The following is a 55,601-nucleotide window of genomic DNA, read 5'->3' as shown; positions in this document are numbered from 1 at the left end:
GGTCCCGCAGCAACTCGGCGAACGTGGTGTCCGACGCGCCCAGCGAGCCCTGCGGCCCGCCGTTGAAGGGGTTCTCCCGCACCGCGGCATGGCCCGTGTGCAGTCCGGTGAGCAGCGAGCAGCGCGACGGCGCGCACACGGCGGCGGCCGAGTACGCCTGCGTGAACCGGGTGCCCTCGGCGGCCAGCCGGTCCAGCCGCGGCGTACTGATGAGCCGCTGTCCGTACGCGCCGACCTCCCCGTAGCCGAGGTCGTCGGCGGCGATCAGCACGATGTTCGGCGGCCGTTCGGCGCTCGCCGCGCCCACGGCGTGGCGCCCACCGCTCCGTTCGGCGGGCCCGGTGAGCTCGGCGGGACTGGCCGGCAACGCGTCCAACGCGACGGCCGCGACCGAGGAGGCGGCGGCGGCAAGAAACTGGCGACGTGAGGGCACATATCGATCGTCCGGTCGTCAGACATATGGCCCATTGAGCCGATATCAAGTCTTCGTGGCCCCACGCGACGTCCTGTAGCGCCCCGTGGCGCGGGGTTGCTCCGCGTGGCGTGCGGTTACGTGCGCGTACCGCGCGCGCTGACCGGAGCGTGGGCGCACGTTACCCCTCACCGGTGATCCTTCGCGACAACCCTGTCACAGCCGGCACCACTCCCGTTCGCCACGGGGACGGACCCGGCATGCCTCGTACACCCCCTGAACTCGACCGCGTCGCCCGAGCGCAGAGCGGCGTCGTCACCCACCGCCAACTCGTCGAACTGGGCGTGCCCGCTTCGACGGTCCGGGACCGCTGCGCGAAGACGGGCCCCTGGCAGAGCCCGTTCCCTCGCGTCGTCGTCCTCCACGACGGTCCGCTGAGCGTGCCGCAACGCTACTGGTCCGCGCTGTTGTACGCGGCCGGCCGCAGCGTCCCGTTGGCCGGGCCGCCTCCCGAGACCCTGATCACCGGAACCGCCGCCCTGGCCCTGTATCGGTTGCCCGCCGCCCCGGCCCCCGAGGACGTCCGCGTCTTCGACGCGCTGGTGCCCGTCCCGCGCCAGGTGACCCCGCTGCCGTCGGTGCGCGTGCTCCGCAGCCGCCGCATCCCGTCGGCGACACGGATGGCACACCGCCTGCCGGTGGCCCCGCTGCTCCGGGCGGCGGCGGACGCCGCCCGGCAGGAACCCGGGATGACGGGCGCGTTGTACGAGATCGTGCAGGCGCGACGCGTTCCGCTCGACGCCTTGGCACGGGAGCTGGGCGCCGTGCGCCTGGCACACCGCGCCGACGTGCGCGCCGTACTGGACGACCTGCGCGTCGGAGTCCGTTCCCCGGCGGAGGGACGGGCCCGGCGGGTCCTGGAAGCCGAGCCCAACCTGCCGCGCCCGCTGTGGAACCCCCGGCTGCTGCTCGACGGCCAGTGGCTGGCCGACCCGGACGCGTACTGGCCCGGGCACGGCGTGCTGTTCGAGGTGGACTCGGCACGACACCACGCCGGTGTGCGGCAGTGGGAGGCCACGATGGCGCGCCACAACCGTATCCAGGCGACGGGGTTGCGGGTGCTGCACGCCTCGCCACGGCAACTGCGGGAACAGCCCGACACCGTCGTGGCCGCCGTGTGGTAGACCCTGGCCGGCGGACCGTACGGACCGTGGCGTCGGGTGGAGGTGCTTCCCGTCAGGTGACGGCGAGCGTGAGCATCCGGCCGGACGTGTCCAGGGTCAGCAAGCGGTCGCCCGCGGTGACGGTGGGGGCGATGTCCACCACCCCCGCTATGCCGTCGCCCTCAAGCAACTCGGGCTCGGCCACCACGCCGCCCTCGCCGTCCAGCGGGATCCGCCACACGCCCTGGTCGGTGGCGGTGGTCAGCCACAGCGACCGCGAGTCCTCGCCGTACGCCAGACCCGTGGGTGCCTGCGCCTCACCGGGCGGCGCCTGCCACGCCTCCATGGGCGGCGCGACGGTCCCGTCCTGCGCGTCCCGGCTCACCACGTGTACCACGGTCCCGTTCCCCGCCGCGTCCACGACCCACAACCGCCCGACGGGGTCCAGGGCCAGCCCTTCGACGTCGGTGAAGCCGGAGGCGTAGACGGCGGAGGCAGGGTCGGGGTTGTCGGGCGGCGGGCTGCCGCTGGAGTCCATGCGCAGGACCTCGTCGCCGGTGCCCGCGTACAGCATCCCGTCTGGTCCGAAGGCGAGTGGGCCGCCGCCGGCGGACTTGGGGATGTCCGTGACGAAGGTGTCAGGGTAGGCGCCCAACTGCTGTCCCGGTGGGTCGTCGGGCGTGTAGGGATAGCGGCCGATGCGGTTGTCCGAGGAGTCGGCGAAGTAGACGTACAGCCAGTCGTCCTCCCCGTCGAAGTCCGGCTCGATCGCCAGACCCAGGAGCGCCCCGTTGTCCGCTTGGGCAATGCGCGGGATGGTCCCGACCGGGGAGACGTTGCCGGAGTCGTCGATCCGTGACACGACGCCGGTGTCCTGCTCGCCGACCAGCAGGTCTCCGTCCGGAAGCTCAACGAAACAACAGAGGTTGTCCATGTCTGGCGTGTTCTGCGTACTGTCCACGGATCCGGAGGCGTCGGCCGGGGCGGGGTTCTCCTGGACGGGGGGCGAGCTGGGGTCCCCGGTCGGGAGTCCGGAGGGGTCGCCGTTCTCCCCCGATGGCCCGCCGCCGTCGTCCGTGGGCTCGACCGGTCCCATCCGTGCGGCCCGGTTCGCGGCAGGGCCGACCGTGCAGCCGACGGCCAGCACCGCCAGGAGACCGACGATCGCGACGCCGCGTCCCGAATGCCGCCAGCGGCCGCTTCTCCGCATGCCCGCTAGATCGCCATGCCGTAGATGATGGTGAACAGGGTGCCCAGGGAGCCGATGATGAAGATCCCGGTGAGGCCGGCCACGATCAGCCCCTTGCCCTGCTCGGCGCTGAACGAGTCGCGCAGCGCGGTCGAGCCGATCCGCTGCTTCGCGGCTCCCCAGATGGCGATGCCCATGCAGATCAGGATGGCCAGAGCCATGATGACTTGAATCATCGTGCGGGCCTCGGTGCCCACGGCTGCGAACGGCCCCCAGTCAGGGGCGATGCCGCCGATGATCGCGTCGATATCGTCTTCCTCTGCTGCCAGGAACATCCGAACTCACCACCTCACTGGCTCTGCTACGCCTCTTCTCGGATTGTGCCACGCCAGGCTGACAGAGAGAGAACCTGAGCGGGTGTCGATCACACGCTGACGGCAAGTGATCTGGCCATCTTTCCGGGGCGGTTGGGACGTGTGGGTGCCGTGGTGAGGGTGAGGCGCGAGCGCTTCCGCCGCGTGCCGGCGCTCGGAGGGCGCCGGCACGCCGTCTCATTTCGTCATCGGATGGCTGGCGCCGAACCACCGTGTGGCCATCGCCCATTTGGCTGTCATGTTCATGCTTCGGGTGGCCTGGTGCCGTGCGCATCGTCCCGAACGGAGAACCGTCATGCCCCTGCTCGCGAACCCCACCCCGGCGACGACCACCCCCACCGCGGCGTACCTGGTCTCCCTCGCGGACCGTGCGGAAGAGGTACACGCCGCTCAACGGCTCCGCTATCGGGTTTTCGGGGAGGAGCATGGCGCCGCCCTGCAGGTCACACCCGACGGCCGCGACGTGGACGAGTTCGACGCCCTCATGGACCACCTGATCGTGACCGACACGTCGACCGGCGACGTCGTCGGCACCTACCGGCTGCTGCCGCCCGGTCGCAGCGTCCACCGCTACTCGGACACCGAGTTCGACCTGCAGGGCCTGCCGGCGGACGTCCGCTCCGCCATGGTCGAGGCGGGACGGGCCTGCGTGCATCCCGACCACAGGTCAGGCGCGGTGATCAACCTCATGTGGGCGGGCCTCGCCCGGTACGTCCTGCGATCCGGCCATCGCTACCTCGCCGGCTGCGCCTCGGTGTCGCTGACGGCCGGCGATCGGGCGGCCGCGAACGCGTGGCAGCTGGCCAGCACGCGGCACGCCCCACCACCGGAGATGCGGGTGAGGCCGCACGACCCCTGGACGCCGACGGCGCCGGTCGAGGGCGAGCCGAGCTACGCCGAGTTGCCTCCGCTGCTGAGGAGCTATCTGCGCGTGGGGGCGTGGGTGTGCGGCGCGCCGTGCCACGACCGGGACTTCGGCGACGCGGACTTCTTCGTCCTGCTCGACACGGAACGCATGAACGACCGGTACCGAAGGTACTTCCTGAACGGATGCGGATGAGGTCCGAGGTGAACGCGCCCACCAACGTCTGGGCTGCGACCTCACCGTGCACTCCCCGCTGCGTCGCGCGCACCGACACCCGGGTGCCGGTGACGCGCCAGGTGCGGCGATCCGTCGCGGTGACCGGGACCGTGCTCCGCGCCTTCGCGCGGGGCGACCGCCTCGCCGAACCCGGGATGCTGCGCTCGTGTGCGGCGGACCTGCTGGACGCCGCGGGCGTACGGCTGGACGCGCGCGGCGGACCGTTGAGCGTGCCGGCATCCGATCGCGGATCGCTCGTCGTCGCCAACCACATCTCCTGGCTGGACGTCATCGCGCTGCTGGCCATCGAGCCGGTGACCATGCTCGCCAAACGCGAGGTCGCGGGATGGCCGCTGATCGGCCCGCTGGTACGGCGGGCGGGAACGCTGTTCATCGACCGCGACAGCCTGCGCACCCTCCCCGCCGCCATCAAGGAGGTGTCCGCCGCCCTCGGCGCCGGCCGGTCGGTGGTGGTCTTCCCGCAGGGCGTCACCTGGTGCTCGGGCGCGCGGGGTGTGTTCCGCCGTGCCGCGTTCCAGGCGGCGATCGACGCGGGCGCCCCGGTCCGCCCGGTGACCATCCGCTACGACCAGGGCGGCCGCCCCACCACCTTGCCCGCCTTCGTCGGCGACGACGACTTCGTCACCTCCCTGCGCCGGATCGTCGGCGCGGCCGACGTCACCGTCCGCGTGACCGTGCACCCGCCCCTGTTCCCCACACCCGGGCTGGACGACCGCCGAACCCTCGCCGCCCGCGCCCAGGCGCGGATGTCCGGCGCCGAGCGACTCACGGGCCCTGGCGGCCGAATGGAGGCAGTACGGGATGCCGGACGGGGGCAAGGCGCTGTGGGCGGAGCTCGTTCACGTGGTGAATGCGCCGTAGCGCGGCAGATGGTGTGTCAAGAGAAGTGAGCCGGTGCGTGCCAGTGGGCAACTCATTGGCCGGATTGTTCGTCTAACACTCTGGAGACGTCGACGCACGGGGCTTGGCGTGGGACGTGGCGCGGCGGCCGTGTGTGGTTGTCGACGTGGCGTGGGTCCAGGCCTTGACGGAACGGCCAGGGGCCGGCCGCAGTCTGGGAGGACCCGGGCGTCGACGTGTCCGCCAACCTCACCCGCGCGCCGCGGCATCCTGGCCGGTACCAGGTTGGCCGGAACGCGCGGGTGGTGAGGTGTGGCGTTGTCCGTTCTCGGTCGCTACCCCGCCGTCTGCTCCTCCGGATCGGTCATCGTGGACAACACCGTGTCCGCGTGCCGATAGGCCCAGCGGCCCAGCGCGTAGATGGGGGTCAGGAGTTCCCGGCCCGGCTCCGTCAGCTCGTACTCGACGCGCGGCGGCGCCTCCGCGTACCGGTGCCGGGTGACCAGGCCCAGCCGCTCCATCCGGCGCAGCGTCTGGGTCAGCACCTTCTGGCTGATGCCGCCGATCTGCTCGCGCAGGCGCCCCGGCCGCATCGGACCCTCGCGGAGCGCGAACACCACGACCGGCAGCCAGCCGCTGGCGAACAGGTCGACGGCGAGCCGAGCCGGGCAGTCGGCGGTGAAGTCACCGTAGGGCGCGAACTGTGCGGGTGTGCGCGCCTCCTCGTCGCTCATGGGACAGCCTTCCCTTCTCGTTACGCACCCTGGGGTGCGCAACGCCTCGCCTACCGTGCGGCACGAAGGCTAACGAGAGGTGGACGAACGCATGCGTATCGGAGTGATTGGCGCCGGCCACATGGCCAGGGCGCTGGGTGCCGGCTGGGTGCGGGCGGGGCATCAGGTGATGCTCGGAGGGCGCACGCCGGAGCGGGCGGTGAAGGCGGCGGACCACATCGGACCAGGCGCGACGGGCGGCGGGCTGCGGGAGGCGGCGACGTACGGCGAGGTGACGCTGCTCGCGGTGCCGGGGGAGGCGGTGACGGAGGCGTTGTTGGGCGCGGGGGCGGGCGACGGCGCACTCAACGGGCGGCCGTTGATCGACTGCACCAACGCGTTCGCGCCCGGCGCGTTCGCGGAGCCACCGGACTCGTTCACGCTGACGGAGCCGGCGCTCGCGGAACGCGTCGCCGAGGTGGCGGTGGGCGCGCGGGTGGTGAAGGCGTTCAACCTGTGCGCCGCCGAGGTGTACGAGTCCGGCGGCTGGCAGGTCGTCGAGGGGCGCGAACTGGGCGTCCCGATGTGCGGCAACGACACGTGGGCGATGGAACTGGTCAGCGGCCTGGCCGAGGACCTCGGCTTCCAGGCGCTCCCGGCCGGCGGCCTGGTCCGGGCCCGCTACCTGGAGGCGGCGACGGCGCTGGTGGTCGGCATGTGGTTCGCCGGGCTCGACGCCCGCACGATGCTGCCACCACTGACGTTCGCGGCGGCGGTGCCGGACGACGACGAGTGAGGGCATGCGCGGGGGGAGTTTGCCGGTAGTGAATGTCCAGTAACAATCCCTGTGGCGCGTTGGTGGCCCAGTTGGTACACGTTAGGGTCATCGGTGACCAACTCACCGTCATCTGACGGTTCTTGTGTTACCGCACACGCGCACCGCGCTGGGAGGGGAGCCCGGCGAGGAGGGGAGTTGCTCATGCCTGCCGTCACGTCGTTACCGGGTCCGACAGCCCTGCCGATCCCGTCGATCCGTGACGCTCCGCCGCTGCGTGTGGACCTCTTCAACCAAGCCACAGCGGGGAGTTACGCGTGAAGACCCGTCTTATCCATCCGGCGCTTGCCGCTCTGACGGCCGGCCTGCTGCTCACCTCCTGTTCCGGCGGCTCCGACTCGGACGACAACGCCGACGACATCGACGGCGTCCAGACGGGGGAGGAGCAGACGGACACCCCCTCGGAGTCCGCGAGCCCGTCTCCGACGGACGACGGCATCGACCGCCCGGAGATCGAGCTCCCGGACGACATGAACAACGTCTTCGAGGACACGGAGACGGGCGACCCGACCAGGGACGCGATCATCGCCGATGCGATTGGCCGCATCGAGGTGATGGACATGGCCTTCGCCGCTGGTGATCCAGGGCTTGAGGCGATGGAGTTCTACTCGACGAGTGAGGCGCTGGTAAGCGCGCGGCAGTTCGTCCGTGGCTCCTCGGAGGACGGCGTTTCCTGGGCCGGGACAGTCGTGTACTACGACTTTACTGTGGAAAACGAGGGCTACCAGGCCGACAGGCCCGTCGTCGGCTACTGCCAGGACATCACGGAACTCCGGGACAAGAACCTGGAAACGGGGGAGCTCCTCCCCGAGTCTGGCGGGGCCAATTTCCTCTACACACAGGTCGTGATGCGCGAGAACGAGCTGGGCGTGTGGCAGGCGGAGAGGGTCCTGCCCGTGGATGAGGATCTGGACAGGGAGTGTGAGCGATGAGGCGCGTTGGCAGCCGGATCGCAGGCGCGGTCTCGTTATCTGTCTTGTTAGGCCTACAGGTCTCTTTCCCTGGCCAGGCAGCAGCGCAATGGGTTTCGGGACGTGACGAAGGCGATCGGGATGAGCCGCCTCCGCCGTCCGCCGACGGCGGTACGGACGGCGAGGGGATCTTCTCGGAGGTCGAGTACAGCAACAGCGTCGGCAGCACCGAGCCACCGGGTGTCGTCGAGTCCGTGGTGGACTGGGAGCCACCGGCGTGCTGGTACGAGCCTCGTTCCGCGACCGACACGCGGGACTACGTAGAGAACATGCTGAACACCTACGCGCACATGCCTCCCGAGGACGTGGGCGATCTGCGCAGCGAAATGGCGTCGCACTACATCACCGGTGAGCCGTACGACAACTACAACCTCGACATCGAGGATGAGGGGAACTTCTACTTCGGAGTCGTCAATCCCGCCAAGCGCGACGATCCGGGAGCCTACTCCTGTTCCGGTCTCGCCGAGTGGGTGGAGAACGGGGAGGCACCGGAGGAGGGACCCGCCATTTCCCCCGAGGTGTTGGCTCAGGCCGCCTACGAGTGGCTGCCCTTGCCCGAGACCGAGATCAGCCTCAACCCGGACGCGGACGAGCCGCAGACCGTGAATCTTCCGACGTGGATCTGGCAGGACACCGCGGACATCGGGGAGGTGTCCGCCACGGCGCGGATCGACAGTCTCGGGTTGGAGGCCACCACCGTCGCCACGCCCAGCGCGCTGACCATCGAGCCCGGGACCGGGGACGCGATCCTGCACCCGGACGGCGGCGAGTGCACCATCAACGCGGACGGGACCATCGGGGAGCCGTACACCGACGGGCGGGCCGAGGACGAGCCGCCGTGCGGGGTGACGTACCTGCGCTCCACCGGCGCCGGGGAGTCGTACGAGCTGACCGCGACCATCACCTGGTCGGTCAGTTGGACCGGCACCGGCAACCCCGACCCGCAGGAACTCCCGGACGCGGTCCTGGAGACCACCCACGACATCACCGTCGACGAAGTCCAGACCATCGTCCGCTGAGGCGACGCGTCACACGTTCGCGCCGGTTGGGGAGACCGGCGGGGAGGGAAGAGAGCTGCCGTGAGTGGGGACATTCGTAATGCCAACCCGGACCAGTTGGAGGAACTGGCGAACAAGCTGTGGCCCATCGACGACGGCGGCGCCTACGGTCGCCTCGTCAACTTCTTCGAACGGGCGCGTGCGCTGGACGCCGGCGCCGCGATGGCGTCCTTAGAGCCGCTGCTCACGTGGCTGATGGACGCCGCCGGTCAGATGCGGGACGGCGCGGCCATCCTCCGCGGGGACAACCCGAACGCGGACCTGACGGCCGCCGACCTCGCCGCTGGGTACGCGACCGACACCGACGAGTGGGAGTGGGAGGTCTTTGGCCAGCAGAATGCGGACAGCATCGTCGAACTCGCTCGGCAGGACGACCTCTCAGAGGAAGAGATGGACGAGATGCGAGGTCTGCTGGCGGACTTCGCGGAGCATCCCGACTTCGCGGCCTACCTGGTCGACGAGTTGGGTGTGACTGAGTTCCTCGGACTGTGGGAGACCGTCGACGCCGCCGCGTCGGAGGAAGGCGCGTCGTCCGATGCGCTGGCCCTCCGGGACCTGCTGAACACGACGCTGGACAGTGCCTTCTCGCCTCCGGGAGACGTTGCCCCGTACTCCGACGAGTACCAGAACTGGATCGAGAACACGGTTCAGGGACAGCGATACCAGGATCGTCTGGACGCCCTGGCGGAGCCCGGCCTCGACCTGGCCACGGACCTCTTCGGCAAGGGTCAGGAGATGACCGATTCGGAGGTCGATGTCCTGGCCACAATCCTTGAGGCCGGCGCGGGGAATCCAGAATTTTCCGTTGAGTTCACGACCGAGATCGGTGCGGAGAACCTGATGAACCTCTGGAGCGGGTTGATCGACCCGCAGTACGGAGACGAGGCGAGTGGAGACCGAGCGGAGCTTCTGACTGATCTCCAGGGAAGTCTGGGGCTGATGCTGGGTACCGCCACATCAACGGACGACGCGCGCATGGAACAGTGGCAGGAGGACGTGATCGGGCTGGGCGACCAGCAGTTCGGTGAGTACGCCACCTTCAGTCCTTACGGCTTCCAGCTGATGAGCAGCCTGATGGGCTCCGGCCAGTACGGCACCGACTTCCTCACCGGGGAAGGGAGCTACGGCGAGGCGCTGCTCGCGTTCGAGCGGAGCAGCGATACGCCGGGCGGGCAGTGGGCCGAGACGTACAGCGACAACCGAGCGACGGTGATCGGAGACGCGTTTCGGGTGGATCCGATCACCGGGTACATGGACGCCCTGGCGAACAACCCCGAGGCGGCGACCGCCGTCTTCGCGGAGAAGGACACCATGGACTACCTGCTCCGGGAGCGCTACGAGCTCGCTCCCGGTCTCGGGTCACCGGACACGGCGGGTCTCGCGGAGGACGGCGGCGTGATGGCCCTCCAGTCGACGGCCGATGCGCTGCTCGCCGCTACGACGGGGAACCGTGCCGACGAGTGGGCGCCGGCCCAGGGCGAGCACTCGGACCAGCAGATGCGGATCTTCGAGAACGCCCTTGAGATCGGTTTCGAGATGGAGGACGACTTCCCGCCGGACCTGCGCGATGGCTACGCGAGGATGCTCGGCAGCTACTCGGACGAGGTTTACGCAACGGCGAGCCACAGTTTCGGGGACGACGTGCCCTTGGATCCACGCCACCTTGCCGAGATGTCAGTTCAGGTGTCTCGGTCGCCCGAGTCTTATGAAATTCTGCACCAGTCGATGAACGTCGAATTTGTGCAGAGGATCGCTGCAGATTCCTCGGCTGATCCAGAGCTCGTGCTGGAGGAGGTTGGTCGAGCAGAGGGTTTCCTCTCCTATGGGAGGTACGAAGCTCTGGAGATCGACAAGGAAGAGGCGTCCGCACCGTTAGGGCCCGGATACGAGTTTGGAGGGTATCTTCTTGGTGAAATTCCCTTCGTGGGGACGAGTATCCAGAATGCAATTGACAAGGGCAGTGAGGCTTGGGTTGCCCAGGAGAGCGAGCGGATCGAGGGCGACGCGCAGAACGTCAGGGCCGGATACTACGAAGAGAACAATGGGTATCTGATGGAGTTGGCGAATCAGTGGACGGAGTTGAATCCGGAGCCAGCCCCGCCTTACGCGCAGTATTCGGAAGAGCAGTGGGGCGACCAATCTGAGGAAATGATTCATCAAGGAGCCCAGAGTGGATTCGAGGATGCTGCTGGCGTTCTGGGGGTTCAGTTGCCGTGAGGAGGTGGTTGACGAATGAGGCTTTGGCGAATACTGGCAGTCGGATCCTTTGCCACCGTCACGATTGCGCTGGTGATTGGCTTTTTTGGGCAGCGCGACGCAGAAACCAGCTACGCCGCACCGCGGAAATTGTGCTCGGTACCGATCTCACCGGGGAAGCTTGATCCCTTGTTGCCTTCGGGAGGGGAACTGCTCGTTGAGGAGGAAGAGTCCCACTCGCAGACGCCGACCCCTGTCTACTGTCACGTGGTCGTGGACGAGGCATTGGTGCTCGCGATCGAGGTGAAGGAGTTCAGCGAACCTTTCGACATCATGCAGCGGTACGAGGACCATCCCAGCGTGTACGGCATCGAGCGGGCCGAGGAGGCGACCATCGCTGGCGAGCCGGCGCTGGTCGGGCCCGACGGGGCCCTGGTGCAGGTCGGGTGTCCGGCGCGCGGGGAGGAGGCCGTGTTGGACGTCAACGTTCGGTACCAGGGCACCTGGGAGGACCCGGTCGTGGGACAGCGCGACGTGGTGGCGTTCACCGAGGATCTCGTGGGGTCGTTGTTGGACCACTTCTCGTGTGCGGACGCGGCGTAGTGGTCGCCAGGAGTCTCACAGATGGGAGTTGACGGGCGGGCGGATTCGGGCGGGTGCTGGTGGGGTGTCAGTCGGATCGGGCACAGTAGGGGGAGGGTGACGGAGCGTTCGGTGATGGGGTGAGGGTCCGTGCGGCGGGTCGCGTTGTGGGTGGGTGTGGGGTTCGGGGGCCTCATGGCCTTCATGACGCTGCTCGTCGTCGGCGTGTACAGCGCGGCCGGCGGGCTGCTCGGTGGGCTGGGGGCGAACTCGGGGGAGGGGAACACCCTGGCGGAGAACAGCGTGCCGGCGGAGTACGCCCGGCTGGTGCAGCAGTGGGGCAATCTCTGCGAGACGCTCAGCCCCGCCCTGCTGGCCGCCCAGCTGAACCAGGAGAGCGGGTTCAACCCCGACGCGCAGAGCTACGCGGACGCGCAGGGCATAGCCCAGTTCATCCCGGGCACCTGGGCCGCGCACGGCTTCGACGCGAACGGCGACGGCACGGCGAACGTGTGGGATCCGGAGGACGCGATCCCCTCGGCCGCCCAGTACGACTGCACCATCGCCGGTTACGTCGACGACGTGCCGGGCGATCCGGTGAACAACATGCTGGCCGCGTACAACGCGGGCTCGTACGCCGTGATCCAGTACGGCGGGGTGCCGCCGTACGAGGAGACGCAGAACTACGTGGAGACGATCCGCGCGGCCGAGGCGAGCTTCGCGGCGCCGGTGCAGGTCGAGGACGAGCTGGAGGAGCGGCTGCCGCCGTCGGCGGTCGCCGCCGGGGCGGTGAACTGGGCGCAGGAGCAGCTGGGCACGCCGTACAAGTGGGGTGGCGAGGGCGGTCCGGAGGACAACGGGCAGTTCGACTGCTCCGGTCTGATGCAGGCGGCCTACAGACAGGTCGGGGTGGAGCTGCCGCGGGTGGCCAACGACCAGTGGAACTCGGGGCCGCATCCGGACCGCGACGAGCTGCTGCCGGGCGATCTGATCTTCTTTTCCAACGATCTGACCGACTCGCGCGCCATCCATCACGTCGGGATCTACGTCGGCGGCGGATACATGATAGACGCGCCGTACACGGGCGCGGTGGTCCGCTTCGACCCGATTGACTCAGCCGACTACTTTGGTGCCACTCGTCCCACGGCGCAGTAATCCAGCCGATGCCGGATGATCACGACGGTTCCGGCCGGGTCCGGCCTGCTATGCGTTGCTGTTCGATAACGCTGCGGTGATCTTTCGATGGACCTGGGCACCTCGGGGGAGGTTCCTGGAGTTAGCTGTTCCGGTGCATCCGGTACAGGGGCTCCTCTTCCCTGCCTGCCCCCCGCGGCAGGGTCCCCCCACGAATGAAGGGGCCGCGACGGCACATGTCTGCGATCGACAATCCTGATCTCGAGGTGGACATCCTCCGGGATGTCGGTGCCCTGGCCGCGCGGCTGCCCGAATGGGCCGAACGGGCCGTGGTCGGCACCGCGTACTTCGCAGTCCCGGCCGCCCTGACGGCGGTCGTGCTCCTCGCCTGGCTGGCCGTGCGCCGGCACCCCGACGCGCCGCAGGCGGTCGCCGCCGTGGCCTGGTCGGCGCTGGCCGCCGTGGTCGCGTTCCTGGTGAACATCCCGATCCGGGGCTTCGTGGCGAGACCCAGACCCTTCGAGGACCATCCCGACGCGGTCACCGTGCTGACGGGCGGCCACGGCACGCCGACGGGCTACTCGTTCGTCAGCGACCACGCGAGCGTCGCCATGGCGGTCGCGGTGGGGCTGTTCCTCGTGCACCGAGGGCTGGGCGCCGCGGCCTGCGGGCTGGCGCTGGTGCAGGGGTTCACCCAGGTGCTGATGGGCGTGCACTATCCGACGGACGTGATCGGCGGCTTCGCGCTGGGCACGGCGGTGGCGCTGTTGCTGGCCCCGCTGGCCATGGCGGTGCTGACGCCGCTGGCGCGGCGCTGCGGGCGGAGCCGCCGGCTGCGCCGCCTGGTGGTCGCCCGGCCGGGTGCGGACGAGGGCGCCGACGGCGGTTCGCCCGAGCCGGCCGGGCGGTCCGGGGAGCGTGACGGGGCCGAGCACCCGGTGGCGAAGCAGCGCGGGCTCGCGGCGTGACGTGAGTCGGCGGGACGCGGGTCTCAGCCGCCGGCGTCGGGGGTGGCGAGGTGGGCCTCGGCCTCCTTGCGGGCCAGCGGGCGGGACCGCCGCGCCGGGCCATACCACCCGCAACTGCACCGCGGGGCCAGGAAGGGACCGCGCTCGGTCAGCGTGACGCGGTGCCCCCCGTCGAGCGCCCGGGACATCAAGGGTTGGTCTTCCGCCTGCTCACACACCGGACCACCGTATCGGGCCATGCCGGGCGGCGAGCCGTGACGGGCACCCCAAGGTCTCGTTAGGCGGTACGAGTCCGGGACCGATGCGACGGAAGCTGGGGGTGTCGGCGGGCATGATGGTGTGGCGGCGACACGAGCGCGCGAAGCGCGGGACGACGTGCCCGCACGGCTGCGCTGCCCACCACGCGTCCGACCACGAGGCGCACTGCGAGGCCCACCACGAGGCCGGGCAGGAGCCCCGGCAGGAGACCCGGCAGGAGACCCGGCACGAGGTCCGGTACGAGGTTCGGGTCGTCGGATGCGTCGGCCTGCTGACCGCGCTGCTCGCGGTCTGCGGCTGCTCGGGCACCGGGTCGGCCGCCGAGGACGACGCGCGGGCGGCGAGCAGCGGCCTGGCCGACGCGCTGGAGGTCATCAGGCAGGCCGCTGACGTGCTGCTGGAGTCCGGCAGTTCCCAGGCGCGCACGGCGATGGAGATGGTCTCGGGCGGCACCCGGCTCACGATCAGCGGCGAGGGCAGCTTCGACTACGACACCGGGGTCGGGGAGCTGCTGCTCACCCTGCCGGCGGCGCAGCCCGCCGGCGCCGAGCCGGTGCCCTCCGAGCCGGTCACGGAGGTCTTCGCGCCCGGCGAGCTGTACATGAAGAACCGGGGCGCGGGCGTGCCGGCCGACAAGTGGGTCCGGGTCGACGTGACCACGATCGCCGACGGGAACCTGGTCACCGGCGGCGCCACCGACCCGATCACCGCGTTCGAGCTGCTGCGCGGCGCGAGCAGCGTCTCGGACCTCGGTGAGACGGAGCTGAACGGCGAGACGGTCCGGCACTACCGCGGGGTCACCGACATCGCCGCCGCCCAGGAGGTGGCCAGCGGCGTCGCGAAGGAGCAGTTCGAGGCGGCGGTGGCGGGGGAGGGCTTCGCCCGCACGCTGGTGCCGTTCGACGTGTACATCGGCGAGGACGGGCTGCCGCGCAAGATCCGGCACGAGTTCAGTTTCGCCGGCGTCGGGGGGACGGCGCCGCAGCCGGTGGAGGTGGCCTCGACCGTGCTGCTCTTCGACTTCGGCACGCCGGTGGACGTCACGATGCCGGGCGACGGCGCGGTCTACTCCGGCACGGTGTCCTAGCGGACGGCCAGCACCGGCGCGACGGCCCCGGCCGTGTCCTGGCGGACGGCGGTGTCCTGGCGGACGTCCAGCAGCGGTCGGGCGGCCGCCGGCCTGGCTTACACGCGCGCGGCTGATCGGCGTGTCGGGCGTGCGGGCCCGGGACGGAGCGTGTGCGGGCCATCGGTCGGTGTGTGGGCGCCCGGTTCGGAGCACGTGCGGGCGACCGGATCCGGCGGGCGGGCCTGGGAAGGGCTACGTGCGGAGCATGCGGGCGATGGCGGCGGTGGCCTCCTCGACCTTCGCGTCGATCTCGGCGCCGCCGTCCTGCGCGGCGTGCGCGACGCAGTGCCGCAGGTGCTCCTCCAGCAGGCGCAGCGCGAACGACTGGAGCGCCTTCGTGGAGGCGGAGACCTGGGTGAGTATGTCGATGCAGTACTCGTCCTCCTCGACCATCCGCTGAAGGCCTCTGATCTGCCCCTCGATGCGGCGCAGCCGCTTGATGTGGGCGTCCTTGTCCTTGCTGTAGCCGTGCGGGCCCGCGTGCGGGTCGCCGTGTTCGACGACCGCCGCCGCGCCGCCCGCCGCCGACTCAATTGTGGTCATAGTTGTCCCTCCCGGACTTAATACCCCTGCTGGGTATAGCGTAACGAACCATCGCCTCTACGCGCAGTATCGTGCCTGTGCCAGAAGGTCACCGAGTGCTCCTGTTCATCTTCTGTTCATTTATGAAAGTCACCCTGACGTCACCTGAGCCGCCGCGTGACCGCGGGTGCGGTGCCCCACGGGAAGGAACCGAACGACAGTGAAGCCACGGCGCCTGACGGCCGTCACCCTCGCCGCGCTCACCGCCACCCTCCCGCTCGCCGCCTGCGGAACCGACGACAACTCCGGACTTCCCGGCGCCGTGGACTTCTCCGCCGAGACGCTGCGCTGCGCCAAGGAGTCCGGCACCCTGCTGGCCTCCGGGTCCAGCGCCCAGGCGAACGCGATGGAGGTCTGGGTGAACACCTATCAGGCCAACTGTGAAGGCAGCCAGATCAACTACAAGCCGACCGGTTCCGGCGCGGGCATCCAGGAGTTCCTCCAGGGCACCACGGCGTTCGGCGGCACCGACTCGCTGCTGACCGAGGGCGAGGTGAACGAGTCCCGTTCGGTGTGCTCGCACGACGGCCAGTCGGGCCGAGCCGTTCACCTGCCGATGGTCGCGGGACCGATCGCGGTGGCCTACCACCTGCCAGGCGTGGACGAGCTGGTGCTGGACGCCGAGACGCTGGGTCGGATCTTCGACTCGCAGATCACCCGCTGGAACGATCCGGCAATCGCCGAGCTGAACCCGGGCGTCGACCTGCCGCGGCTGCCGATCACGCCGTTCCACCGCTCCGACGGCTCGGGCACCACCGACAACTTCACCTCCTACCTGCACGCCGCCGCCCCCGACGCCTGGCCGTACGAGCCGGACAAGAACTGGCGCGGCCAGGGCGGCCAGGCGGCCGACGGCTCGTCCGGGCTGGTCGGCATGGTGCAGCAGAACGAGGGCGCGATCGCCTACTTCGAGCTGTCCTACGCGCACCAGAACGACATCCCCACGGTCCTCCTCGACACCGGCGCGGAGCGCCCGGTCGCCGCCTCCGTGGAGAACTCCTCGACCGCGGTCGCCGAGGCCCGGGTGGTCGGCCGCGACGGCGACCTCGCGCTGGAGCTCGACTACACGACGAGCGAGGAGGGCGCCTACCCGCTCGTGCTGATCACCTACGAGGTGGTCTGCGACCGCGGCAACAATCCGGACACGCTGCCCCTGACCAGAGCCTTCCTCCGCTGGACGGCGAGCCAGGAGGGACAGCGCGCCCTGGCCGACATCGACTACGCCCCGATCGCCGACGACATCATCCGGCGGGTGCGCGAGCGCGTCGCCGACCTGTCGTGACAACGCCCGAGGAAGCTCGAGAGAGACGGCCTGAGAGAGACGGAATGACGACGCTCACCACGAAAGAACGCGCCGGCACCGGGCATCTCGGCGACCGGATCTTCAGCGGGCTGTCCAAGGGCTCGGGCATCGCGCTGCTGGTGATCATGGCCGCCATCGCGGTCTTCCTCGCCATCCGCGCGGTCGTCGCCATCAGCGACAACCAGGGGAACTTCCTCACGACGTTCGAGTGGAACGCCAACGCCGACCCCCCGTACTTCGGCATCGCGGTGCTGCTCTTCGGCACCGTGGTCAGCTCCGTCATCGCCATGGTGCTGGCCGTTCCGGTGGCGGTCGGGATCGCGCTGTTCATCTCGCACTACGCGCCGCGCCGCCTGGCCACCCCGATCGGCTATCTGGTCGACCTGCTGGCCGCCGTGCCCAGCATCGTCTACGGCCTGTGGGGCGCGCTCTACCTGGTGCCCCGGATGACCGGGCTCTACGAGTGGCTGGACGACTACTTCGGCTGGACCGGCGTGTTCGCCTACAACGGCACCCCGGCCCGGTCCCTGATGACCGTCGGCATCCTGCTGGCGATCATGATCCTGCCGATCATCACCAGCGTCGCCCGCGAGGTCTTCCGGCAGGCCCCGGCCACCCACCAGGAGGCCGCGATGGCGCTGGGCGCCACCCGCTGGGAGGTCATCCGGATGACGGTGCTGCCCTTCGGCAGGTCCGGCGTCATCAGCGCCTCGATGCTCGGCCTCGGCCGGGCGTTGGGCGAGACGATGGCGGTGGCCACGGTGCTCTCGCCGAGCTTCCTGATCAACGCCAGCCTGCTGGAGTCGGGCGGCGGCACGTTCGCCCAGAACATCGCCAGCCAGTTCAAGGAGGCCGGCTCGATGGGGCGGGACGCGCTGATCGCCTCGGGCCTGGTGCTCTTCGTCCTCACCCTGCTGGTCAACGGCGCCGCCCGGCTGATCATCGCCCGGCGCCGCGAGTACTCGGGAGCCAACGCATGAGCAGCCGCACCGACCTCGGCACCCCCGGCGGCACCCCGGGGGGCACCTCCGGCGGCTCGGCCGGTGCCGCCCCGTCGCCCCGCGGCGCGGCCCCGCGGGTGAACCTCCGGCCGCCACGGCTGCCGCGCTGGGCGCTGCTCGCGCTGCTGGTCGGCTCGGTGGCCGTGGGCGTGGGCATCGGCCTGCTCGGCGGCCTGGACAGCCGGGCCCAGTGGGGGCTGATCGCGGCCCTGGTGTTCGTGATCGCCGCCTTCGGGCTGTCCGCCCGCATCGAGGGCCGCCGCCTGGCCGTGGACCGGCTGGCGTCCACCCTGGTGTGGGCCAGCTTCGCGGTGGCGGTGGTGCCGCTGGTCTCGCTGATCTGGGAGACGGTGGCGCGCGGCCTCCCCGGCGTCAGCTGGTACTTCCTGACCCACTCGATGAACGGCGTGCTCAGCTGGCAGTCCGGCGGCGGCATCTACCACGCCCTCCTGGGCACCGTCGAACAGGTGCTGCTGGCCAGCGTGATCGCCATCCCGATCGGGCTGCTGACCGCGGTCTACCTGGTGGAGTACGGGCGCGGCCGGCTGGCGAAGGCCGTCACCTTCTTCGTGGACGTGATGACCGGCATCCCGTCGATCGTGGCGGGGCTGTTCATCCTCAGCCTGTGGATCATGATGCTCGACCTGGGGTACTCGGGCTTCGCCGGCGCGATGGCGCTGGCCATCCTGATGATGCCGATCGTGGTGCGGTCCACCGAGGAGATGCTGAAGCTGGTCCCCAACGAGCTGCGGGAGGCGTCGCTCGCCCTCGGCGTGCCGAAGTGGCGGACCATCCTGAAGGTGGTGCTGCCGACCGCGATCGGCGGCATCACCACGGGCGTGATGCTGGCACTGGCCCGCATCGCCGGCGAGACGGCGCCGATCATCCTGCTGGTCTTCGGCAACAACATGATCAACGGGAACCCCTTCGAGGGCGCGCAGTCGTCGCTCCCGCTGTACGTCTACGAGCAGTGGGGATACGGGACCGAGCAGGCGTACGAGCGCGCGTGGGCCGCCGCCCTGGTGCTGATCGCGTTCGTCATGATCCTCAACCTGCTCGCCCGCGGCCTCGCCCGCTGGAAGGCCCCGAAATGACCGCCGCCACCGCCGCCGCTGACCTCGGCTGACTGAAGAAGGAAACGGGAACCCCCTCATGGCCAAGCGCATCGACATCGCCGGGCTGACCGCGTTCTACGGCAGCCACCGGGCGATCGACGACATCACGATGCACGTGGAGCCCCGGTCGGTGACGGCCTTCATCGGCCCGTCCGGCTGCGGCAAGTCCACCTTCCTGCGCACCCTGAACCGGATGCACGAGGTCACCCCCGGCGGCCGGGTCGAGGGCAAGGTCCGGCTGGACGACGAGGACCTCTACGGGCCCGGCATCGACCCGGTGTCCGTGCGCCGCACCGTCGGCATGGTCTTCCAGCGGCCCAACCCGTTCCCCACCATGTCGATCTACGACAACGTGGTGGCCGGCGTGCGGCTCAACGGGATCAGGTACCGGAAGCCGGAGCTGGACGACATCGTCGAGAAGAACCTGCGCGCCGCGAACCTGTGGAACGAGGTCAAGGACCGGCTCAGCCGGCCGGGATCCGGCCTGTCCGGCGGCCAGCAGCAGCGGCTGTGCATCGCCCGGGCCACCGCCGTGGCGCCCGACGTGCTGCTGATGGACGAACCCTGCTCGGCGCTCGACCCGATCTCCACCCTGGCCGTGGAGGACCTGATCGCGCAGCTGAAGTCGCAGTACACGATCGTGATCGTCACCCACAACATGCAGCAGGCGGCGCGGGTCTCGGACCGCACCGCGTTCTTCAACCTGGCGGCGATCGGGGAGCCGGGGAAGCTGATCGAGGTGGACGACACCCAGAAGATCTTCTCCAACCCCTCGGTCAAGGCCACCGAGGACTACATCTCCGGCCGCTTCGGTTAGCGGAACGAGCGGTTAGCGGGCCGAGCGGCCCGCCTGGGTGGCGGGCCGCTCGGGTGGTGTGGGTGTGATTCAGGCGGTGCGGTAGGCGTCGATGATCGTCTGTGTCGTGGTGTTGCCCTGGCTGTCCTCGGTCTCGGCGCGGAAGGAGACGCTGCCGCCGGCCGCCGGGTTGTCGACGGTCACCGCGCCGTCCTCGACCGGCGTCTCGGTCCAGGTCTCGCCGCCGTCGGTGGAGACGGAGACGGTCAGCGCCTCGACGTTCTCCTCCGCCGACGGCTGGACGGTCACCGGGACGGTGACCGTCTCACCCGCAGGGGAGGTGGAGTCCAGCGCCAGCTCGGGGGTGAAGCGGATCGCGCTCCCGGGCAGCGGGACGCTGTAGTGCTCACTGGCAAAGACCGAGGTGAAGGTGTAGGAGGCGGTGAACTCGGTGCTCACCGCGGCTGCCACGCCCTCGCGGTTGATGGTGACCACCAGCTCGTAGTTGGCCTCGTCATCCGGCACGTCGATCGCGACCCATTCGACGTCCTCAAGGGTGGCGTACTCCTCGCCGTTCCGGTACAGCGTGGCGGTGCTGCTGGCCCACCGGCTGTCGCCGACGTGTCCGGCGCCGTCCGCGAACTCGTAGAGGTCGGCGACTATCTTGTCGCCCCACCGCCTCAGGCCGCCGACCGCGCCCCCGTCAGTGTCCGTGCCGAACATCGGCCCGAAGACGCCGACGTTCAACGTCTCCTGGTACTGCTCGCCGGCCGTGTAGGTGACCGGGAGGCTGGAGTACCACGCCTCGTTGTCGCCCTCGGGGTTGGTCTGGAACAGTTCGAACTCCCAGGGCCGGGAGCCTCCCTCGACATACACCTCGGCCGTGCGTGGCAGCGCCGCCGGGACCGCGGTGGCCGTGTCGAACACGTTGTCGACGAACAGGTAGCCCGTGCGGTCCGGCAGGGAGGCACCCAGGCCCACGTCGATCCGGGCCATGTCGGCGGGCGTCACGGTCTTGTCGAGTCCGGAGTAGAACGCGCCCTCCAGTTCGTCCAGGGCGTGGTACTCCCGGTCGTCGCTGCCCCTGAACGTGGCGTTGACCGAGGAGCTCAGCGTGAAGCCCTCGGGCGCTTCGCCGAGTTGCAGGGTGCGCAGGCCGTCGGGCGCCGAGCCCAGGGACCAGGACGAAGCGTAGTCCCATGTGTCGTCGAGCGTACCCAGACCGAACTCCATGGCGAGGTCGCTGCGCTGCGCCTCGGCGCCGGACAGCGTCACCTCGGCGGGCACGGCCTCCCGGGCGTCCAGGGCGAGGGTGGTGTCCTCGGTGAGCGCGAGGCTCGGCAGTGTCAGCCAGTCGAGGCCGGTGACCTCCCCGGACGCGTCCGAGCTGACGGGGAAGTTGGTGTCGATCAGCCATTCGCCGGCGGGCAGCCGGACCGGATCGCCGGTGGTCGGCAGCTCGATGACGTCGAACGTCTCCAGGTTGAGCGCCGCCGCGAGCCAGTCGGTGGCCGGCTCGCCGTTGCGGTCCGTGGCCTCCAGCGTGAGCTCGTGGGTCTCGGCCTCGCGCAGCACTCCGCCCGGCGCGCGGACGGTCTGGCCATCGCCCGCGCCGGTCGCGGTGACCATCACGCCGTAGGCGCCGTTCAACCCGGGCACCGAGGTGTCCGCGGTGACCTCGACGCTGGCGGTGCCGCCGGCGGGGACGGTGACCTGGTCGGCGCCGAGGGTGAACATGCCCTCGGGCGCCGGTTCGCCGTTCGGGTCGATCCCGGCGGCCGTGAGGTCGAGGGTGACGTCCTCGGTGCCGAGGTTGGTGTAGGTCAGCTCGCGGGTGATCGGCTCGTCGTCGTGGTGCGGGTACTCGGCGATGCCGAAGTTCAGCGCGTTCTCGTTCGCGACCACGGTCTGGTCCAGGGCGGCGGCGACGTCGACGCGTCCCGAGCCCTGTTCGTAGACGGTGTGATCGCCGGGTTGGGCGGAGGCGGTGAGCGCGGCCTTGATGCGTTCGCCGTCCCAGTCGGGGTGTTGTTGGGCGAGCAGGGCGGCGGCGCCCGCGGTGTGGGGGGTGGCCATGGAGGTGCCGTCGAGGGCGACGTAGCCGTCCGCCACGGGGGTTCCCTCATCGGCGAGCACGCTGCCCGGGGCGGCGGCCGCGCCGATGGCCACGCCGGGGGCGGTGATGTCCGGCTTCACGGCGCCGTCCCGCAGCCGGGGACCGACGGAGGAGAAACCGGCGAGCTGGTCGGACTTGTCCACGGCGCCCACGGTCAGGGCGGCGTCGGCGGTGCCGGGGGAGCCGACCGTGCTCGCCCCCCATATGCCGCTGTTGCCGGCGGCGATGACGAACAGCGCGTCGGACTCGGCGGAGAGGGTGTTGACCGCCTCCTCCAACGGGTCGATGGTGGTGTCGGCGGAACCGCCGAGGCTCATGTTGACGATGTCGGCGCCCTGGTCCACGGCCCACTGCATGCCCTGGATGATGCCGGACTCGTAGCCGGTGCCCTGGTCGTCGAGGACCTTGCCGTTGAGGAGTTGGGCGCCGGGGGCGACGCCGGTGTAGGTGCCGTCTGAGTGGGCGCCGGTGCCGGCGGCGATGGAGGCGACGTGGGTGCCGTGGCCGTAGTGATCGTCGGTGTCGGGGGCATCGGTGAAGTTCTCCGCGGCGACGACCTTGGACGAGACGTCGTCGTGTTGGGTGGTGATGCCGGTGTCGAGGACGGCGATGGTGACGCCCTCGCCGTTGTAGCCGGCGTCCCAGGCGGTCGGGGCGCCGATCTGCGGCACGCTCTCGTCGAGCGTGGCCTCGGCGATGCCGTCCAGGGCGATGCCGGCGATGCCGGGGGCGGCGGCCAGGGGCTGGTCGCCGCCGTCCGCGGTGAGGGCCGCCCAGGTGGCGGCCGCGGCGTTGGCGTCGACGGTCAGGGCCTCGCCGTTGATCGCGGACAGGTCGGCGGTGACCTCGGGGCGCTCGCCGGCCGGGGTGTCGGTGAACAGGTCGGCGCGGGTGTCGTTGGCCCGCGCCTGGTCGTCGTAGGTGACGATGATCGGCAGTTGGTCCGCCGCGTCGTACTCCTCGCGGCTGAGCTCGGTGACGTCGAAGAGGCGCCGGTCCAGGGTGCCGTCGGTGATCAGCGGGCGGGCGTCGATCGGGATGGCGAAGGTGGCGTCGCCGTCCTCGAAGACCTGGATGGGCACGTCCTCCCGGCCCTCGCCGCGGATCAGTCCCGTGACCTCGCCGCTGCCGTCGAGCACGACGCGGTCGCCGGTGATGAGGGTGACCAGCTGCCGTTCGGTCCCGGAGTGCGCCTCCGTGACCGCGCCTCCCTCGGCGTCTGGTGTCGCGTTCGCGGAGGGCACTGCGGCTGCCAGGCTCGCGGTCAGCGCCGCGGCTATGACCGACGCGGCGGCGGTGGCCCCGCGCGGTCTGGTTAAGAATTTCGTCATACCCCATAAACCCCGGAAGCCTCCGGCTTGGTTTGCTGGCGCCATGTGGACAAATCGTGTGCGTTGCGTCCTTGGTGTGTGGGCTGGTCGGCCGGCCGGGTCGGAAGCGGGCCGGGAACGGGCCGAGCGGCCCGCCGGGGTGGCGGGCCGCTCGGGTCGTACGGGTGGTGCTCAGGCGGTGCTCAGGCGGTGCGGTAGGCGTCGATGATGGTCTGCGTCGTGGTGTTGCCCTGGCCGTCCTCGATCTCGGCGCGGAGGGAGACGCTGCCGCCGGCGGGTGGGTTGTCGACGGTGAACGTTCCGTCGGCGACGGGGGCGTCGGTCCAGGTCTCGCCGCCGTCGGTGGAGACGGAGATGGTCAGCGCGTCGGCGTTCTCGGCCGCGGAGCCCTGGACGGTCACCGGGATGGTGACCGTCTCACCGGCCGGCGAGGTGGCGTCCAAGGCCAGTTCGGGGGCGAACCGGACCGCGGTGGCGGGGAGCGCGACCGGCCCCTCGCCGTCCGGACGGGCGGAGGTGAAGGTGTACGAGGCGGTGACCTCGGTGCTCATCAGAGCGCCGGTGTTCTCGCGGTTGACGGTGGTGACGAGCTCGTAGTCGGCCTTGTCCGCCGGCACCTCGAACTCGACCCAGTCGACGACGTCGTCCGCCGTGGCGTACTCCTCGCCGTTGCGGTAGAGCGTGGTGCTGCCGGTGGGGGCGACCTCCACGAGGAACGGGTCGGGCGCGTTGCCAGCACCGTCGGTGAGGGGGTTGATCCGACCGTGGATCCGGTCGCCGTCCCGGAACAGACCGTCGAGCGGGCCGTCGAACCGCGGGCCGAAGACGCCCGTGTTCATGGTCAGCTCGTACTCCCCGCCCGGCTCGAAACTGGTGAACGGAGTGGCGTAGGCCGCTGCGGCCAGACCGGTGGCATCCCGCTCCTGCAACTGCACCCGCCAGTCGGCGGCGGCCGCCTCGACGAAGATGTCCGCCGTCCGGGGCAGCGCGTGATCGATGCCCATGATGAACGTCTGGTAGGGAGGCGCGACGAAGGTCACACCCGAGCCGTTCTCCGTCGTGGCGCCCTGGCCCACGGCCAGCCGCGCGAACGCGTCCTCCGCGACGTGCTTGGTGAGCCCGGAGTACAACTCACCGTCCCGCTGGTCGGTGACGAAGTACCGCTGGTCTCCCACGTTGAACCCCGCGTTCATGTCCGAGCCCATGGACCAGCCCTCGGGAGCGTCGCCGATCTGGAGGGTGTTGATGCCCTCCGGCATGCCGCCCAGCGCCCACCCGGTGAGGGCCTCCGGCGCGCCGCCGGAGCGGTTCCGCGAGAGGTAGCGCGACACGGCGAGGTCGAAGCGCTGCGCGTCGGGAACCGCCACGCTCACGTCGATGGGCCTGGTCTCCCGCGCGTCCAGGGTGATCGTCGTCTCCTCCGTCACCTTGAGATCCGGCTGCGCGATCCAGTCCAGGCCGAGCATCTCCGAGCCGTCGTCCGACCAGACGTAGAAGATGGCGTCGAGCGTGTAGTCGCCCTCGGGGACCCGCAGGGTGCCGCCCTCGGGGCCGAGTTCCCCCCGCCATCCGGTGTCCAGGTCCTGGAGCTCAAGGACGAGGTTCTCCGCGGGCCGGCCGTCGCGGTCGATGGCCTCGAACGTGACGTCGTAGCTGGCGCCCTCGCGTCGGACGACGCCCGGGGTGTGCACGGTCCGTCCGGCGTCCACGCCGGTGGCGGTGACGACGACGTCGAACGTGCCGTTGAGCCGCGGCAGCGTGGTGTCGGCGGTGACCTCGACGGTGGCGGTGCCGCCGGCGGGGACGCTGACCTGGTCGGTGGCGAGGGTGAACATTCCGGCGGGAGCCGGCTCGCCGTTCGGGTCGGTGCCGGCCGCTTCCAGCTGGAGCGTGGCGTCCTGGGTGCCGAGGTTGCGGTAGGTCAGCTCGCGGGTGACGGGCTCGTTGTCGTCGTGGGGGTACTCGGCGAGGCCGAAGTTGAGCGAGCCCTGGTCCGTGACGATGGTCTGGTCGAGCGCGGCGGCGACGTCGATGCGGCCCGAGCCCTGCTGGTACGCGGTGTGGTCGCCGGGTTGGGCGGAGGCGGTGAGGACGGCCTTGATGCGTTCGCCGTCCCAGTCCGGGTGCTGCTGGGCGAGCAGCGCGGCGGCGCCCGCGGTGTGGGGGGCGGCCATGGAGGTGCCGTCGAGGGCGACGTAGCCGTCGGCGACGGGCGTGCCCTCCTCGGCCATGGCGCTGCCGGGGGCGGCCGCGGCGCCGATGGCGACGCCGGGCGCGGTCACGTCGGGCTTGACGGCGCCGTCGCGCGGGCGGGGCCCGGTGGAGGAGAACTCGGCGAGTTGGTCGGACGTGTCGACGGCGCCGACCGTCAGGGCGGCGTCGGCGGTGCCGGGGGAGCCGACGGTGCCCTCGCCGGGGCCGTCGTTGCCGGCGGCGATGACGAACAGCGCGTCGGAGTCGGCGGAGAGGGTGTTGACGGCCTCCTCCATCGGGCCGATCTCGCTGTCGGCGGGGCCGCCCAGGCTGAGGTTGACGATGTCGGCGCCCTGGTCGACGGCCCACTGCATGCCCTGGATGATGCCGGACTCGTCGCCGAAGCCGTCGTCGTTCAGGACCTTGCCGTTGAGGAGTTGGGCGCCGGGGGCGACGCCGGTGTAGGTGCCGTCGGAGTGGGCGCCGGTGCCGGCGGCGATGGACGCGACGTGGGTGCCGTGGCCGTGGCGGTCCTCGGTGTCGGGGGAGTCGGAGAAGTTCTCCGCGGCGACGACCTTGGGTGACACGTCCTCGTGCTGGGTGGTGATGCCGGTGTCCAGGACGGCGATGGTCACGCCCTCGCCGTCGAAGCCCGCGTCCCAGGCGGCCGGGGCGCCGATCTGCGGCACGCTCTCGTCGAGCGTGGCCTCGACGACGCCGTCCAGGGCGATGGCGGCGATACCGGGGGCGGCGGCGAGGGGTTCGGCGCCGTCGGCGGGTCGGGTGAGGGCCTGCCACGTGGCGGCGGCCTGGTCGCTGCCCACGGTCAGGGCCTGACCGTTGATGGCCGGCAGGTCCGCGTCGACCTCGGGGCGCTCGCCGGCCGCGGTGTCGGAGAACAACTCGGCCCGGGTCTCGTCGGGCTCCGCCCGGTCCTCGTAGGTGACGGTGATCGGCAGCTCGCGGGCGGTGTCGTACTGCTCGCGGCTCAGCTCGGTGACGTCGAACAGCCGGCGGTCCAGGGTGCCGTCCGCGATCAACGGCCGGGCGTCGGCGGGCACCACGAACGTGGCGCCGCCGATCTCCCGCACCTGGACGGGTATGTCCTCCCGGCCCTCGGCCCGGATCAGCCCCGTGACCTCGCCCTGGCCGTCGAGCACGACACGGTCGCCGGTGATGAGCCTGACCTGCTCCCCTTCGGCGCTGGCACCGGCCACGTCCGGGGCGGCGGACACGGAGGGCGACGAGACCACCAGGCCGGTCGTGGCGGCCAGCGCGATGAGCGACGCGGCGATCACCGCGCCGCAGGCTGTGCGTTTCTTCCTCTGCATGACCCGCTAGACGTGCGGGACCGTTCCTCGTTCATCGCACGATGGGGAGGCGATGTGAAGGTTCGTTGTGTGAACTACTGGCCGGGAACGGCCGAGCGGCCCGCCGGGGCGGGCCGCTCGGCTGGTGCGGGTGGTGCTCAGGCGGTGCGGTAGGCGTCGATGATCGTCTGGGTCAGGGCGTTGCCCTGGCTGTCCTCGATCTCGGCGCGGAAGGAGACGCTGCCGCCGGCGGCCGGGTTGTCGACCGTGATCTCGCCGTACTCGACCGGCGTCTCGGTCCAGGTCTCGCCGCCGTCGGTGGAGACGGAGACCGTCAGCGCGTTGGCATTCTCCGCCGCCGAACCCTGCACGGTCACCGGGACGGTGACCGTCTCACCGGCCGGTGAGGTGGAGTCCAGGGCCAGTTCGGGGGCGAAGCGGACCGCGCTGGCGGGCAACGAGACCGCGCCCTCGCCGTCCGCCGGACGGGCCGAGGTGAAGGTGTACGAGGCGGTGACCTCGGTGCTCACCGAGGCCGCCACACCGTCCCGGCTGACGGTGGTCACCAGCTCGTAGTCGGCCTCGTCGGCCGGCACCTCGAACTCGACCCAGTCGATCACGTCGTCCGCCGTGGCGTACTCCTCGCCGTTGCGGTAGAGCGTGGTGCTGGCGCTCGTGTAGACGCTGTCGCCGACATGCCCGGCGCCGTCGGCGAAGGGGTAGACCCAGCCGTAGATGGTGTCGCCCAGCCGGAACAGGCCGTCGTCCGGGCCGAGCCGCGGCCCGAAGACGCCGACGTTGAACGTCTCCTGGTACTGCTCGCCGGCCGTGTAACTGACCGGGTCGGAGAAGTAGTACGCCTCCAGTTCGGCCTCGGAGGTCTCCTGCCAGAGGTCGATGGCCCAGTCGGCGGCGGCCGCCTCGACGTACACCTCGGCCGTGCGCGGCAGCGCGTGCGCGGCCGCGGAGGCCATGCCGGAGTGCGAGTCCCAGACGAACAGGAAACCGGTGCGGTCGGGCAGCGAGGCACCCTCGTTCACGTCGATCCGGGCCATGTCGGCGAGCGCCACGTTCTTCTCCAGACCGGAGTAGAACGACCCGTCGCGGCTGTCCGCGGTGTAGTACTCCGCGCCGTCGGCGTTGCCGAAGGCCGCGGTGGCGGCGGAGCTCAGCGACCAGCCCTCGGCCACGTCGCCGATCTGCAGGGTGTTCAGGCCGTCGGGCATCGTGCCGGCGAACCAGCTGGTGCCGAAGCCGGACTCGCCGTCGGGCGCGACCAGCGAGTAGGTCATGTTGAGGTCGGTGAGCGACGCCTCGGCGCCCGAGAGCCCCACCTCGACCGGTTCGGCCTCGCGGGCGTCCAGGGCGAGGGTGGTGTCCTCGGTGAGCGCGAGGCTCGGCAGTGTCAGCCAGTCGAGGCCGGTGAGGTCGTCACTCCCGTTCGTGACGTAGAAGTTGGCGTCGATCAGCCATTCGCCGGCGGGCAGCCGGATCGGGTCGCCGTTGGTCGGCAGGTCGATCCAGCCGAACGTCTCCAGGTTGATCGCGGAGGCGTACCAGTCGGTGGCCGGCTCGCCGTTCCGGTCCAGGGCCTCGACGGTGAGGTCGTAGCTCTCCACCTCGCGCTGCACCGCGCCCGGGGTGCGGACGGTCTGGCCCTCGCCCGCGCCGGTCGCGGTGACGACCACGTCGTAGGCGCCGTCCAGTTCGGGCAGCGTGGTGTCGGCGGTGACCTCGACGCTGGCGGTGCCGCCGGCGGGGACGGTGAGCTGGTCGGCGCCGAGGGTGAACATGCCCGCGGGCGCCGGTTCGCCGTTCGGGTTGGTCCCGGCGGCCGTGAGGTCGAGGGTGACGTCCTCGGTGCCGAGGTTGGTGTAGGTCAGCTCGCGGGTGATCGGCTCGTCGTCGCCGTGCGGCCACTCGGCCAGGCCGAAGTTCAGCGAGCTCTGGTCCGCCACCACGCTCTGGTCGAGCGCGGCGCCGACGTCGATGCGTCCCGAGCCCTGCTGGAACGCGGTGAAGTCGCCGGGCTGCGCGGAGGCGCTGAGCGCGGCCTTGATGCGTTCGCCGTCCCAGTCCGGGTGCTGCTGGGCGAGCAGCGCGGCGGCGCCGGCCGTGTGCGGGGTCGCCATGGAGGTGCCGTCGATGGCGACGTAGCCGTCGGCCACCGGGGTGCCCCCCTCGGCGACGGCGCTGCCGGGCGCGGCCGCGGCGCCGATGGCCACGCCGGGCGCGGTGACGTCCGGCTTCACGGCGCCGTCCCGCAGCCGCGGGCCGACGGACGAGAAGAGGGCCAGCTCGTCGGACTTGTCGACGGCGCCGACGGTCAGCGCCGCGTCGGCGGTGCCGGGGGTGCTGATGGAGCTCTCGAACGGGCCGTCGTTGCCGGCGGCGATGACGAACAGCGCGTCGGAGCCGGCGGACAGGGTGTTGACCGCCTCCTCCATCGGGTCGATGGCGGTGGTGGCGTAGCCGCCCAGGCTCATGTTGACGATGTCCGCGCCCTGGTCCACGGCCCACTGCATGCCCTGGATGATCCCGGACTCGTCGCCGTAGCCGTCGTCGTCCAGCACCTTGCCGTTGAGCAGTTCCGCCCCGGGGGCGACGCCGGTGTAGGTGCCGTTGGAGTGGGCGCCCGTGCCGGCGGCGATGGACGCGACGTGGGTGCCGTGACCGTACCGGTCCTCGGTGTCGGGCGCGGTGGAGAAGTTCTCCGCGGCGACGACCTTGGCCGAGACGTCCTCGTGTTGGGTGGTGATGCCGGTGTCCAGGACGGCGATGGTCACGCCCGCGCCGTCGTAGCCGGCGTCCCAGGCCTCGGGCGCGCCGATCTGCGGCACGCTCTCGTCCAGGGTGGCCTGCACCACGGCGTCCAGCGCGATGCCGCTGATCCCGGGGGCGGCGGCCAGCGGCTGGTCGCCGCCGGTGCTGGTGAGCGCCGCCCAGGTGGCGGACGCGGCGTCGCCGGCCACGGTGAGCGCCTCGCCGTTGATCGCCGACAGGTCGGCGGTGACCTCGGGGCGTTCGTCGGCGGCGGTGTCGGCGAACAGGTCGGCGCGGGTGTCGCCGGCCCGCGTCTGGTCGTCGTAGGTGACGATGATCGGCAGTTCGTGCGCCGCGTCGTACTGCTCACGGCTCAGCTCGGTGACGTCGAACAGCCGGCGGTCCAGGGTGCCGTCCGCGATCAGCGGGCGGGCGTCGCTCGGAACCACGAACGTGGCGCCGTCGTCCTCGAAGACCTGGACCGGAACGCTCTCCCGGCCCTCGGCGCGGATCAGTCCCGTGACCTCGCCCTGGCCGTCCAGCAGCACCCGGTCGCCGGTGAGCAGCGTCACCTGCTGCCGGTCGGCCGCGGGCGCCGACTCGTCGGCGACGCCGGAGGCACCGCCGGGTGCCGCGGACGCGGAGGGCACCGTCGCTGCCAGGCTCGCGGTCAGTGCCGCGGCGATGACCGACGCGGCAACGGTGGCTCCGCGCGGTCTACTTAAAAATATCGTCATACTAAATACACGCAGAACGTCACCGGCTCGTCACCCGTTTCGGGTGAGAGGGTTGTGTGAGTCGCTACGTGAGATACGTGGGAGTTGTGTACACGTCATCCGTAGAACGGTATGACGGCCGCGTAGGCGAGCGCGGCGACGCCCGCCGCCGCCGGCATGGTGATGAACCAGCCGCCGATGATCGACTGTGCCACTCCCCAGCGCACGGCCGAGAGCCGGCGGGTCGCGCCGACGCCCATGATCGCCGAGGTGATCACGTGGGTGGTGGAGACCGGCGCGCTCACCACGTAGGAGGCCGTGTAGAGCACGGACGCCGCGGTGGTCTCGGCGGCGAAGCCACGCGGCGGGTCGAGCTCGATGATCCGGCGGCCCAGGGTGCGCATGATGCGCCAGCCGCCCGCGTAGGTGCCCAGCGACAGCATCGTCGCGCAGGCCAGCTTGACCCAGACCGGGATCGGCGCGTCCGCGTCCTCGACGTCCGCGATGACCAGCGCCATCACCACCACGCCCATCGTCTTCTGCGCGTCCTGCAGACCGTGTCCGAGCGCCATGGCGGCGGCCGACACGGTCTGCGCGACGCGGAAGCCGTGCTGCGCCCGTCCCGGGTGGGCCCTCCGGAATATCCACAGCAGGGCCACCATCACCAGGTAGCCCAGCAGCAGGCCGACGAGCGGCGAGAGGAACATCGGCAGGACGACCTTCGTCAGCACGCCGTCCCAGTACACCGCGGACGAGCCGGCCAGCGCCGCGCCCACCAGCCCGCCGAACAGGGCGTGCGAGGACGACGAGGGCAGCCCGAAGTACCACGTGATCATGTTCCAGACGATGGCGCCGGCCAACGCGGCGAAGAGGATGACCATGCCGTGGTCGCCGGTCGGCGTGGCGATCAGGTCCTCGCTCACCGTGTGGGCCACGCTGCTGCCGAGGAACGCCCCGGCCAGGTTCATCACGGCGGCCATGCCCAGCGCGACCCGCGGGGTCAGCGCCCGGGTGGAGATCGACGTGGCGATGGCGTTGGCGGAGTCGTGGAAGCCGTTGGTGTAGGTGAAGAAGAGCGCGGTGAGGACCACGACGACCAGGGCGACAGTGTCCACGACGCCTCAGGATTCCTTGACCGCGATGGACTCCACGGTGTTCGCGACGGACTCGAAGGCGTCGGCCGCCTCCTCCAGCACGTCCACCACCTGCTTGAGCTTCATCACCTCGAGCGTCGGATAGCTGCCGTTGAAGAGGTGGGCCAGCAGCCGGCGGTGGATCTGGTCGGCCTGGTTCTCCAGCCGGTTGACCTCGATCCAGTACTCGGTGAGGTGATCCATCGTGCGCAGGTGCTGCATGGCCCCGGCGGTCAGCTCCGCGGCCCGGCCGAGCACCTCGATCTGCTCGGACACGCCCTTGGGCAGCTCGTCGATCTCGTAGAGGACGACCAGGTCGACGGCCTCCTCCATGAAGTCCATGATGTCGTCGAGGCGGGAGGCCAGGCGGTAGATGTCCTCGCGGTCGAACGGGGTGATGAAGCTGGAGTTCAGCTGGTGGAAGATCGCGTGGGTCGCGTCGTCCCCGGCGTGCTCGGCGGCCCGCATACGTTCGGCGATCTCCACGCGCGTAGCGGGATCGGCACCGAGGAGCTCCATCAGCAGCTTCGAGCCGGTCAGCAGGTTGTCGGCGGCGGCGGCGAAGAGGTCGTAGAAGCTTGTCTCCTGCGGCGTCAGGCGAAAGCGCACGGAAAGTTCCTCTGGCGTTCATCAGCGGGTGTCCCTGGCTGATGGTACGGGCAGATTCCGGCCAAGCTAACCCTCTTCGGCGCCGCCGAGGGTCACGGTTCGGTCAGCGGTCGGTCAGAAGTGAATCAACGATTGCCGTTGTACGGCCCGTACGGTCCGTCGCTGCTGCTCCGTCCACCGCGGCCACGGCCACCGCCGCCGCTGACCCCGCGGACGGCCGGGCGCACGTCCACCAGGTAGACGATCGTCGCGATCAGCCCCGCCAACGTCAGCAGGAACCCGAAGGCGCCGAGCGGGATGATCTGCACCGCGACCGCCAGGCCCAGGATGACCAGCCAGAACGGCTTGGTCTGCTTGTCCGCGGCGCGGAAGGCGTCCTCGCGCTGGAACGCCGCGTGCACCAACGCGAAGCAGCTGAGCAGAACCATCGCGATGAGGAGCACCACGACGATCCAGTTGAACCCTGACAACAACATGCTTGCCCACCGTCCTGTCCGTGTCTGCCCTCCCTACCCACGCTACCCGCCGTCACACCGGGCGCGTAGGCAGTTGCGGACGCCATCGCCCCGCCTCCGCCGGGGGGCAGCGGAGGCGGGGCGGGCCGCGCGGCGGCCGGTCGCCTCGGGGGTCCTGAGGCTCAGGAGTCCTGGGGCGTGGGGCCGGTCTTCCTGCGCGGGGCGGCGGCCTTGCGGGGCTTGGCCGCGGTGGCGGCGTCCGCCGGCTCGGTGACCGGCGTGGCCTTGGCCGCGGGCCGGCTCTTCGGCTCGGTCTTCGGTGCCGCCTTCGACGCGGCCCTGGGCGCCGTCGTCGGCGCGGTCTTCGGCTCGGTCACGGGCTCGGTGACCGGTTCCGTGACGGGCTCGGTGACCGGAACACGAGCGTCGGCGCGCTCCACCGTCACCTCGGCGCCGTCCTCGCGGCCCGCGCGGCGGCTCTCCACCACGACCTTGCCCCGCTCGGCCAGCTCGTCGTACGTCTCCCGCGCCTTCACGGCGTACTCCAGGGCCAGGCCCACGCCCTGCATGGCCAGGGTCTGCGCCTGCTCCTTCAGCCTCGGCAGCCGCTCGGGCGCCTCGGCCCGCAGCCGCTCGACCGTCGCCGGCAGCTCGCGCAGCTTCCGGGCGGCGAGCTCGGCGGTGCCGGCGGCCACGTAGAGCGGGGTGGGGTTGGTCAGGGTCTTGCGCATTTCTTCGGTGATGGCCATGGCTCATCCCTCCCGTTTCAGGTCTCTTGCTGGCCCGCGTCCCGGTGCCCGGTCGGCTCCGCGTCCTCGTCGCCGTTCTCCAGGCGGAACGAGCGGTAGATCTGGAGCAGCGCCTGCTTCTGGGGCTCGGTGAGCCCCGGATCGGCGAGCACCGCCTCGCGCACGCCGCTCGTCGGCGGCGCGTCCTCGGCGTCCTGCACCCGTTCGTCCAGGATCCCGGCCTGCACGTACAGCGTCTCGGCGGAGATCCGCAGGCCCTTGGCGATCTGCTGGAGGATCTCCGCGCTCGGCTTGCGCAGCCCGCGCTCGATCTGGCTCAGGTACGGGTTCGACACCCCGGCGGCCTCCGCGAGCTGCCGCAACGACAGGCGGGCCTGCCGCCGCTGCTCCCGCAGGAACTCCCCGAGATTCCCGACACCGAGTGAAGCCATGCCCACCACCATGCCCCGTCGCGCTAACTCTTGCAAGCGGAGCGCTTGCGGGAGTGGTGCATCCCACAGCGGGCCCCGTGTGCCTCGACGTTCTCGGTCCGGAGGTTCGCGCCGCTCGTGCCGTCGCGGGGCGGTTGCCTGTCGGTCGCCCAGACGGCCAGTGCGCAGGCCGCGAATCCGGCCCCGAGGAGGCTGGAGCCCGCCCAGCCGTGGGCGGTGAAGACGGCGGTGGTCGCGGCCGCGCCGAGGGCGGAGCCGAGCGAGTAGAAGACCATGTAGCCGCCGACAACGCCGCTGGTGCGGTCCGGATGCGCGGTGAGCACGTGCTGGTTGCTCACGTGCACGGCCTGGACCGCGAAGTCGAGGACCACGATGCCGACGACGAGGAACCACAGTGACCACGGCAGTTGCGCGATCGCCGCCCACGAGAGGACGAGCAGGGCGAGCGCGAGACCGGTGACCGGGCCCGCCCGGCCGTCATCCGCCCACCGTCCCGCGCGTGCGGCGCCGAGCGCGCCGGCGAGTCCGGCGATGCCGAACAGTCCGATCTGGCTCTCGCTCAGCTGCCAGGGGGAGCCCGCCAGCGGCAGGGACAGTCCGCTCCACAGGGTTCCGAACGACGCGAACAGGAAGAACGCGACGAGCCCGCGCGTCAGGAAGGCGCGCCGCGTGAAGAGTCCGCCGAGGGAGACGACCGCCCGCCGGTACCCCGCGGGTCGGCGGGGGCGCTCCTCTCGCGGCAGCGCGACGAGGACGAGGGCCGCGAGCCCGAGTGACAGCACCGCGAGCACGGCGTAGACGCTCCGCCAGCCCCATGCCCCGGCGAGCGTGCCGGCGACGACCCGCGCGCCGAGGATGCCGACCACGACGCCCGAGGTCACGACGCCGATGTTCCGTCCGCGTTCGGCGGGCGGCGAGACCGCCGCCGCGTAGGCCACCGTGGTCTGCACCACGACCGCGAACACCCCGGCCACCGCGAGACCCGCGAACGCTCCCCACGCGGCTGGCGCCGAGGCCGTCAGGAGCATGCCACCGGCGGTGAGCGCCAGGTGGACGGCGATGAGTCGGCGCCTGTCGACCACATCGCCGAGCGGCACCAGCAGCACCAGCCCCGCCAGATAGCCCACCTGGCCGGTCGCGACGATCCACCCGGTGAGTCCCGCCGGCACGTCGAGATCGCGTCCCATCGGCTCCAGCACCGGCTGCGCGGCGTAGACGCTCGCCACTGCGACACCACACACCACCGCGAGCAGCAGCCGCCGCCACGCGTCCATCGCGCCTCCAGTCTCAATCGGTAGCAGATTGCAACTAATTTGGACCGTAGTGCATGATGGTTTCAATCCGCAACTCATCGGGAGGGCTCATGCCGGGCACCACCATGCGCGCCCCGAACCCGGACTGGACCGACCCCGAATGCCCCGTCGCCCGCACGCTCGACCTGGTCGGTGACAGGTGGAGCCTTCTCGTCGTGCGCGACGCGATGGACGGGGCACGCTCGTTCACCGAGTTCCAGCGACGCACCGGCATCGCCCGCAACATCCTCACCGACCGGCTCCGCAAGCTCACCGCTCACGGGCTTCTCGCCCAGCGCACCGCACCATCGGGCCGTCGCCAGGAGTACGTGCTCACCGACGCCGGCCGCGACCTCTTCCCGGTCATCCTCACCCTGCGACAGTGGGGCGAACGGCACGCCTTCGCCCCCGGCGAGACCCACTCCACCCTGGTCGACCAGCACGGCACCCGGGTGCCGGACATCGCGCCGACCGGCGCCGACGGCACCCTCCTCGACCCCGACATCACCCGGGTGCGGAAGACCCGACGGCCGGCGGGGACCAAAGGTGAGAGGCGTCACGACGGGTGACGAGGGCCGGATCGCTGGCTTAGCTTTCCGGTATGAACGTGTCGCGCGTGCCACTCGACGACCTGGTCCGGCTGCGCCGGGCCCGGGACCGGATGGACCGCGACTACGCGCAGCCGCTGGACGTCCCGGCCCTGGCGCGGGTCGCCCTGATGTCGGCGGGCCACTTCTCGCGCAGCTTCCGCGCCGCCTACGGCGAGACGCCGTACAGCTACCTCATGACCCGCCGGATCGAGCGGGCCAAGGCACTGCTGCGGCGCGGCGACCTGTCGGTGACGGAGGTCTGCATGGAGGTCGGCTGTACCTCGCTGGGCTCGTTCAGCTCGCGGTTCACCGAACTGGTCGGCGAGAGCCCGAGCGCCTACCGGGCCAGGGACCACGGCGACGGGGCCGCCATCCCGGCCTGCGTCGCCAAGATCCAGACGCGCCCGGTCAGGAACGGAGAAGCCAGGCCGGCCGTCGGTCCGTAGCGTGAGGTCCATGGACATCACACTCGCAACATGCTTCATCGCCGTCGACGACCACGACAAGGCGCTCGCCTTCTACCGCGACGTGCTCGGTCTCGAGGTGCGCAACGACGTCGGCTTCGAGGGCTTCCGGTGGGTGACCGTCGGCTCCCCGACCCAGCCGGACGTGGAGATCGTCCTCGAACCGCCGCTCGCGGACCCGAACGCCCCGGAGGCCGACCGGCGGGCGGCGGCCGAGCTGATGGCCAAGGGCCAGCTGCGCGGCGTCATCTTCCGGACGGACGACTGCGACGCCACGTTCGAGCGGATCCGGGCGGCGGGCGGCGAGGTGCTCCAGGAGCCGATGGACCAGCCGTACGGCGTGCGGGACTGCGCCTTCCGCGACCCGGCGGGCAACCTGCTGCGGTTCAACCAGCCGCGCACCGCGTGACGGAGCCGGCGGGGGAACGGGACCTCCCGCCCGACGGCCGGGTGCCGCCGGGCGGGGCGGGTCAGCTCACGGTGAGCTGGTAGGCGACGCCGGCTCTGGTGGTGCCGTCGGTGGCGTACGCGAGGATGACGCCCTGGTCGGTGACCCACAGCGCCTGCGTGGTGACCCACCCCTGCACCACGCCGAGTTCGAGGAACTCGCCGTTCTGCCACTGGCAGGCGTGATCGATGCCCTCGCTGACCTCGATCCGGCCCACGACGAGGCCGCTGTTGTTGATGGCGCGCGGGCTGGTATCGCGCGCGCCGACCACCGGCAGCTCGGTGGTCCGGCCTCCGGAGTGGAGGATCGGGACCAGCAGGCCGGTGGCGGTGTCGCTGACCCCGATGACGTCGCCGAGGTCGTTCAGCGGCTGCTCGGGAGGGACGCGGAAGCCGTGTTCGTTCAGCGGGGGGACGTCGGTGAGGACGCCGTCCCGCCAGACGCACGCGCCCCGCTCGGCGTTCGCCCCGCGCGAGGCGAGCACCTGGCCCGCCTCGTTCAGGTGGTGCAACGCCCGCAGCCCGTCCGCTGCCAGGGGGGTGGCGGCGCCGTTCTCCCAGAAGAAGTGCAGGTCGCCACTGGTGGCGATGACCTGCCCGGCGTCGTTGAGGCCGCGCGGCCTCACCGCCCCGGAGTACCCGGCGGGCGGCTCGACCTCGGTGCGGGAGCCGTCGTTGAGGTCGTAGCGGAAGGTGCGGTGTTGGGCCTCCGCGCCCTGGGCGAGGGCCGTGTAGAGCACCTGGCCGTCGTTGTTCAGGAAGTACGCGCAGCTGTCGCGGACGTCGTCGCCCGGTTCGAGGACGACCGGGTCACCGGCGACCCCGTCGGGAAAGACCACGGCGAACTGTTTGTAGTCGCCGGAGCGGCGGAAGCCGCCCACGAGCTGGCCGCCGTCGTTGATGGCCTCCAGGGTCACGCTGCCCGTCCCTGGCTGCCGGGGAACGTGCAGCTCCCCGTCGATCCAGACCACCGACCCGTCGGCGGCCGGCGAGCCCCCGCCGACGGCGTCACCGTGTCGGTTGACCGCCCTCGGCCGCCACATGTACAGCCCGTCGGGGTCGCCCAGCGGGACGGCGGTGACGTCCGCGGCGGTGGCGGTCGTGCGGGTGATGCCCACGGGGCCGGTCCGTCGGCCGCGCGGGGTCGCCAGCGCGGGCCGGGCGCCGACGGCGGCGGTCACCGCTCCCAGCGTGGTGGCCGTCAGCAGGGCCCGTCTGCTCACGTTGAGTTTTGGCATGGCCGCAGCCTGGCACCGAAGCTCGATGCGTGCACCCGGCACTTGGACAGCGCCGGGTGCGCGGCGGGTGCGGACGACCCGCCTGCCCCGGAGGGACGGGCCCGGCGGGCCGCTGACGGGGCCGGCTCGGCCGTGGCGCGCGTCAGGCCGGGGTGAGGAGGAAGCTCATGGTCGGGTTGTCGCGTGCGGAACTGGCGAACGCGACGACGTCTCCCTGTTCGGTGGCCAGCCGGCCCTGGGCGTCGTTGTAGCCCCGCGGCGTGCCGAGGTCCAGGAACTGCCCCCCGCGCCAGAGGCACGCGCTGGTCACGATGTCCTGCGGCCCGCCGCAGCGGCCCGCGATGTCGCCGGTGTGGGCGATGCCCAGCGGATCGGCCTCCAGCCCGGCGGGGACCGGCAGTTCGGTCATCGCGCCGCCGGTGTGGTGGAACGGGATCCGCCGCACGCCGTCGTCGCTGGTGCCGATGGTCTCGCCCGCGTCGTTCAGGGACTGCCGGGTGAAGGTGATCTCGACGTCGAACGTGCCCAACGCGCCGAGGTCGGTGAGGGCGCCGTCGTGCCAGAGGAAGGCGCGGTCGTAGAAGTCGGCCTCGGGCGGTGCGTAGCTGCCCAGCACCTGTCCCGACTGGTTCAGGTGGTACACGGTTCCGCTGCCGAACTGGGTCAGATCGGTGGCGACGCCGTCCTCCCAGAAGAAGACGTAGGTGCGCGCCCCGAGGGCGTAGGCGCTGCTGACGAACTGCCCGGCGTCGTTGAAGCCGCGCGGGTAGACGTCGCCCGGGTGGCCGGCGGGCGGCAGGATCTCGGTGCGGGAGCCGTCGTTCAGGTCGTAGACGAAGCAGCGGCGGGTGTAGTCGTCGACGCCGATGGCGTCGTAGACCACCTGGCCGTTGTTGTTGATCAGGTACGCCCTGCTGTCCCGGAACTCCGCTCGGGGCTCGATCACGACGCCCTCCCCGCCGATCCCCTCCGGCCAGGCGATCGCCGTCTGCTTGTCGTCCGGGACGCCGCGGAAGCCGCCGACGAACTGCCCGGCGTCGTTGATCCACTCCAGATAGGCGCTGCCCGCCGCGGGCAGGAGCGGCTCGGACAGCCTCCCGTTCGACCAGACCACCGGCGTGCTGTCGCCGCTGGAGCCGATGACGTCGCCGCGCCGGTTGACGATCGTCGGTTGCCACATGTAGAGCCCGTTCGGGTCACCCAGGGGCACCGCGGTCACGGCGGCCTCGGTGGCCGTCGTGCGTCCGATGCCCACCGGGCCCGTGCTTCTTCGTGCGGTCGGTCTCGCTGTCGCCAGCGCGCGGCCACCGCCGACGAGGGTCGCCGCGCCCAGTGCGCTCGCCGTCAACAGGGCGCGTCTGCCTAATGCTTGTCTGCGCATGATGACAGGTTGTCAGCGATCCTCGGAGGCGCAACGTGCACTTGGACACCGGGGTCGGCGGACTCAGGGGTGGACATCGTTCAGTGGGCGCACGTGGGCGCACGTGGGCGACCGCCGGTCGGCGACCCCGGCATGGGTCGGTTCCGGATAATCCGCCACGGACCGGAATCCGGTTACGCTGGTGCCATGACTGCCATGTCACCCACCCGCACCCGCCCCGACGTGTCGTTCCTCCTCGACCGCTCGGGACACGTGCTCCGCACCCGGATGTCCGCGGCGCTCGCCGAGATCGGCCTCACCGCGCGCATGCACTGCGTGCTGGTGCACGCGCTGGAGGAGGAGCGCACCCAGGCCCAGCTCGCCGAGATCGGCGACATGGACAAGACCACGATGGTGGCCACCGTGGACGCGCTGGAGCGGGCCGGGTTCGCGGAGCGCCGCCCGTCCAGCCGGGACCGCCGGGCCCGGATCATCGCGGTCACCGAGGAGGGCGCCCGGATCGCCGGGCAGAGCCAGCGGATCGTCGACGGCGTGCACGACGCGGTGCTCCAGGCGCTGCCGGAGGACGAGCGGGAGGTCTTCGTGCGCGCGATGAACCGGCTGGTCACGGGGTATCTGGCGGAGCCGGCGGAGAGTCCGCGGCCGGTGCGGCGGGCCCGTCAGGGCGCCGGCTGACGCGCCGGTGCGGCGCCGGGATCGAGGGGATTCCGTTCGCCAATAGATAGTCCGCAACAAAACTATCTGCTAACGTCTCTCTCGTCGTCTCGTCGATCGGGAGGGATCCCCGTGTCCGTCACCATCCCCAGCGCCAGGGTCCGCGGCCTCGCCCTCGGCGTCCTCGCCACCCAACTCCTGATGACCGTGCTGGACGGGTCGATCGTGACCGTCGCGATGCCGGCCATCCAGCACGATCTCGGCTTCTCCTCCGCCGGCCTGAGCTGGGTCGTCAACAGCTACCTGATCGCGTTCGGCAGCCTGTTGCTGTTCGCCGGCCGGCTCGGCGACCTGATCGGCCGCAAACGGGTGTTCCTGGCCGGCACCGCCGTCTTCACGCTGGCCTCGCTGCTGGCCGGCCTCGCCACCTCACCCGCCATGCTGGTCGCCGCCCGGGCGCTCCAGGGCGTCGGCAGCGCGCTGGCCTCGGCCGTCGGCCTGGGCATTCTGATCACGCTGTTCCCGGCCCCGGGCGAACGGGGCAGAGCCATCGCGGTGTTCAGCTTCACCGGCGCCGCCGGCGCGTCCCTCGGCCAGGTGCTGGGCGGCGTGCTCACGGACGCGCTGAGCTGGCACTGGATCTTCGTCATCAACCTGCCCATCGGCCTCGCGGTCGTCGCGCTCGCCGCCGCCGTGCTGCCCGCCGACCGCGGCCCCGGCCTCGCGGCCGGCGCCGACGTGCTGGGCGCGCTGCTGGTCACGGCCGGGCTGATGATCGGCAGTTACGCGATCGTCGGGGTGGAGCGCAGCGGCTGGACCTCGGCCGGCACGCTCGGCTACGGCGGGCTCGCGCTGGTGCTGCTGGTCCTCTTCGTGGTCCGCCAGGCGACCGCCCGGACGCCGCTGATGCCGCTGCGGATCCTCCGCTCCCGGGCCGTGGCCGGCGCCAACGCGGTGCAACTGATGATGGTGGCCGCGCTGTTCGCCTTCCAGGTGATCGTCGGTCTGCACCTGCAGCGGGTGTTGGGCTACGGCGCGGCGGAGACGGGCCTCGCGATGCTGCCGGCCGCGGTCAGCATCGGCGCCGTGTCCCTCGGCGTCTCGGCCCGCCTCAACGCCCGGTTCGGCGAACGCCGGGTGCTGCTCTCCGGGCTGGCCCTGCTGGTGGTGATGCTGGTGCTGCTCGCCCGGATCCCGGAGCGCCCGGACTACGTGACGGACCTGCTGCCGGTGATGCTGCTCGCCTCCGGATTCGGGCTGGCGCTGCCCGCGCTGACCACGCTCGGCATGTCGGGCGCCAGGGCGGACGACGCCGGGCTGGCGTCCGGGCTGTTCAGCACGACGCAGCAGATCGGCGGGGCGCTGGGCGTGGCGGTGCTGTCCACGCTGGCGGCCTCCCGCACGGAGGAGCTGGCCGCGGCCGGCGCGGACGGCGGCGCCGCGCTGACCGGCGGCTACCGCCTCGCCTTCACGGTCGGAGCGTGGATCCTCGCCGCGGCGTTCGTCCTGGCGGCCCTGGTGCTCCGCCGCACGAAGGCCACCGGCGGGCCCGGTGGGAACGTCCCCACCCCGACGCCGGCCGCCACCCCGACCGCCGCACTCTGACCGGCGCGCCGAAGGGCGGGATCCGCAGGCCGCGCACGGCCTGCGGATCCCGCCCCTTCGGTCTGGCCGCTGGGGTCCGGGCGGCGTCAGCCGCCGTACGCCGGGGGCATCGGCCCGGGACCGCCGGGGCCGCCGGGGTACTGCCCGGGCTGCTGCGGCGCCGGGCCCTGCTGGTACTTGGTGAGCTGGCGGGCGGTCAGCCTGCGGACGAAGAGGATCGCCAGGATCGCCGCGGCGATGCCGACGAGGTCGCTGAGCATGCCGAGGTTGACCTCGCGCTGCACCGCGTCCAGCTCCTCCTGGTTGTCGATGGTGTTGTCGGTGTCGATCCGGAACGACGCGCTGCTGGCGACCAGGGAGATGATCCACAGCGTCCACCAGGCGTTCAGCACGCCGCGCCCCTGGTCCGGGCCGTACGGCGCGGAGGCGCGCCAGACGTCGTTGGCGATCTGCTTGGGGAACCAGAGGTTGACGATCGGCACGAACCAGCCACCGATCGCCCAGCCGCGCTTCTTGCGCTGTCCGGCGGCGTCGAAGACCTCGGCGTTCACCCGGGTCCGGTGGAACCAGATGATGAACACGATGCCGGTGGCGAGCATGGCCAGCGAGCCCAGCAGCGCGGTCCCGGAATAGGTGTCGGCCGCGTCGTCGTACTCGCTGAGCGAGGTGAGCGTGCCGTCCTCGACGTCCCCGAGCACGCCGGCGTAGTTCGCGCCGGTCGCGACGGTGATGAGGAACACGACGATGGACACGGTGAGCAGCACGGTGAGCGCCTTGGCCAGCCCCTGCGGGCTGTTGAACTGCGCCGGGGGCACGTAGGCCCCGCCGCCGCCCTGCGGGTACTGCGGGTACGGCTGCTGGCCCGGGTAGGGCTGCGGACCGCCCGGGTACGGCTGCTGACCACCCTGCGGCGGCGTGCCGGGATAGGGGCCCTGCGGCGGCGCGCCCGGGTAGGGGCTCTGCGGCGCGGCTCCCGCCTGGGGCGGCATGCCCCCGACGGGCGCGCCCGCGCACGTCTGGCAGCGGCCGTCAGGCATCGTCGCCGGACGTTGACGGCAGCTCCAGCACTGGGCGGTCATCCCGGTCTCCTCTTTCGGTTGCCCCGATCGGACAGACCGACGAACCTACCAGCGCCCGGTGTGCCGTTCATCACCGTGCTGTCACAGTTCGGCGGACGACTGCTCCGACCGCTCGTGCGCCGCCCTGATCAGCTCGACCGCGATCGCGAGGCCCGCCCGGCCGCGTTCCTCGGCGGTGCCCATGAGCAGGGCCGCCGCGAAGGTCTGGCTGCCGTGCAGGGTGAGCAGCGCGCTGACGCACCTGACCTGCTCCTCGACGCCCGCGCCCGGCGGCGTCAGGAGGTTGACCATGGCGAGGGACCGCTCCTTGAACGACTCGCCGATGCGCAGGTCGCGCACGGCCGCCTGGTTCTCGTGCAGGAAGCGGAACATCGGCACCGCCTGCTCCAGGGCCTCGCTGTACCGGCGCAGCAGTTCGATGCTGGTGTCCAGGCCGCGCTCCTGGCTCTCCCCCCAGGCGAGCGTCTCGTCGAGCGGCCGCGTCAGGTCCTCGAAGAGGCTGACGACGATGTCCTCCTTGGTCTTGAAGTGGTAGTAGAGCGCCGCCTTCGTGACGTCGAGCCGTTCGGCGATCTCCCGCAGCGAGGTCTTCTCGTAGCCCTGCTCGGCGAAGAGCTCAACGGCCACGTCCTGGATCCGCTGGCGGGTGTCTGACCTGCGCGGTTGGCGCGTGCTGGGCATCCTGCTCCCTCGCTTTGCGAGAAACTTACTTGACGGCCGACTAGTAGCGACTCTACTGTCCCACAGTACCCACTAGCCGGTCGACAAGTAAGTGTAGGGGAGACGTATGACGACGGCCGAGAAGTCGCCGCCACAGCAGCGCAGCGTACGGGTCGTACTGATGGCGCTTCTGATCGCGATCATGCTCGCGATGCTCGACAACATGATCATCGGCACCGCGATGCCCACCATCGTGGGCGAACTCGGCGGCATCGAGCACCTCTCCTGGGTGGTCACCGCCTACACCCTGGCCACCGCGGCCTCCACCCCGATCTGGGGGAAGGTCGGCGACATGTACGGGAGGAAGGGCGCCTTCCTCTCCTCGATCGTGATCTTCCTGGTCGGCTCGGCGCTCTCCGGCCTGTCGCAGGACATGGGCCAGCTCATCGGCTTCCGCGTCGTCCAGGGCCTCGGCGCCGGCGGCCTGATGGTCGGCGTGATGGCCATCATCGGCGACCTGATTCCCCCGCGGGAACGCGGCAGGTACCAGGGCATGATGGCGGCCGTCATGGCCGTCGCGATGATAGGCGGCCCCACGGTCGGCGGCTTCATCACCGACCACTGGGGCTGGCGCTGGACCTTCTACATCAACCTCCCGCTGGGCGCGGTCGCGTTCGCCATGGTCACGGCGGTGCTGCACCTGCCGAAGCGGGAACGGCCGAAGGGCCGCATCGACTACCTCGGCGCCGCGCTGCTGACCGCCGGCATCACCGCGATCGTGCTCGTCACCACCTGGGGCGGCACCGAGTACGCGTGGGGGTCGGCGACCATCGTCGGGCTGACCGTGGTCGGCGTGCTGGCGCTGGCGGCGTTCCTCCACGTCGAGACCCGGGCCGAGGAGCCGGTGATGCCGCTGCACATCTTCCGCAGCCGGAACTTCTCGCTGATGTCGGTGATCGGCTTCATGATCGGCTTCGTGATGTTCGGCGGCACGCTGTACCTGCCGCTCTTCCAGCAGGCGGTGCAGGGCGCCTCGGCGACCAACTCCGGGCTGCTGCTGCTCCCGATGCTGCTGTCGATGATGGTCGTCTCGCTGGTCGCCGGCCGGATCACCACCAACACCGGGCGGTACAAGGCCTTTCCGATCGTCGGCGGTGCGCTGATGGTGGTCGGGATGTTCCTGCTGTCCCAGATGGACACCGGCACCACCAGGCTGACCTCCGGCCTCTACATGGCGCTGCTCGGCGCCGGCATGGGCTTCCTGATGCAGATCACCATGCTGGTCGCGCAGAACAGCGTGGAGCTGAAGGACATGGGCGTGGCCTCCTCCACCACCACGCTCTTCCGCACCCTGGGCAGCTCCTTCGGCGTCGCGCTGATGGGCGCGGTGTTCACCCAGCAGGTGCGGGACGAGATGGCCGCCCGGGGCGACGGCGCCGCCGGCGGTGCGGTCCAGGAGTCGGCGCAGCTGACCGCCGAGAGCATGGCGGCGCTGTCCGAGCCGGCGCGCGAGGCGTACCAGTTCGCGGTCGCCGCGGGCACCAACGCGTCGTTCCTGATCGGCGCGGCGGTCTCGGTGATCGCGCTGGTGGCGGCCCTGTTCGTCAGGGAGGTGCCGCTGCGCGGCGGCCCGGCGACTCCGGCCGAGGCGCCGGCGGGAGGTCCGACGGCCGCCGACCCGGCCGGCCGGGCCAACCAGGCGGGCGACCAGGCGGGCGACCAGGCGGGCGAGGAGCGCCCGGCGCCGGTCGCCACCTGAGCCCGCGGCGGGTGCGCGGTCGCGTGTGCCGGGTCTCGCGTCCGAATCGCGCGCGAACCCGGCACCCCGGTCGTGGCAGAGTCGGAGCATGACGACGTCAGACTCCGCGGCCCCGGAGCAGGGCCAGAGCCAGGGCACCGTCCGGGTCGACAGCTGGATCTGGTCGGTGCGCCTGGTGAAGACACGCTCGCTGGCCGCCACCGCATGCCGGGGCGGCCACGTCCGGGTCAACGGCGAGCGCGTCAAGCCCGCCCATCCCGTCCGGCCCGGCGACGAGGTCCGGCTCCGGCACGCGGGGCGGGACCGGGTGGTCGTGGTGAAACGGGTGGTGCGCAAGCGCGTGGGAGCGCCCGTCGCGGTCGAGTGCTACGTCGACAACAGCCCGCCGCCCCCGCCGCGCGAGGCGTTCGCCCCGGCCGGCATCCGCGACCGCGGCGCCGGCCGCCCGACGAAGCGGGACCGCCGGGAGATGGACCGGCTTCGCGGCGATCACTGAAGACGGCGTCGGCGCGGATCCGGTCCTGGGGACCAGGCCGCGCGGGTGCCTGTCATGCGGGCCACGGCGTGCCGGGTGCCCGTGGGCCGTGCCGTGGTGGCGCCCTGGGGACGGCGGCTGGCTCGGCCGGCCGCGGGGAGTGCGCCCGGCTGAGGGCGACGACGACCGCCGGCCGGCGCCGTGGGGACTGACGACCGCCGACGGGCGGTCGTCAGTTCGTGGCGGCGGGGTTGGCCGCCAGTACCTGTTCGGCGAGGTGGGCGAGTCGGGGCAGGTAGGCCGCCGTGGTCCGGGACCGGGCGCGCAGGTCGGCGGGGGAGGCCAGGCCCAGATCGGCCAGCACGTCGGCGAACGGCGCCGCGTGCCGGTCGAACGTCGCGCGGGGACCGTTCCGGTCGAGCACGGTCAGGCAGCGGGCGAAGGTCGCGACGATCCAGAAGACCGCCTCCCGGTGCTCGCCGCGGTCGATCAACGCGCGGCTGCCGTCGATCGCGATCGGCCGCGCCTCGGGGCGGAGATCCGAGGCGAAGAAGAGCGGAGAGGGCTCGGCGAGCCCGTCCAGCACGCCGGCGGTGGCGTCGAACACCTCCGTCAGGGCCGTCAGATGAGCCTCGACGTGCACCCGGTCCAGATGGGCGCAGCCGAGCAGCGCCAGCAGCTCGTCGTAGGCCGGCTCCAGCAGGTCGTAGTCGGCCAGCAGCTCGCGCGCGGCCGGGTAGCGCAGCCGGATGGTCGGGTTGCGCATCCCGGCGGCGAGCAGCACGTGCGTGGTGACGCCGGTGCCGAACAGCCACGTGATGACCTGCTCGTGGAACGGCGGTGGCCCCTCGCCGCCCTGATCCGCCCCGGGCGCCCCGCGCTCGGCGTAGGCGCTCACCGTGCCGAGACGGTCCAGCACCCGCGCCCGGGCGTCCGCACAGCGCCGTCGCACCCAGGCGCGGCGCGGGAACTCCGGCGCCACCGCCTCCCGCAACGCCGCCAGGCGCCCGCTCGGGTCGGCGATCGGCTCCGGCGCCTCGGCGCGGAAACAGCCGGCCAGATGGTAGTCGCCCAGGACCGCCGTCGGTGACGCCAGTTCCTCCGCGCTCTGGTACGAGGCGTCGAGCAGGACGTCGTCCCACCGGAACTTCCCGAGCTTGGGCGGGACGTCCTCCCGGTCGAGCACGACGACCACGTCGATGTCGGACGCGGGGTCCAGCTTCGCGTCCGCCGCCCGCCAGATCGTCGATCCCGAGAGATACGCGCCCGCGAAGTCCGCCATGCCCGCGCCGTGTTCCGTGGCCCACCGCGCGGTGGTCTCCTGTGCCTCCTGGTTCGTTGTCGCCATCCGTCCATCCTGGCGCATCCCGCCGCGAATGCGACCGGGCCCGGATCAGTCGACCGCGCGGTTGCTGTTCGCGGAAGCCACGTTCGGCGGGCCGGGCACCCGCCCGAGCCGGCCGGCGACGTGCCGGGCGACCTCGGCGGGCGGGGTGTGCGTGGTGTCCACCACCTCGGCCGCGCGGCTCAGCCACGGCAGCGCCTCCTCGTAGGGGGTGAGGTGGTCCATCCGCCACTGGAGGGCGCCGGCGCTCTCCTCCTTGGTGTCCGTCTCGATGCGGCGCACCAGCGTGGCGCGGTCGGTGTGCAGGACGAAGTGCCGCACCGGGATGCCGGCGGCGGCCAGTCCCGCGCTGATCTCGGCCCAGTACCGCTCCACCAGGACGGTCTGCGGGATCACCAGCGTGCCGCCGAGATAGTCGAGCAGTTCGCGGGCGGTCGCCACGACCAGGGCGCGCCAGGGCGGATGGTCCTGGAAGTCCGTGACGCGCACGGACGTCAGCGCGTGGCGCAGCATGTACCCCACCTGCTCGGCGTCGAAGAGCCGCGCGTCGGACAGCGTGGCGGTGAGCTCGTGGGCGGTGGTGGTCTTGCCTGCCCCGAACGTGCCGTTCAGCCAGACGATCATCGGGTCAGCCTACGAGGGCACCTCGGGCAGCGTCTCCACCTCGATGCTGGGGTACAGCGTGCGGAGCGGCGTCGGCGCGGAGGTGATGACGGGCCACTGGCGCGCGGCCGCCAGGTACGCGACGTGGCCGGCGGTGGTGGCCACCGGGCGGTGCGCGGAGCGCAGGATGCCGGAGCCGACGGCCTGCGACTCGTCGAGCCCGGCCAGGGTGACCAGCGGGAAGCGCAGTATCGCGGTGAGCGCGTCGCGGCCGTGCGGATGCAGGGCGGCGGACGCGTCCGCCACGCAGGTGGCCGGCGCGAGCAGCGGGATGACCCGGCGGTGCGCGAGGCTGAACAGCGCCCGCATGTAGAGGTCGCCACGGGCGGCGGTGATCAGGGCGGTGGTGTCCAGGATGCGGCCGCCGATGCCGTCGCTGCTCTCAGTGCCTTCGGCGCCGGTGGGATCGGGGCTGGTCACGCGGCGGCGTTACCCGCCGTTTCGCTGTCGGCCGGATCGGCTGACTCGTCGTCGGCGATGCCGAGGGCGCGCCGCGCCCACGCCTCGTGCTCCGGGCCGGGGACCCGCTCGTCGCCGAACAGCCGGCGCAGCGTCTCCTCGATGTCGGCGGCCTCGCGCTCGCGCTGGATGAGCTGCTGGATATGCCCGGAGACGCTCCCGCGCCCCGCCTCCTCGGCGGCCTTGAGGTACTCCAGCTGCTCGGCCGGCAGACTGATCGCGATCTTCGCGGCTCGTTTCGGAGTGGTCATACCGTAGTTATACCCGCTTGGGAGCCTGTCGGGCAATCTCTCTTCACAGGACGATGAGCGGCACACGTACCCCCACCGCCTCGGAGAGCTTGGCCAGGTCTCCCGGGTCCGAGGTGACCACCGCGGTCCCAGCCTCGGCGGCGATCAGCACCACCATGGCGTCCACGACGTCGGCCGTGCCCGAGCGGCCCAGCAGAACCCCGGTCCGGCGCGCCAGGCGTTCGTCGATCCCCACCAGCGTGCAGACCTTGGCCACCCGGGCCAGCCCGGCCTGGCCCGGGCCGCCGCGCCACATCTGCGCCAGGACGGTGAGCGGCAGTAACGGCTGCCGGCCCTCGGCGACCTCGGCCGCGCACATCGCCCAGGTGCGTCCCCGGGGGTGTCGCTCGGCGTCCCGGAGGGCGCCCGCGTCCAGCAGCAGACCGCGGGCGTGGAGCGCCTTCATCCGCCTCCCTCCGAGGCCGTCTCGTCCAGCGCGGCGAGTGCGTAGCGCCGCGCTGCCAACTCCTCGGCCGGCTCCGGCTGCCCCACTCCGGCGTCCGTCAGTGCCTGGTTCGCCCATTCCCGCTCGTCGCCACCCGGCTCGCCGAACGTCTCGTACTGCTCGGCCAGCGCCGCGCGCGCCTCGTCGAGGTCCGCCTCGTGCCGCGCCGCGCGGTCTATCCAGGTGGACAGGGGGAGGCCCGCTCTCCCCGCGGCCCGACGGGCCCGAGCGACCGTCTCCGGATCGAACGAGATGGACAACTTCTCGGCAGCCATGATCCCAGTGTACGACAGGCGGTAATACCAGCGGTACTACCGTCGGCGGGGTTGCGAGGGCTGGTCGGTATGGGCAGGGTGCGCGCATGGAGATGGGTGATATGGGGGATGTGGCCGGACGGCTGGGCGCGGCGGGGGTGCGGGGGGTGGCGCTGACGTGGGTGGACAACGCGGGGCTCACCCGCGTGAAGACCGTGCCGGTCGGGCGGCTGGCGGACGCCGCGCGGCGCGGGGTGGGGATGTCGCCGGTCTTCGACGTCTACCTGGTCGACGACTCGATGACCAGCAGCCCGCACGTCGGCGGGCCCGACGGCGACCTGCGGCTGCGACCCGATCTGGACCGGCTCACCGTGCTGGCCGGGCAGCCCGGATGGGCCTGGGCGCCGGTGGACCGGTACCGGCAGGACGGCGCGGAGTATCCGGCGTGCCAGCGGCTGTTCGCCCGGCGGCAGGTGGCGCGGGCCCGGGAGGAGCACGGGGTCGAGCTGCGGATGGGGTTCGAGACCGAGTGGGTGGTGACCCGGCCGCCCCGCGAGCCGGGCGGTGAGCCCGGCGGCGAACCCGGCGCGGGAGGCGAGGCGGCGGAGGCCGCGGACCGGGAGCTGCGCTACCCGTGCGCCGGGCCCGCGTACGGCATGACCCGCCTGGTGGAGCTCTCCGGCTACCTGTCCGCGCTGATGGAGGCCGCCACCGCGCAGGACCTCGGCGTGCTGCAACTGCATCCCGAGTACGCGCCCGGCCAGTTCGAGATCTCCGTCGCGCCCGCGGATCCGGTCGGCGCCGCCGACCTGGCCGTGCTGGTGCGCGAGACCGTCCGCGCGGTCTCCGTGCGGCACGGGCTGGCCGCCTCGTTCGCCCCGGTCGTCGACCCGGCCGGGGTCGGCAGCGGCCGGCATCTGCACCTCAGCCTGTGGCGCGGCGACCGGAACCTGTGCGGGGGCGGCACGGGCCCGCACGGCATGACGGGAGAGTGCGAGGCGTTCCTGGCCGGGGTGCTGCGCGAACTGCCGGCGCTGCTCGCGCTCGGCGCGCCCTCGCCCGCCAGCTACCTGCGGCTCAGGCCGTCCCACTGGGCCGGCGTCTTCGGATGCTGGGGCCTGGAGAACCGCGAGGCCGCGCTGCGCTTCGTGGCCGGCGAACCGGATCGGTCGGACGCGGCCAACGCCGAGGTGAAGTGCTTCGACGGGGCGGCCAATCCGTACCTGGTGGTCGGCGCGGTGATCGCGGCCGGGCTCGCCGGTCTGGAGGCGGGCCTGAGCCTGCCGCCGCCGGTGTCCGGGGATCCGGCCGCGGGCCCGGAGGAGGGCCGGCCGCCCCGGCTGCCGGAGTCGCTGGCGGAGGCGCTGCGGCATTTCGAGGACTCGGCGGTGCTCCGCGAGGCGCTCGGCGAGCCGCTGTTCGGGGCGGTCGCGGCGGTGCGCCGTGCGGAGATCGAGCTGTTCGCGGACGCCACGCCACGGGAGATCGCGGCCGCCACCCGCGCCAGGTACTGACCGGCTTCCCGCCGGGGGAGCCCCGCGCCACCGCCGTCCGGCGCCGCCGTTGCGGCCCGCCGAGGGCCCGGTCGGTCTGCCGTTGGCGCCGTTCGGTGTCGCCGGTCTGCCGCCGATGCGGCTGCCGGGCATCCGGTGGGTCTGCCGCCGGTGCGTTCGGTGTCGCGGGTGTGCCGTTCGGTGCGGGCCGCTGGGCGCCCGGTCGGGCGGCTCGCTGGTGCGTTCGGTGCCGCCGATGTGCCGCCGGTCCGGTCCGCCGGGCACTCGGTCCGTCTGCCCGGCTGGCGCGGCTGGCCCGGCAAGGGCTACGCGCCGAAGAGGGTGAGCAACTCGGTGCGGCCGAACATCCGGGCCGTGTCGATGGCGGAGGGGTGGCCGGCCGCGGGGTCGGCGCCGGCGGTGAGCAGCACCCGGACCACCTCCTCCTCGCCCTTGAAGACCGCGCCCGCGAGCGGCGTCTGGCCGCGGTCGTTGGCCCGGGTCGCGTCCGCACCCCGGTCCAGCAGGACCCGCACGGTGTCCGCGTGCCCGTGGTAGGCGGCCAGCATCAGCAGCGTGTCCCCCCGGTCGTTGCTGAGGTTCGCCGGCACGCCGGCGTCGACGTACGCCGCCACCGTGTCGGTGTCCCCGCCCCGCGCCAGATCGAAGACCTTCGCGGCGAGCTGGAGCACCTCCGGGTCGTGGGCCGGCTCGTTGCTCTCCGGGGCAGGGCCGGTCTGGCCGGTCATGGGGACGTTCCTCCTGGGGATGGCGGGTGGCGAAGCGGGTGGGCGGCGCGTGAGCGGGGCCGCGCTCCCGACCCCAGCCTACGTACTCTGGGCGCATGGCAGCCCCCTCGACGCCTTGGCGCGCACTGCGCGAGGACCGCGTGCTCCAGCTCGTCGGCCTGGCCCTGGTCGCCGACACGGCCATGCTGCTGTTCCGCACCGGGGAGGCCGGCGGCGCCGCGGTCGGCCTCGTCGGCTGGCTGCTGGCCGCGGCCTGCTGGCTGACCGTGGGGCTCCGCCACCGCTGGCCCGTCGCGGTGGGCGTGCTGACGCTCGCCGGCACCCTCGTCTACTACCCCGTGGCCTGGGCGGACGGCGTGGCGCCCATGGTCTCCTTCATCGTCGCGCTGTACGCGATCGCCCGCTCGGGACAGCTGACCGCCGCGCTGACGCTCGCCGCGGTCACCATGCTGCTGCTGGCCTACTCGGAGCTGGTGCTCTACGAGGAGGAGCGGCACGTGCAGCCGATGTCGATCGCGCTGCTCGGCGGCTGGCTGCTCAGCGTCATCGCGTTCGGCCACGCCATGCAGGTCCGCCACGCCTACCAGCGGGAGACCGAGCAGCGGGTGCTCGCCGCAGAGCGCGAGCGGGACGTGCGGTCCCGCCAGTCGGCCACCGAGGAGCGGCTGCGCATCGCCCGCGAACTGCACGACGTGCTGGGCCACAACATCTCGCTGATCAACGTCCAGGCGGCCGCGGCCGTGCACCGCAGCGCGAAGCGGCCCGGCGAGACGGAGGAGCTGGTGCGGGCGCTCGAGTCGGTGCGCGACACCAGCAAGGAGGCGCTGCGCGAGCTGCGCGCCACGCTCGGGGTGCTGCGGCAGGTCGACGAGGGGGCGCCGACCGAGCCGGCGCCGGGACTCGACCGCATCGGCGAGCTGGCCGAACGGGCCGGCACCGCGGGGCTGGCCGTGACCGTCGAGACCAGTGGCGCGCCGCCCGTGCTGCCGCCGCAGATATCCCTGGCCGCGTACCGGATCGTGCAGGAGTCGCTGACCAACGTCGCCCGGCACGCGGCGGCCGGGCGGGCCGTGGTCCGCGTCGACTACGCGCCGGACGAGCTGCGGGTGCGGATCGAGGACGACGGGCGCGGCGTGCCGGAGGAGGAGGCGGTCGGCCCGGCCGGCGCGCTGGGCTCCGGCATCGGGGGCATGGCGGAACGGGCCAGGGCGCTGGGCGGGGAGCTGACGATCGGGAACATCGTGGCGGCGCGACCCGGCGGAGTGGGCCAGAATGTGCGCGGATTCCGGGTCGCCGCCCGGCTGCCGCTGCCGTCGGCCGCCGACAGAGGGCCGGCGACACGCGCCGCGCCGACGACCGCGGCGGGCACGGGCACGGCGACGGGCAGGGGAGACGCATGATCAGGGTGGTGCTCGCCGACGACCAGCGGCTGGTGCGGGCCGGCTTCCGTTCCATCCTCGACGACGAGGACGACATCGAGGTGGTCGGCGAGGCGGCGACCGGCCATGAGGCGGTGCGGCTGGCGCGCGAACTGCGCCCGGACATCGTGCTGATGGACATCCGGATGCCGGAGCAGGACGGCCTCGCCGCCACCGAGGAGATCGTCGCCGACGGGCGGCTGGCCGACGTCCGGGTGGTCATCCTGACCACCTTCGACGTGGACGACTACGTGTACGGGGCGCTGCGGGCCGGGGCCTCCGGATTCCTGGTCAAGGACACCGAGCCGATGGAACTGCTGCACGGCGTCCGGGTCTGCGCGCGCGGCGACGCGCTGATCGCGCCCGCCGTCACCCGCCGGCTGATCGCCGAGTTCGCGGGGCGGGTCAGGCAGCCCGATCCGGGACCGCGGCTGAACGCGCTGACCGAGCGGGAGCGCGAGGTGCTGGGCCTGGTCGGCGCCGGGCTGACCAACGACGAGATCGCGCGGCGCCTGGTGCTGTCGCCCGCGACGGCGAAGACGCACGTCAGCCGCATCATGACCAAGCTGGACGTCCGGGACCGGGCGCAGCTGGTGATCCTGGCCTACGAGTCCGGCATGATCACCCCGGGCTGGCTCAGCTAGTGCGGTGCTCTCAAGGATGTTCGCCGGCTTCGGCGCCTGGAGTCGTCCCCGGCCCTTGACCCTGACGCCGGGGTCAGGGCCTAGCATCCCCGGCCATGGAAGAGACGGACACCCTTCGCGGCCGGGCAGTGATCGTCACCGGGGGAGGCACCGGGATCGGCCGGGCGACAGCCCGGTTGTTCGCCACCGCGGGCGCCGAGGTGCTCATCGTCGGCCGGACCGCCGAACGCCTGGCGGAGACCGCCGCCCACCACCCGCGCCTCCGGACGTGCGTGGCCGACGTCGCCGCGCCGGACGCCTCGGCCGAGATCGTCGCCGCTGCCCTGGAGGCCTTCGGCCGCATCGATGTCCTGGTCAACAACGCCGCGATCACCCGTCCGGCGCTGCTCGGCGCGATCGACCGGAAGACCGCCGAGGAACAGCTCGCCACGAACCTCCTCGCCCCGGTGTTCCTCGCCCAGGAGGCGCTACCGCACCTGGAGGCCGGTGGCGTCATCGTCAACGTCACGTCCAACCCGCCCCACGACGGCTGGCCGATGAGCTCGCTCTACGGCTCCACGAAGGTGGCCCTGGACTTCCTGACCCACACGTGGGCCGTCGAGCTCGCGCAGCGCGGCCTTCGCGTCGTGTCGGTGGCGCCCGGGATCACGGCGACACCCGTGCTGAGCCACGCCGGGTTCTCGGACGAGGAGATCGCCGCGGCGGCCAGGGGAATGCGGGCCCGGATCCCGCTCGGGCGCATCGCCCAGCCGGAGGAGATCGCCTGGTGGATCGTGAACGCGGCGCGCCCGGAAGCCGGTTACCTCACCGGTACGGTTATTCGTGTCGACGGTGGGCTGAGCGCGGCTGGGTGACGTGGGGCGATGCTGATCGGAGAGCTGGCGAACGAGGCCGGCACCACCATTCGGGCCCTGCGGTACTACGAGGAGCAGGGCCTGCTCCACCCACGGCGGGCGCCGAACGGCTACCGGGAGTACGACGAGACGGCCGTCGCCCGGGTGGTCAACATCAGGCAGCTGCTCTCGCTCGGCTTCACCGCCCATGACCTCCGCGCCTTCCTGCCCTGTCTCGATCAGCACATCGCCGACGGCCCCGGCTGTCCCGCGAGCGCGAGGGCCATCACGCACCGACTCACCGACGTCGAGGCGAAGATCGCCGCGCTGGAGGCCATCCGCGGACGTCTCCTCGACGCGCTGCCCCAGGACCGCTGAGTCGGATCCTCCGGATCGTGCCCCCTGCGGGGAGTCCGGGGCCGGCCCCTAGGGGGGAGCCCGGAGGCCGTTGGGGGAGGTCGCAACTGGCGGTGTAGGGGTCGGGGTTCGGTGCAACCCGGGTGGTACGGCGGGTGTCCGCCACCGGGGGACGTGGCGGCGGGTGCCGGACGCCCACCGTTGGGGGCATGGAAACGATCGCCGCCTCCCTGCTGGGGCTCTTCGCCGCCGGGTACCTCGTGCTCGTCGGCGCGAGCCTCGGCCTGGGCATGCTGCTCCGCTTCCTTGGCCGGACGGACGCCGAACGGCGTCGCGTGCTGGCCGCGCTGGCACCCCCCGGGCGCGGGGCCGGGGCATGGCTGACGGGCACGGTGGTCGTGCTGGTCGGCTGCTTCCCCGGCCTGGCCGGCGAGTTGTTCACCGGGCTGTGGCCGATCCCCGCGGTGCTCGTGGCCGGCTGGCTGGTCCGCGCGGCCGGTCTCCGGCGCTCCCGCGGGCCGGTGGCCGGCCGGGGCCACGGCGCCGCGCTGCTCGGCAGCTGGCTGTTGGCCGGCGGGCTGGCCTGGGCCCTGGCGTCCGTGCTGGTCGGCGGCGCCCGGCGCACCGACGACCTGACGGGGTGGTGCGCCGTGGCGGCCGTGCTGCTGTTGTTCCTCACCCACGGGCTCGGCGCCGGCACCCGGCGGCTCACCGGCGAACCGTTCCGCCGGGCCAGGCAGCTGGCCGGGCCCCGCGCGGGCGGCCGGTCGGTGGCGCTGACCTCGACGGTGCTGGCGGTCCTGCCGCCGCTGGCCGGCGTCCGGCTGCCGCTGTCCGGGAACGCCGCGCCCACGCCCGTGCTGACGCTGCTGGTCCCGCCGCTCCTGGCGCTGTTCGTGGTCCAACTACTGCGGCTCCGGCGCGGCTCCGGCTAGCCGGCGACCGGCACCCGGTCCGCCAGCACCGGTCGCACCGATCTCACCCGTCGCACCGACCTCACTGACCTCACTGACTCCATCGATCCCCCGCCTCATTGGCATTCCTCAGGAGGAGACCCGCATGAGTACGACTTCGGCCCGGGCCGCGACCGCGCCCCCGCAGCCACCGGGACGACCCGGCATCTTCGAACGACTCGCGGGCTTCTCGTACCGCCACCGATGGACCGCGCTGCTGCTGTGGGTGGCCGTCCTGGTCGGGCTCCAGGCCACCACGATGGCCGTGGGCAGCGACTACCGCAACGACTTCACGCTGCCGGGCACCGAGTCCCAGGAGGCCAGCGACCTGCTGGAGCGGCACGGCTCGGCGCAGGCGGGCGACACCGTCGACATCGTGCTGCACGACGAGTCGGGGCTCCGCGCCGCCGGCACCGAGGGCCGGGTCGAGGACATGCTGGCCGAGGTCGCCGAGCTGCCGCGGGTCGCGTCCGTGGTCAGCCCGTACGACGAGCGCGGCGCGATCAACGACGAGGGCACCGTCGCCT

The 55,601-nt window shown here is 71.9% G+C and carries 55 protein-coding genes (2 of these 55 only partly in view); 29 read left to right on the top strand and 26 right to left on the bottom strand.

Annotation, left to right across the window (positions count from 1 at the left end):
• Window positions 1–433, bottom strand: the 5' end (the start) of a protein-coding gene (locus ABGB06_RS23245; RefSeq protein ID WP_347592461.1) for an arylsulfatase. Its footprint begins 1,031 nt before the window's first position; only the first 433 of its 1,464 coding nucleotides appear in the window; the start codon lies at window positions 431–433; its stop codon lies beyond the left edge, outside the window.
• Window positions 434–672: 239 nt separating this feature from the next.
• Between ABGB06_RS23245 and ABGB06_RS23240 the strand changes: the two genes are divergently transcribed.
• Window positions 673–1,596 carry a hypothetical protein gene (locus ABGB06_RS23240; RefSeq protein ID WP_347592459.1) on the top strand — a complete coding sequence of 308 codons (924 nt, stop codon included), beginning with the start codon at window positions 673–675 and terminating at the stop codon, window positions 1,594–1,596.
• Between the two features lie 52 nt (window positions 1,597–1,648).
• Here ABGB06_RS23240 and ABGB06_RS23235 read toward each other — a convergent pair whose 3' ends face one another.
• Together ABGB06_RS23235 and ABGB06_RS23230 are read right to left on the bottom strand one after the other, a co-directional pair.
• On the bottom strand, window positions 1,649–2,785 hold the full coding sequence (locus tag ABGB06_RS23235; RefSeq protein ID WP_347592457.1) for a PQQ-dependent sugar dehydrogenase: 1,137 nt from the start codon (window positions 2,783–2,785) through the stop codon (window positions 1,649–1,651).
• Window positions 2,786–2,790: 5 nt separating this feature from the next.
• Entirely contained in the window at window positions 2,791–3,099 is a 309-nt protein-coding gene (locus ABGB06_RS23230) for a hypothetical protein (RefSeq protein WP_347592455.1), read from the bottom strand.
• Window positions 3,100–3,433: 334 nt separating this feature from the next.
• On the opposite strand from ABGB06_RS23230, the gene ABGB06_RS23225 reads away from it, so the two are divergent.
• The gene (locus ABGB06_RS23225) at window positions 3,434–4,198 is read left to right on the top strand and encodes a GNAT family N-acyltransferase (RefSeq protein WP_347592453.1); all 765 of its coding nucleotides are present in this window, start codon (window positions 3,434–3,436) and stop codon (window positions 4,196–4,198) included.
• Entirely contained in the window at window positions 4,195–5,130 is a 936-nt protein-coding gene (locus ABGB06_RS23220) for a lysophospholipid acyltransferase family protein (protein WP_347592451.1), read from the top strand. Before ABGB06_RS23225 ends, ABGB06_RS23220 begins: the two co-directional genes overlap by 4 nt.
• A gap of 285 nt (window positions 5,131–5,415) precedes the next feature.
• Here ABGB06_RS23220 and ABGB06_RS23215 read toward each other — a convergent pair whose 3' ends face one another.
• Window positions 5,416–5,814: a helix-turn-helix domain-containing protein gene (locus ABGB06_RS23215; RefSeq protein WP_347592449.1), complete on the bottom strand. Its 399-nt coding sequence runs from the start codon at window positions 5,812–5,814 to the stop codon at window positions 5,416–5,418.
• A 91-nt stretch (window positions 5,815–5,905) separates the two neighbouring features.
• Here ABGB06_RS23215 and ABGB06_RS23210 point away from each other — a divergent pair, with 91 nt between their 5' ends.
• The 7 genes from ABGB06_RS23210 to ABGB06_RS23180 all read left to right on the top strand — a co-directional run bounded on the left by ABGB06_RS23210 (window position 5,906) and on the right by ABGB06_RS23180 (window position 13,537).
• The gene (locus tag ABGB06_RS23210; protein WP_347592447.1) at window positions 5,906–6,589 is read left to right on the top strand and encodes an NAD(P)-binding domain-containing protein; all 684 of its coding nucleotides are present in this window, start codon (window positions 5,906–5,908) and stop codon (window positions 6,587–6,589) included.
• Between the two features lie 296 nt (window positions 6,590–6,885).
• A complete protein-coding gene (locus tag ABGB06_RS23205) occupies window positions 6,886–7,560 on the top strand; it encodes a hypothetical protein (protein ID WP_347592445.1) in 675 nt (224 codons plus the stop codon).
• A gap of 233 nt (window positions 7,561–7,793) precedes the next feature.
• On the top strand, window positions 7,794–8,618 hold the full coding sequence (locus tag ABGB06_RS23200; protein WP_347592443.1) for a hypothetical protein: 825 nt from the start codon (window positions 7,794–7,796) through the stop codon (window positions 8,616–8,618).
• A gap of 60 nt (window positions 8,619–8,678) precedes the next feature.
• Window positions 8,679–10,874, top strand: a complete 2,196-nt coding sequence (locus ABGB06_RS23195) for a hypothetical protein (protein WP_347592441.1) — start codon at window positions 8,679–8,681, stop codon at window positions 10,872–10,874.
• Between the two features lie 252 nt (window positions 10,875–11,126).
• Window positions 11,127–11,456, top strand: coding sequence for a hypothetical protein (locus tag ABGB06_RS23190; RefSeq protein WP_347592439.1), 330 nt, complete (start codon window positions 11,127–11,129; stop codon window positions 11,454–11,456).
• 174 nt (window positions 11,457–11,630) lie between these two features.
• Window positions 11,631–12,590: a bifunctional lytic transglycosylase/C40 family peptidase gene (locus ABGB06_RS23185; RefSeq protein WP_347592437.1), complete on the top strand. Its 960-nt coding sequence runs from the start codon at window positions 11,631–11,633 to the stop codon at window positions 12,588–12,590.
• A 215-nt stretch (window positions 12,591–12,805) separates the two neighbouring features.
• Window positions 12,806–13,537, top strand: a complete 732-nt coding sequence (locus ABGB06_RS23180; protein ID WP_347592435.1) for a phosphatase PAP2 family protein — start codon at window positions 12,806–12,808, stop codon at window positions 13,535–13,537.
• Window positions 13,538–13,560: 23 nt separating this feature from the next.
• Here the strand turns inward: ABGB06_RS23180 and ABGB06_RS23175 are convergent, their stop codons facing one another.
• On the bottom strand, window positions 13,561–13,725 hold the full coding sequence (locus ABGB06_RS23175; protein ID WP_347592433.1) for a hypothetical protein: 165 nt from the start codon (window positions 13,723–13,725) through the stop codon (window positions 13,561–13,563).
• Window positions 13,726–13,838: 113 nt separating this feature from the next.
• Here ABGB06_RS23175 and ABGB06_RS23170 point away from each other — a divergent pair, with 113 nt between their 5' ends.
• The gene (locus ABGB06_RS23170) at window positions 13,839–14,882 is read left to right on the top strand and encodes a hypothetical protein (RefSeq protein ID WP_347592431.1); all 1,044 of its coding nucleotides are present in this window, start codon (window positions 13,839–13,841) and stop codon (window positions 14,880–14,882) included.
• A gap of 234 nt (window positions 14,883–15,116) precedes the next feature.
• Here the strand turns inward: ABGB06_RS23170 and ABGB06_RS23165 are convergent, their stop codons facing one another.
• Window positions 15,117–15,467, bottom strand: coding sequence for a metal-sensitive transcriptional regulator (locus tag ABGB06_RS23165; protein WP_347592429.1), 351 nt, complete (start codon window positions 15,465–15,467; stop codon window positions 15,117–15,119).
• Between the two features lie 199 nt (window positions 15,468–15,666).
• Between ABGB06_RS23165 and pstS the strand changes: the two genes are divergently transcribed.
• Genes pstS through pstB form a run of 4 tightly spaced genes read left to right on the top strand, consistent with a single transcriptional unit; the run spans window position 15,667 to window position 19,742 of the window.
• Window positions 15,667–16,788, top strand: a complete 1,122-nt coding sequence (gene pstS, locus ABGB06_RS23160) for a phosphate ABC transporter substrate-binding protein PstS (RefSeq protein WP_347592427.1) — start codon at window positions 15,667–15,669, stop codon at window positions 16,786–16,788.
• A gap of 44 nt (window positions 16,789–16,832) precedes the next feature.
• A complete protein-coding gene (gene pstC / locus ABGB06_RS23155; RefSeq protein WP_347592425.1) occupies window positions 16,833–17,789 on the top strand; it encodes a phosphate ABC transporter permease subunit PstC in 957 nt (318 codons plus the stop codon).
• Window positions 17,786–18,904, top strand: coding sequence for a phosphate ABC transporter permease PstA (pstA, locus tag ABGB06_RS23150; protein ID WP_347592423.1), 1,119 nt, complete (start codon window positions 17,786–17,788; stop codon window positions 18,902–18,904). The genes pstC and pstA overlap by 4 nt, the downstream gene beginning before the upstream one ends.
• A gap of 58 nt (window positions 18,905–18,962) precedes the next feature.
• On the top strand, window positions 18,963–19,742 hold the full coding sequence (gene pstB / locus ABGB06_RS23145) for a phosphate ABC transporter ATP-binding protein PstB (RefSeq protein WP_347592421.1): 780 nt from the start codon (window positions 18,963–18,965) through the stop codon (window positions 19,740–19,742).
• Between the two features lie 69 nt (window positions 19,743–19,811).
• Here the strand turns inward: pstB and ABGB06_RS23140 are convergent, their stop codons facing one another.
• The 9 genes from ABGB06_RS23140 to ABGB06_RS23100 form a co-directional block, all read right to left on the bottom strand.
• Entirely contained in the window at window positions 19,812–23,168 is a 3,357-nt protein-coding gene (locus ABGB06_RS23140) for a S8 family serine peptidase (RefSeq protein ID WP_347592419.1), read from the bottom strand.
• A gap of 182 nt (window positions 23,169–23,350) precedes the next feature.
• Window positions 23,351–26,659, bottom strand: a complete 3,309-nt coding sequence (locus ABGB06_RS23135) for a S8 family serine peptidase (protein ID WP_347592417.1) — start codon at window positions 26,657–26,659, stop codon at window positions 23,351–23,353.
• Window positions 26,660–26,829: 170 nt separating this feature from the next.
• Window positions 26,830–30,084 carry a S8 family serine peptidase gene (locus tag ABGB06_RS23130; protein ID WP_347592415.1) on the bottom strand — a complete coding sequence of 1,085 codons (3,255 nt, stop codon included), beginning with the start codon at window positions 30,082–30,084 and terminating at the stop codon, window positions 26,830–26,832.
• Between the two features lie 182 nt (window positions 30,085–30,266).
• Entirely contained in the window at window positions 30,267–31,265 is a 999-nt protein-coding gene (locus ABGB06_RS23125) for an inorganic phosphate transporter (protein ID WP_347592413.1), read from the bottom strand.
• Window positions 31,266–31,271: 6 nt separating this feature from the next.
• Complete coding sequence (locus ABGB06_RS23120) at window positions 31,272–31,892, bottom strand: DUF47 family protein (RefSeq protein ID WP_347592411.1); 621 nt, start codon at window positions 31,890–31,892, stop codon at window positions 31,272–31,274.
• Window positions 31,893–32,017: 125 nt separating this feature from the next.
• Window positions 32,018–32,368, bottom strand: coding sequence for a DUF2516 family protein (locus ABGB06_RS23115; protein ID WP_347592409.1), 351 nt, complete (start codon window positions 32,366–32,368; stop codon window positions 32,018–32,020).
• A gap of 161 nt (window positions 32,369–32,529) precedes the next feature.
• Window positions 32,530–33,096 carry a hypothetical protein gene (locus ABGB06_RS23110; protein WP_347592407.1) on the bottom strand — a complete coding sequence of 189 codons (567 nt, stop codon included), beginning with the start codon at window positions 33,094–33,096 and terminating at the stop codon, window positions 32,530–32,532.
• Between the two features lie 17 nt (window positions 33,097–33,113).
• Entirely contained in the window at window positions 33,114–33,527 is a 414-nt protein-coding gene (locus tag ABGB06_RS23105; protein ID WP_347592405.1) for a helix-turn-helix transcriptional regulator, read from the bottom strand.
• A gap of 23 nt (window positions 33,528–33,550) precedes the next feature.
• Window positions 33,551–34,801 carry an MFS transporter gene (locus ABGB06_RS23100; protein ID WP_347592403.1) on the bottom strand — a complete coding sequence of 417 codons (1,251 nt, stop codon included), beginning with the start codon at window positions 34,799–34,801 and terminating at the stop codon, window positions 33,551–33,553.
• A gap of 89 nt (window positions 34,802–34,890) precedes the next feature.
• On the opposite strand from ABGB06_RS23100, the gene ABGB06_RS23095 reads away from it, so the two are divergent.
• From ABGB06_RS23095 to ABGB06_RS23085, 3 genes are read left to right on the top strand one after another with little or no spacing between them, the layout of a single operon-like run.
• Entirely contained in the window at window positions 34,891–35,388 is a 498-nt protein-coding gene (locus ABGB06_RS23095) for a helix-turn-helix domain-containing protein (protein WP_347592401.1), read from the top strand.
• A 32-nt stretch (window positions 35,389–35,420) separates the two neighbouring features.
• Window positions 35,421–35,855: a helix-turn-helix transcriptional regulator gene (locus ABGB06_RS23090; protein ID WP_347592399.1), complete on the top strand. Its 435-nt coding sequence runs from the start codon at window positions 35,421–35,423 to the stop codon at window positions 35,853–35,855.
• 10 nt (window positions 35,856–35,865) lie between these two features.
• Entirely contained in the window at window positions 35,866–36,282 is a 417-nt protein-coding gene (locus tag ABGB06_RS23085; RefSeq protein WP_347592397.1) for a VOC family protein, read from the top strand.
• Between the two features lie 61 nt (window positions 36,283–36,343).
• Here ABGB06_RS23085 and ABGB06_RS23080 read toward each other — a convergent pair whose 3' ends face one another.
• Together ABGB06_RS23080 and ABGB06_RS23075 are read right to left on the bottom strand one after the other, a co-directional pair.
• Window positions 36,344–37,558 carry a hypothetical protein gene (locus ABGB06_RS23080; RefSeq protein ID WP_347592395.1) on the bottom strand — a complete coding sequence of 405 codons (1,215 nt, stop codon included), beginning with the start codon at window positions 37,556–37,558 and terminating at the stop codon, window positions 36,344–36,346.
• Between the two features lie 142 nt (window positions 37,559–37,700).
• On the bottom strand, window positions 37,701–38,813 hold the full coding sequence (locus ABGB06_RS23075) for a hypothetical protein (RefSeq protein WP_347592393.1): 1,113 nt from the start codon (window positions 38,811–38,813) through the stop codon (window positions 37,701–37,703).
• 312 nt (window positions 38,814–39,125) lie between these two features.
• Between ABGB06_RS23075 and ABGB06_RS23070 the strand changes: the two genes are divergently transcribed.
• Window positions 39,126–39,614: a MarR family winged helix-turn-helix transcriptional regulator gene (locus ABGB06_RS23070; RefSeq protein WP_347592391.1), complete on the top strand. Its 489-nt coding sequence runs from the start codon at window positions 39,126–39,128 to the stop codon at window positions 39,612–39,614.
• Between the two features lie 111 nt (window positions 39,615–39,725).
• A complete protein-coding gene (locus ABGB06_RS23065) occupies window positions 39,726–41,198 on the top strand; it encodes an MFS transporter (RefSeq protein ID WP_347592389.1) in 1,473 nt (490 codons plus the stop codon).
• A gap of 86 nt (window positions 41,199–41,284) precedes the next feature.
• On the opposite strand, the gene ABGB06_RS23060 is transcribed toward ABGB06_RS23065, so the two are convergent.
• Window positions 41,285–42,277: a DUF4328 domain-containing protein gene (locus tag ABGB06_RS23060; protein WP_347592387.1), complete on the bottom strand. Its 993-nt coding sequence runs from the start codon at window positions 42,275–42,277 to the stop codon at window positions 41,285–41,287.
• Window positions 42,278–42,358: 81 nt separating this feature from the next.
• Window positions 42,359–42,958 (bottom strand): helix-turn-helix domain-containing protein, encoded by a 600-nt coding sequence (locus ABGB06_RS23055; protein ID WP_347592385.1) that lies wholly within the window; start codon window positions 42,956–42,958, stop codon window positions 42,359–42,361.
• A 106-nt stretch (window positions 42,959–43,064) separates the two neighbouring features.
• On the opposite strand from ABGB06_RS23055, the gene ABGB06_RS23050 reads away from it, so the two are divergent.
• Both ABGB06_RS23050 and ABGB06_RS23045 read left to right on the top strand, forming a co-directional pair.
• A complete protein-coding gene (locus tag ABGB06_RS23050) occupies window positions 43,065–44,696 on the top strand; it encodes an MDR family MFS transporter (RefSeq protein ID WP_347592383.1) in 1,632 nt (543 codons plus the stop codon).
• A gap of 25 nt (window positions 44,697–44,721) precedes the next feature.
• Window positions 44,722–45,192 (top strand): RNA-binding S4 domain-containing protein, encoded by a 471-nt coding sequence (locus ABGB06_RS23045; protein ID WP_347592381.1) that lies wholly within the window; start codon window positions 44,722–44,724, stop codon window positions 45,190–45,192.
• A 211-nt stretch (window positions 45,193–45,403) separates the two neighbouring features.
• On the opposite strand, the gene ABGB06_RS23040 is transcribed toward ABGB06_RS23045, so the two are convergent.
• Genes ABGB06_RS23040 through ABGB06_RS23015 form a run of 6 tightly spaced genes read right to left on the bottom strand, consistent with a single transcriptional unit; the run spans window position 45,404 to window position 48,648 of the window.
• On the bottom strand, window positions 45,404–46,519 hold the full coding sequence (locus ABGB06_RS23040) for a hypothetical protein (protein WP_347592379.1): 1,116 nt from the start codon (window positions 46,517–46,519) through the stop codon (window positions 45,404–45,406).
• Between the two features lie 45 nt (window positions 46,520–46,564).
• Window positions 46,565–47,140: an AAA family ATPase gene (locus tag ABGB06_RS23035; RefSeq protein WP_347592377.1), complete on the bottom strand. Its 576-nt coding sequence runs from the start codon at window positions 47,138–47,140 to the stop codon at window positions 46,565–46,567.
• 9 nt (window positions 47,141–47,149) lie between these two features.
• Window positions 47,150–47,599 carry a hypothetical protein gene (locus ABGB06_RS23030; RefSeq protein WP_347592375.1) on the bottom strand — a complete coding sequence of 150 codons (450 nt, stop codon included), beginning with the start codon at window positions 47,597–47,599 and terminating at the stop codon, window positions 47,150–47,152.
• On the bottom strand, window positions 47,596–47,889 hold the full coding sequence (locus tag ABGB06_RS23025; RefSeq protein WP_347592373.1) for a hypothetical protein: 294 nt from the start codon (window positions 47,887–47,889) through the stop codon (window positions 47,596–47,598). Before ABGB06_RS23025 ends, ABGB06_RS23030 begins: the two co-directional genes overlap by 4 nt.
• A gap of 43 nt (window positions 47,890–47,932) precedes the next feature.
• Window positions 47,933–48,334, bottom strand: coding sequence for a hypothetical protein (locus ABGB06_RS23020; protein ID WP_347592371.1), 402 nt, complete (start codon window positions 48,332–48,334; stop codon window positions 47,933–47,935).
• The gene (locus tag ABGB06_RS23015) at window positions 48,331–48,648 is read right to left on the bottom strand and encodes a hypothetical protein (protein WP_347592369.1); all 318 of its coding nucleotides are present in this window, start codon (window positions 48,646–48,648) and stop codon (window positions 48,331–48,333) included. Before ABGB06_RS23015 ends, ABGB06_RS23020 begins: the two co-directional genes overlap by 4 nt.
• 86 nt (window positions 48,649–48,734) lie before the next feature.
• Here ABGB06_RS23015 and ABGB06_RS23010 point away from each other — a divergent pair, with 86 nt between their 5' ends.
• Entirely contained in the window at window positions 48,735–50,141 is a 1,407-nt protein-coding gene (locus ABGB06_RS23010; RefSeq protein ID WP_347592367.1) for a glutamine synthetase family protein, read from the top strand.
• A gap of 305 nt (window positions 50,142–50,446) precedes the next feature.
• On the opposite strand, the gene ABGB06_RS23005 is transcribed toward ABGB06_RS23010, so the two are convergent.
• Window positions 50,447–50,869: an ankyrin repeat domain-containing protein gene (locus ABGB06_RS23005; protein ID WP_347592365.1), complete on the bottom strand. Its 423-nt coding sequence runs from the start codon at window positions 50,867–50,869 to the stop codon at window positions 50,447–50,449.
• Window positions 50,870–50,964: 95 nt separating this feature from the next.
• Between ABGB06_RS23005 and ABGB06_RS23000 the strand changes: the two genes are divergently transcribed.
• From ABGB06_RS23000 to ABGB06_RS22975, 6 genes are all read left to right on the top strand, one after another.
• On the top strand, window positions 50,965–52,269 hold the full coding sequence (locus ABGB06_RS23000) for a sensor histidine kinase (protein ID WP_347592363.1): 1,305 nt from the start codon (window positions 50,965–50,967) through the stop codon (window positions 52,267–52,269).
• Window positions 52,266–52,931: a response regulator transcription factor gene (locus ABGB06_RS22995; protein ID WP_347592361.1), complete on the top strand. Its 666-nt coding sequence runs from the start codon at window positions 52,266–52,268 to the stop codon at window positions 52,929–52,931. Before ABGB06_RS23000 ends, ABGB06_RS22995 begins: the two co-directional genes overlap by 4 nt.
• A 128-nt stretch (window positions 52,932–53,059) precedes the next feature.
• Window positions 53,060–53,785, top strand: coding sequence for an SDR family oxidoreductase (locus ABGB06_RS22990; RefSeq protein WP_347592535.1), 726 nt, complete (start codon window positions 53,060–53,062; stop codon window positions 53,783–53,785).
• Between the two features lie 9 nt (window positions 53,786–53,794).
• Window positions 53,795–54,142, top strand: coding sequence for a MerR family transcriptional regulator (locus ABGB06_RS22985; protein ID WP_347592359.1), 348 nt, complete (start codon window positions 53,795–53,797; stop codon window positions 54,140–54,142).
• A 188-nt stretch (window positions 54,143–54,330) separates the two neighbouring features.
• Complete coding sequence (locus tag ABGB06_RS22980) at window positions 54,331–55,056, top strand: cytochrome d ubiquinol oxidase subunit II (RefSeq protein ID WP_347592357.1); 726 nt, start codon at window positions 54,331–54,333, stop codon at window positions 55,054–55,056.
• 124 nt (window positions 55,057–55,180) lie between these two features.
• Window positions 55,181–55,601, top strand: the start of a protein-coding gene (locus tag ABGB06_RS22975) for an MMPL family transporter (RefSeq protein ID WP_347592355.1). Its footprint extends 1,778 nt past the window's final position; the window shows 421 of its 2,199 coding nt (coding positions 1–421); it begins with the start codon at window positions 55,181–55,183; the stop codon falls past the right edge of the window.

The organism is Streptomyces sp. B6B3 (assembly GCF_039871525.1).
In the GTDB taxonomy this organism is placed as follows: domain Bacteria; phylum Actinomycetota; class Actinomycetes; order Streptomycetales; family Streptomycetaceae; genus Streptomyces.
Note: the sequence above shows the minus strand (reverse complement) of the source record. Positions and strands in the feature narration are given on the sequence as shown.

Excerpts from the sequence above, each read along its gene's own strand:
- ABGB06_RS23240 (WP_347592459.1), top strand. The coding sequence starts at position 673 with ATGCCTCGTACACCCCCTGAACTCGACCGCGTCGCCCGAGCGCAGAGC.
- ABGB06_RS23235 (WP_347592457.1), bottom strand. The coding sequence starts at position 2,785 with ATGCGGAGAAGCGGCCGCTGGCGGCATTCGGGACGCGGCGTCGCGATC.
- ABGB06_RS23230 (WP_347592455.1), bottom strand. The coding sequence starts at position 3,099 with ATGTTCCTGGCAGCAGAGGAAGACGATATCGACGCGATCATCGGCGGC.
- ABGB06_RS23225 (WP_347592453.1), top strand. The coding sequence starts at position 3,434 with ATGCCCCTGCTCGCGAACCCCACCCCGGCGACGACCACCCCCACCGCG.
- ABGB06_RS23220 (WP_347592451.1), top strand. The coding sequence starts at position 4,195 with ATGAGGTCCGAGGTGAACGCGCCCACCAACGTCTGGGCTGCGACCTCA.
- ABGB06_RS23215 (WP_347592449.1), bottom strand. The coding sequence starts at position 5,814 with ATGAGCGACGAGGAGGCGCGCACACCCGCACAGTTCGCGCCCTACGGT.
- ABGB06_RS23210 (WP_347592447.1), top strand. The coding sequence starts at position 5,906 with ATGCGTATCGGAGTGATTGGCGCCGGCCACATGGCCAGGGCGCTGGGT.
- ABGB06_RS23185 (WP_347592437.1), top strand. The coding sequence starts at position 11,631 with ATGGCCTTCATGACGCTGCTCGTCGTCGGCGTGTACAGCGCGGCCGGC.
- ABGB06_RS23180 (WP_347592435.1), top strand. The coding sequence starts at position 12,806 with ATGTCTGCGATCGACAATCCTGATCTCGAGGTGGACATCCTCCGGGAT.
- ABGB06_RS23175 (WP_347592433.1), bottom strand. The coding sequence starts at position 13,725 with ATGTCCCGGGCGCTCGACGGGGGGCACCGCGTCACGCTGACCGAGCGC.
- ABGB06_RS23170 (WP_347592431.1), top strand. The coding sequence starts at position 13,839 with ATGCGACGGAAGCTGGGGGTGTCGGCGGGCATGATGGTGTGGCGGCGA.
- ABGB06_RS23165 (WP_347592429.1), bottom strand. The coding sequence starts at position 15,467 with ATGACCACAATTGAGTCGGCGGCGGGCGGCGCGGCGGCGGTCGTCGAA.
- pstC (WP_347592425.1), top strand. The coding sequence starts at position 16,833 with ATGACGACGCTCACCACGAAAGAACGCGCCGGCACCGGGCATCTCGGC.
- pstA (WP_347592423.1), top strand. The coding sequence starts at position 17,786 with ATGAGCAGCCGCACCGACCTCGGCACCCCCGGCGGCACCCCGGGGGGC.
- pstB (WP_347592421.1), top strand. The coding sequence starts at position 18,963 with ATGGCCAAGCGCATCGACATCGCCGGGCTGACCGCGTTCTACGGCAGC.
- ABGB06_RS23140 (WP_347592419.1), bottom strand. The coding sequence starts at position 23,168 with ATGACGAAATTCTTAACCAGACCGCGCGGGGCCACCGCCGCCGCGTCG.
- ABGB06_RS23115 (WP_347592409.1), bottom strand. The coding sequence starts at position 32,368 with ATGTTGTTGTCAGGGTTCAACTGGATCGTCGTGGTGCTCCTCATCGCG.
- ABGB06_RS23110 (WP_347592407.1), bottom strand. The coding sequence starts at position 33,096 with ATGGCCATCACCGAAGAAATGCGCAAGACCCTGACCAACCCCACCCCG.
- ABGB06_RS23105 (WP_347592405.1), bottom strand. The coding sequence starts at position 33,527 with ATGGCTTCACTCGGTGTCGGGAATCTCGGGGAGTTCCTGCGGGAGCAG.
- ABGB06_RS23100 (WP_347592403.1), bottom strand. The coding sequence starts at position 34,801 with ATGGACGCGTGGCGGCGGCTGCTGCTCGCGGTGGTGTGTGGTGTCGCA.
- ABGB06_RS23095 (WP_347592401.1), top strand. The coding sequence starts at position 34,891 with ATGCCGGGCACCACCATGCGCGCCCCGAACCCGGACTGGACCGACCCC.
- ABGB06_RS23090 (WP_347592399.1), top strand. The coding sequence starts at position 35,421 with ATGAACGTGTCGCGCGTGCCACTCGACGACCTGGTCCGGCTGCGCCGG.
- ABGB06_RS23085 (WP_347592397.1), top strand. The coding sequence starts at position 35,866 with ATGGACATCACACTCGCAACATGCTTCATCGCCGTCGACGACCACGAC.
- ABGB06_RS23080 (WP_347592395.1), bottom strand. The coding sequence starts at position 37,558 with ATGCCAAAACTCAACGTGAGCAGACGGGCCCTGCTGACGGCCACCACG.
- ABGB06_RS23070 (WP_347592391.1), top strand. The coding sequence starts at position 39,126 with ATGACTGCCATGTCACCCACCCGCACCCGCCCCGACGTGTCGTTCCTC.
- ABGB06_RS23060 (WP_347592387.1), bottom strand. The coding sequence starts at position 42,277 with ATGACCGCCCAGTGCTGGAGCTGCCGTCAACGTCCGGCGACGATGCCT.
- ABGB06_RS23055 (WP_347592385.1), bottom strand. The coding sequence starts at position 42,958 with ATGCCCAGCACGCGCCAACCGCGCAGGTCAGACACCCGCCAGCGGATC.
- ABGB06_RS23050 (WP_347592383.1), top strand. The coding sequence starts at position 43,065 with ATGACGACGGCCGAGAAGTCGCCGCCACAGCAGCGCAGCGTACGGGTC.
- ABGB06_RS23040 (WP_347592379.1), bottom strand. The coding sequence starts at position 46,519 with ATGGCGACAACGAACCAGGAGGCACAGGAGACCACCGCGCGGTGGGCC.
- ABGB06_RS23035 (WP_347592377.1), bottom strand. The coding sequence starts at position 47,140 with ATGATCGTCTGGCTGAACGGCACGTTCGGGGCAGGCAAGACCACCACC.
- ABGB06_RS23025 (WP_347592373.1), bottom strand. The coding sequence starts at position 47,889 with ATGACCACTCCGAAACGAGCCGCGAAGATCGCGATCAGTCTGCCGGCC.
- ABGB06_RS23020 (WP_347592371.1), bottom strand. The coding sequence starts at position 48,334 with ATGAAGGCGCTCCACGCCCGCGGTCTGCTGCTGGACGCGGGCGCCCTC.
- ABGB06_RS23015 (WP_347592369.1), bottom strand. The coding sequence starts at position 48,648 with ATGGCTGCCGAGAAGTTGTCCATCTCGTTCGATCCGGAGACGGTCGCT.
- ABGB06_RS23010 (WP_347592367.1), top strand. The coding sequence starts at position 48,735 with ATGGAGATGGGTGATATGGGGGATGTGGCCGGACGGCTGGGCGCGGCG.
- ABGB06_RS23005 (WP_347592365.1), bottom strand. The coding sequence starts at position 50,869 with ATGACCGGCCAGACCGGCCCTGCCCCGGAGAGCAACGAGCCGGCCCAC.
- ABGB06_RS23000 (WP_347592363.1), top strand. The coding sequence starts at position 50,965 with ATGGCAGCCCCCTCGACGCCTTGGCGCGCACTGCGCGAGGACCGCGTG.
- ABGB06_RS22995 (WP_347592361.1), top strand. The coding sequence starts at position 52,266 with ATGATCAGGGTGGTGCTCGCCGACGACCAGCGGCTGGTGCGGGCCGGC.
- ABGB06_RS22985 (WP_347592359.1), top strand. The coding sequence starts at position 53,795 with ATGCTGATCGGAGAGCTGGCGAACGAGGCCGGCACCACCATTCGGGCC.
- ABGB06_RS22980 (WP_347592357.1), top strand. The coding sequence starts at position 54,331 with ATGGAAACGATCGCCGCCTCCCTGCTGGGGCTCTTCGCCGCCGGGTAC.